Annotated in this window: 50 protein-coding genes and 2 pseudogenes; 23 read left to right on the forward strand and 29 right to left on the reverse strand. The window is 42.7% G+C overall.

The genetic code is table 11. The annotated features are described in order from the left end of the window. Positions 1 to 90: 90 nt before the first annotated feature. Positions 91 to 309, forward strand: a complete 219-nt coding sequence (locus P253_RS12635; RefSeq protein WP_005181560.1) for a hypothetical protein — start codon at positions 91 to 93, stop codon at positions 307 to 309. 82 nt (positions 310 to 391) lie between these two features. On the opposite strand, the gene P253_RS12640 is transcribed toward P253_RS12635, so the two are convergent. The 7 genes from P253_RS12640 to glnK all read right to left on the reverse strand — a co-directional run bounded on the left by P253_RS12640 (position 392) and on the right by glnK (position 6,537). After that, positions 392 to 937, reverse strand: a complete 546-nt coding sequence (locus P253_RS12640; RefSeq protein ID WP_005181559.1) for a VTT domain-containing protein — start codon at positions 935 to 937, stop codon at positions 392 to 394. A 112-nt stretch (positions 938 to 1,049) separates the two neighbouring features. After that, positions 1,050 to 1,709 carry a riboflavin synthase gene (locus P253_RS12645; protein ID WP_016659709.1) on the reverse strand — a complete coding sequence of 220 codons (660 nt, stop codon included), beginning with the start codon at positions 1,707 to 1,709 and terminating at the stop codon, positions 1,050 to 1,052. A 27-nt stretch (positions 1,710 to 1,736) separates the two neighbouring features. Then, positions 1,737 to 3,026 carry a DNA adenine methylase gene (locus tag P253_RS12650; RefSeq protein WP_005181555.1) on the reverse strand — a complete coding sequence of 430 codons (1,290 nt, stop codon included), beginning with the start codon at positions 3,024 to 3,026 and terminating at the stop codon, positions 1,737 to 1,739. Next, positions 3,023 to 4,111 (reverse strand): bifunctional diaminohydroxyphosphoribosylaminopyrimidine deaminase/5-amino-6-(5-phosphoribosylamino)uracil reductase RibD, encoded by a 1,089-nt coding sequence (ribD, locus tag P253_RS12655; RefSeq protein WP_016659710.1) that lies wholly within the window; start codon positions 4,109 to 4,111, stop codon positions 3,023 to 3,025. Before ribD ends, P253_RS12650 begins: the two co-directional genes overlap by 4 nt. Positions 4,112 to 4,134: 23 nt before the next feature. Then, positions 4,135 to 4,593, reverse strand: a complete 459-nt coding sequence (nrdR, locus tag P253_RS12660; RefSeq protein WP_005181550.1) for a transcriptional regulator NrdR — start codon at positions 4,591 to 4,593, stop codon at positions 4,135 to 4,137. Between the two features lie 139 nt (positions 4,594 to 4,732). Beyond that, complete coding sequence (locus P253_RS12665; protein ID WP_005181548.1) at positions 4,733 to 6,136, reverse strand: ammonium transporter; 1,404 nt, start codon at positions 6,134 to 6,136, stop codon at positions 4,733 to 4,735. Positions 6,137 to 6,198: 62 nt separating this feature from the next. Continuing rightward, positions 6,199 to 6,537: a P-II family nitrogen regulator gene (gene glnK, locus P253_RS12670; protein WP_004650081.1), complete on the reverse strand. Its 339-nt coding sequence runs from the start codon at positions 6,535 to 6,537 to the stop codon at positions 6,199 to 6,201. 276 nt (positions 6,538 to 6,813) lie between these two features. Between glnK and P253_RS12675 the strand changes: the two genes are divergently transcribed. From P253_RS12675 to P253_RS12720, 11 genes and pseudogenes are all read left to right on the forward strand, one after another. Continuing rightward, a complete protein-coding gene (locus P253_RS12675) occupies positions 6,814 to 7,041 on the forward strand; it encodes an accessory factor UbiK family protein (protein WP_016659711.1) in 228 nt (75 codons plus the stop codon). A gap of 69 nt (positions 7,042 to 7,110) precedes the next feature. Then, positions 7,111 to 7,956, forward strand: a pseudogene (locus tag P253_RS12680) (YifB family Mg chelatase-like AAA ATPase); the annotation flags it as partial. Positions 7,957 to 8,113: 157 nt separating this feature from the next. Next, complete coding sequence (locus P253_RS12685; RefSeq protein WP_000282330.1) at positions 8,114 to 10,528, forward strand: tetratricopeptide repeat protein; 2,415 nt, start codon at positions 8,114 to 8,116, stop codon at positions 10,526 to 10,528. A gap of 91 nt (positions 10,529 to 10,619) precedes the next feature. Next, on the forward strand, positions 10,620 to 11,621 hold the full coding sequence (locus P253_RS12690; RefSeq protein ID WP_000499370.1) for a PIN domain-containing protein: 1,002 nt from the start codon (positions 10,620 to 10,622) through the stop codon (positions 11,619 to 11,621). Positions 11,622 to 12,003: 382 nt separating this feature from the next. Continuing rightward, a complete protein-coding gene (locus tag P253_RS12695; protein ID WP_000148671.1) occupies positions 12,004 to 13,086 on the forward strand; it encodes a helix-turn-helix domain-containing protein in 1,083 nt (360 codons plus the stop codon). Between the two features lie 205 nt (positions 13,087 to 13,291). Then, positions 13,292 to 13,471, forward strand: a complete 180-nt coding sequence (locus P253_RS15965) for a hypothetical protein (protein ID WP_001141891.1) — start codon at positions 13,292 to 13,294, stop codon at positions 13,469 to 13,471. A 114-nt stretch (positions 13,472 to 13,585) separates the two neighbouring features. Continuing rightward, the gene (locus tag P253_RS12700) at positions 13,586 to 14,599 is read left to right on the forward strand and encodes an SMODS domain-containing nucleotidyltransferase (protein WP_000211630.1); all 1,014 of its coding nucleotides are present in this window, start codon (positions 13,586 to 13,588) and stop codon (positions 14,597 to 14,599) included. Then, complete coding sequence (locus tag P253_RS12705; protein ID WP_000421732.1) at positions 14,599 to 16,311, forward strand: ThiF family adenylyltransferase; 1,713 nt, start codon at positions 14,599 to 14,601, stop codon at positions 16,309 to 16,311. Before P253_RS12700 ends, P253_RS12705 begins: the two co-directional genes overlap by 1 nt. Positions 16,312 to 16,316: 5 nt before the next feature. After that, on the forward strand, positions 16,317 to 16,778 hold the full coding sequence (locus tag P253_RS12710; RefSeq protein WP_000913090.1) for a Mov34/MPN/PAD-1 family protein: 462 nt from the start codon (positions 16,317 to 16,319) through the stop codon (positions 16,776 to 16,778). 2 nt (positions 16,779 to 16,780) lie between these two features. Beyond that, positions 16,781 to 18,169 (forward strand): CD-NTase-associated endodeoxyribonuclease Cap4, encoded by a 1,389-nt coding sequence (gene cap4 / locus P253_RS12715; RefSeq protein WP_001276481.1) that lies wholly within the window; start codon positions 16,781 to 16,783, stop codon positions 18,167 to 18,169. Positions 18,170 to 18,213: 44 nt separating this feature from the next. After that, positions 18,214 to 20,094, forward strand: coding sequence for a hypothetical protein (locus P253_RS12720; RefSeq protein WP_016659713.1), 1,881 nt, complete (start codon positions 18,214 to 18,216; stop codon positions 20,092 to 20,094). 185 nt (positions 20,095 to 20,279) lie between these two features. Here P253_RS12720 and P253_RS12725 read toward each other — a convergent pair whose 3' ends face one another. Both P253_RS12725 and P253_RS12730 read right to left on the reverse strand, forming a co-directional pair. Next, positions 20,280 to 21,353, reverse strand: a complete 1,074-nt coding sequence (locus P253_RS12725; protein ID WP_000094607.1) for a cation diffusion facilitator family transporter — start codon at positions 21,351 to 21,353, stop codon at positions 20,280 to 20,282. A 246-nt stretch (positions 21,354 to 21,599) separates the two neighbouring features. Further along, complete coding sequence (locus P253_RS12730) at positions 21,600 to 21,908, reverse strand: ArsR/SmtB family transcription factor (protein WP_000008556.1); 309 nt, start codon at positions 21,906 to 21,908, stop codon at positions 21,600 to 21,602. Between the two features lie 121 nt (positions 21,909 to 22,029). On the opposite strand from P253_RS12730, the gene P253_RS12735 reads away from it, so the two are divergent. Both P253_RS12735 and cueR read left to right on the forward strand, forming a co-directional pair. Then, complete coding sequence (locus P253_RS12735) at positions 22,030 to 24,516, forward strand: heavy metal translocating P-type ATPase (protein ID WP_000536249.1); 2,487 nt, start codon at positions 22,030 to 22,032, stop codon at positions 24,514 to 24,516. 10 nt (positions 24,517 to 24,526) lie between these two features. Beyond that, complete coding sequence (gene cueR, locus P253_RS12740; RefSeq protein WP_001020605.1) at positions 24,527 to 24,985, forward strand: Cu(I)-responsive transcriptional regulator; 459 nt, start codon at positions 24,527 to 24,529, stop codon at positions 24,983 to 24,985. Between the two features lie 212 nt (positions 24,986 to 25,197). Here cueR and P253_RS12745 read toward each other — a convergent pair whose 3' ends face one another. From P253_RS12745 to copM, 3 genes are all read right to left on the reverse strand, one after another. After that, on the reverse strand, positions 25,198 to 25,386 hold the full coding sequence (locus P253_RS12745; protein WP_000394310.1) for a heavy-metal-associated domain-containing protein: 189 nt from the start codon (positions 25,384 to 25,386) through the stop codon (positions 25,198 to 25,200). Positions 25,387 to 25,466: 80 nt separating this feature from the next. Continuing rightward, the gene (gene fdx / locus P253_RS12750; protein ID WP_001124186.1) at positions 25,467 to 25,805 is read right to left on the reverse strand and encodes an ISC system 2Fe-2S type ferredoxin; all 339 of its coding nucleotides are present in this window, start codon (positions 25,803 to 25,805) and stop codon (positions 25,467 to 25,469) included. 90 nt (positions 25,806 to 25,895) lie between these two features. Further along, positions 25,896 to 26,576 (reverse strand): CopM family metallochaperone, encoded by a 681-nt coding sequence (copM, locus tag P253_RS12755; protein WP_000680279.1) that lies wholly within the window; start codon positions 26,574 to 26,576, stop codon positions 25,896 to 25,898. Positions 26,577 to 27,064: 488 nt separating this feature from the next. On the opposite strand from copM, the gene P253_RS12760 reads away from it, so the two are divergent. Next, the gene (locus P253_RS12760; protein ID WP_001289337.1) at positions 27,065 to 28,168 is read left to right on the forward strand and encodes a nucleotidyltransferase family protein; all 1,104 of its coding nucleotides are present in this window, start codon (positions 27,065 to 27,067) and stop codon (positions 28,166 to 28,168) included. On the opposite strand, the gene P253_RS12765 is transcribed toward P253_RS12760, so the two are convergent. From P253_RS12765 to P253_RS12790, 6 genes are all read right to left on the reverse strand, one after another. Continuing rightward, positions 28,157 to 28,795, reverse strand: a complete 639-nt coding sequence (locus P253_RS12765; RefSeq protein ID WP_000530048.1) for a Cap15 family cyclic dinucleotide receptor domain-containing protein — start codon at positions 28,793 to 28,795, stop codon at positions 28,157 to 28,159. The two genes, P253_RS12760 and P253_RS12765, sit on opposite strands and share 12 nt — an antisense overlap. A gap of 68 nt (positions 28,796 to 28,863) precedes the next feature. Beyond that, complete coding sequence (locus P253_RS12770) at positions 28,864 to 30,279, reverse strand: hypothetical protein (RefSeq protein WP_004777765.1); 1,416 nt, start codon at positions 30,277 to 30,279, stop codon at positions 28,864 to 28,866. 19 nt (positions 30,280 to 30,298) lie between these two features. Further along, positions 30,299 to 31,390 carry a TniQ family protein gene (locus P253_RS12775; RefSeq protein WP_016659714.1) on the reverse strand — a complete coding sequence of 364 codons (1,092 nt, stop codon included), beginning with the start codon at positions 31,388 to 31,390 and terminating at the stop codon, positions 30,299 to 30,301. Positions 31,391 to 31,409: 19 nt separating this feature from the next. After that, positions 31,410 to 32,261: a TniB family NTP-binding protein gene (locus tag P253_RS12780; protein WP_000073961.1), complete on the reverse strand. Its 852-nt coding sequence runs from the start codon at positions 32,259 to 32,261 to the stop codon at positions 31,410 to 31,412. Beyond that, entirely contained in the window at positions 32,258 to 34,147 is a 1,890-nt protein-coding gene (locus P253_RS12785; RefSeq protein WP_000999878.1) for a Mu transposase C-terminal domain-containing protein, read from the reverse strand. The genes P253_RS12780 and P253_RS12785 overlap by 4 nt, the downstream gene beginning before the upstream one ends. Beyond that, positions 34,140 to 34,838 carry a heteromeric transposase endonuclease subunit TnsA gene (locus P253_RS12790; RefSeq protein WP_001064759.1) on the reverse strand — a complete coding sequence of 233 codons (699 nt, stop codon included), beginning with the start codon at positions 34,836 to 34,838 and terminating at the stop codon, positions 34,140 to 34,142. Before P253_RS12790 ends, P253_RS12785 begins: the two co-directional genes overlap by 8 nt. A gap of 114 nt (positions 34,839 to 34,952) precedes the next feature. Between P253_RS12790 and P253_RS12795 the strand changes: the two are divergent. Beyond that, positions 34,953 to 35,606: pseudogene (locus P253_RS12795) on the forward strand (ATP-binding protein); the annotation flags it as partial. Positions 35,607 to 35,680: 74 nt separating this feature from the next. Here P253_RS12795 and P253_RS12800 read toward each other — a convergent pair. Next, positions 35,681 to 36,442 carry a TorF family putative porin gene (locus tag P253_RS12800; protein ID WP_016659716.1) on the reverse strand — a complete coding sequence of 254 codons (762 nt, stop codon included), beginning with the start codon at positions 36,440 to 36,442 and terminating at the stop codon, positions 35,681 to 35,683. Between the two features lie 758 nt (positions 36,443 to 37,200). Here P253_RS12800 and P253_RS12805 point away from each other — a divergent pair. After that, entirely contained in the window at positions 37,201 to 38,529 is a 1,329-nt protein-coding gene (locus P253_RS12805; protein ID WP_016659717.1) for an OprD family outer membrane porin, read from the forward strand. Positions 38,530 to 38,631: 102 nt separating this feature from the next. Here P253_RS12805 and ppa read toward each other — a convergent pair whose 3' ends face one another. Both ppa and P253_RS12815 read right to left on the reverse strand, forming a co-directional pair. Next, positions 38,632 to 39,156, reverse strand: coding sequence for an inorganic diphosphatase (ppa, locus tag P253_RS12810; protein WP_016659718.1), 525 nt, complete (start codon positions 39,154 to 39,156; stop codon positions 38,632 to 38,634). A 119-nt stretch (positions 39,157 to 39,275) separates the two neighbouring features. Next, positions 39,276 to 39,677 (reverse strand): MAPEG family protein, encoded by a 402-nt coding sequence (locus tag P253_RS12815; RefSeq protein WP_005181530.1) that lies wholly within the window; start codon positions 39,675 to 39,677, stop codon positions 39,276 to 39,278. 103 nt (positions 39,678 to 39,780) lie between these two features. On the opposite strand from P253_RS12815, the gene P253_RS12820 reads away from it, so the two are divergent. Beyond that, positions 39,781 to 40,167 (forward strand): hypothetical protein, encoded by a 387-nt coding sequence (locus P253_RS12820; protein WP_016659719.1) that lies wholly within the window; start codon positions 39,781 to 39,783, stop codon positions 40,165 to 40,167. A gap of 36 nt (positions 40,168 to 40,203) precedes the next feature. Here the strand turns inward: P253_RS12820 and P253_RS12825 are convergent, their stop codons facing one another. The 6 genes from P253_RS12825 to P253_RS12850 all read right to left on the reverse strand — a co-directional run bounded on the left by P253_RS12825 (position 40,204) and on the right by P253_RS12850 (position 48,803). Next, positions 40,204 to 41,880, reverse strand: a complete 1,677-nt coding sequence (locus tag P253_RS12825; protein WP_016659720.1) for a long-chain-fatty-acid--CoA ligase — start codon at positions 41,878 to 41,880, stop codon at positions 40,204 to 40,206. 149 nt (positions 41,881 to 42,029) lie between these two features. Continuing rightward, on the reverse strand, positions 42,030 to 44,249 hold the full coding sequence (parC, locus tag P253_RS12830; RefSeq protein WP_016659721.1) for a DNA topoisomerase IV subunit A: 2,220 nt from the start codon (positions 44,247 to 44,249) through the stop codon (positions 42,030 to 42,032). Positions 44,250 to 44,506: 257 nt separating this feature from the next. Further along, on the reverse strand, positions 44,507 to 45,826 hold the full coding sequence (gene niaP, locus P253_RS12835) for a niacin transporter NiaP (protein ID WP_005181520.1): 1,320 nt from the start codon (positions 45,824 to 45,826) through the stop codon (positions 44,507 to 44,509). Between the two features lie 144 nt (positions 45,827 to 45,970). Beyond that, positions 45,971 to 46,615 carry a trimeric intracellular cation channel family protein gene (locus P253_RS12840; protein WP_005181518.1) on the reverse strand — a complete coding sequence of 215 codons (645 nt, stop codon included), beginning with the start codon at positions 46,613 to 46,615 and terminating at the stop codon, positions 45,971 to 45,973. 63 nt (positions 46,616 to 46,678) lie between these two features. Continuing rightward, on the reverse strand, positions 46,679 to 47,146 hold the full coding sequence (locus P253_RS12845) for a YchJ family protein (RefSeq protein ID WP_005181516.1): 468 nt from the start codon (positions 47,144 to 47,146) through the stop codon (positions 46,679 to 46,681). Positions 47,147 to 47,225: 79 nt separating this feature from the next. Continuing rightward, positions 47,226 to 48,803 carry a TerC family protein gene (locus P253_RS12850; protein ID WP_005181513.1) on the reverse strand — a complete coding sequence of 526 codons (1,578 nt, stop codon included), beginning with the start codon at positions 48,801 to 48,803 and terminating at the stop codon, positions 47,226 to 47,228. Between the two features lie 337 nt (positions 48,804 to 49,140). Here P253_RS12850 and P253_RS12855 point away from each other — a divergent pair, with 337 nt between their 5' ends. Then, a complete protein-coding gene (locus P253_RS12855; RefSeq protein ID WP_016659722.1) occupies positions 49,141 to 49,761 on the forward strand; it encodes an LOG family protein in 621 nt (206 codons plus the stop codon). A 78-nt stretch (positions 49,762 to 49,839) separates the two neighbouring features. Here P253_RS12855 and P253_RS12860 read toward each other — a convergent pair whose 3' ends face one another. Beyond that, positions 49,840 to 50,805 (reverse strand): hypothetical protein, encoded by a 966-nt coding sequence (locus P253_RS12860; protein WP_016659723.1) that lies wholly within the window; start codon positions 50,803 to 50,805, stop codon positions 49,840 to 49,842. 160 nt (positions 50,806 to 50,965) lie between these two features. After that, complete coding sequence (locus tag P253_RS12865; protein ID WP_016659724.1) at positions 50,966 to 52,780, reverse strand: choice-of-anchor I family protein; 1,815 nt, start codon at positions 52,778 to 52,780, stop codon at positions 50,966 to 50,968. Positions 52,781 to 52,956: 176 nt separating this feature from the next. On the opposite strand from P253_RS12865, the gene mdtD reads away from it, so the two are divergent. From mdtD to dinB, 4 genes are all read left to right on the forward strand, one after another. Next, positions 52,957 to 54,348: a multidrug transporter subunit MdtD gene (gene mdtD, locus P253_RS12870; protein WP_005181486.1), complete on the forward strand. Its 1,392-nt coding sequence runs from the start codon at positions 52,957 to 52,959 to the stop codon at positions 54,346 to 54,348. A 75-nt stretch (positions 54,349 to 54,423) separates the two neighbouring features. Next, a complete protein-coding gene (locus P253_RS12875) occupies positions 54,424 to 55,209 on the forward strand; it encodes a glycoside hydrolase family 25 protein (RefSeq protein WP_016659725.1) in 786 nt (261 codons plus the stop codon). Positions 55,210 to 55,258: 49 nt separating this feature from the next. Further along, positions 55,259 to 56,272, forward strand: a complete 1,014-nt coding sequence (locus tag P253_RS12880) for an MBL fold metallo-hydrolase (protein ID WP_016659726.1) — start codon at positions 55,259 to 55,261, stop codon at positions 56,270 to 56,272. 9 nt (positions 56,273 to 56,281) lie between these two features. After that, positions 56,282 to 57,337, forward strand: a complete 1,056-nt coding sequence (gene dinB, locus P253_RS12885; RefSeq protein WP_016659727.1) for a DNA polymerase IV — start codon at positions 56,282 to 56,284, stop codon at positions 57,335 to 57,337. The last annotated feature ends 334 nt before the right edge of the window (positions 57,338 to 57,671 follow it).

Genomic DNA, 57,671 nt, shown 5'->3' on the forward strand with positions numbered 1-57,671 from the left:
TGAAATATTTTTGTCACAAGATAGTCATACTTTGAATAGCAGTACTGCTGCCTTTTAAAGTAAAAATTATTTTTATAATTAAGGTTTAAAATGGGTATCTTGACACAAATATCGAGCAAAATTGACCATCTGCATAGTGGTGAACAATGGCATATTACTGCTCAGGATTTATTAATCAGCCGTGCAGATTTCCAGTCGCTTTATATTTACCTGACCAAAGAAGCTGAAAAAGGTACATTTTCTTTGGCACCGGTTGCAGAAGCCAGTCCACGTTTAGGCGGTACCTCTGTCACAGTGATCAAGCACTAAGGTCAGCGAATTTCTCCCCGCAAGATAAAAGTCCACCCCGCGTGGGCTTTTTTGTACGTGCGGTTTTTCAGCACTGTTTATATTAAAAAATATGACCCAGCCACGACAGGATATTGCCCAGACCGTAACCGATGGCCAATAAAGACACAATCCAGATAATGCCACCGGCAATGTTATAGGCCGTAAAGCTGGCGATGGGCATATGTCCGGAACCGGCAGCAAACGGTGCAAAAGAACGGACAAAAGGAATAAACCGTGCAATGAGAATGGTTTTACCGCCATGCTTCATAAAATAGCGGTTGGTTTTGACGATATATTCCGGTTTGAAATAACGCGAATGGTCATTAAAAAACTTCAGCCCCAAGACCTTGCCGGTATAGTAATTCACGCTATAGCCAAGAATAGAGGCCAAGCACAGTAAAATCGCCATATAGTGTAAATGCACCACATCGGTGGTTGAACATAAGGCGCCAATGGCAATCAGCAGACTGTCTCCCGGCAGAAAAAACATAAATACCGAACCGGTTTCCGCAAAGATAATTAAAAATAAAATTGCATAAATCCAGACCCCATAGTTGTTGAGCAACACAGGCAGCCACTGTTCAAAATTTAGCAAAAAATCAATCATCTACACTTAACCAACGTAAGTTACTCTGTTTCGCGCAGCCTGAATTATCGCTAAAAATAAAAAAACAGTCTAATTTTTTCAATCAGACTGTTCTGTACAGCAGCGTCAGGACTTATTTTAAGAAGCCATTTTCGGCCAGAAAGTCCATGCTGATTTTTGACTGTGCCGTGGTTTCTGCGGCTTTTTCACCGAGCAGTAAACGCTCGATATAACGCGCCAAAACATCCACTTCCAGATTGACTTTAGTCCCAGTTTTCCAGGTACCAATATTGGTACGCTCTGCGGTATGCGGAATCAGGTTCAGGCTGATTACACTGCCACGTAAATGGTTAATGGTCAGGCTGATGCCATCTACAGTCACTGAACCTTTTTCGGCCAGATATTTGGCAATTTCAGCCGGTGCAGTCACTTCAAAATATAAAGAACGCGCATCTTCACGCACCAAGGTAATTTCACCCACGGCATCGACATGACCACTGACAATATGTCCGCCAAAACGGGTGGTCGGTAACATGGCTTTTTCCACATTCACCGGCTGGCCAACTTTCCAGTTACCTAAGGTAGTCCGGTTTAAACTTTCCCGTGACACATCGGCCGCGTACCAGTTATCGCCCCACTCAATCACGGTCAGGCAGATGCCGTTGGTGGCAATCGAATCCCCCAGATGCACATCGGACATATCCAGATCGGTTTGAATACGCAGGCGGACATCACCACCGACACTTTGCAGGCTGTCCACTTTGCCCACGCTTTCAATAATTCCTGTAAACATAGTCTTTTCTCTTATTGTCTCTAGTGCTTACCACAAGGCCAGTTGGGTGCTAACACCGCTGGTATCGACCCCGCCCAGCTCGGCAAAGTGATGCAACTGCCCCAGCAACTGCCGGATTGGCGGGCCAGACTTGGCATGGGTATCGGTAATCACAATAAATTCCAGTACTCGTGCACGTTCAGACTGACGCTGCTTGCTGACCCGGTAACGCGGTACATCCTGGGTTAACAGGCTGACCCGGCCACGTTTTAAATTGGCCTGCAACAAATCCACTGCACTGATATTGCCATCGGTGGAGTAACTGGTCAGGATATAGCGTGCATTAATGGTCTCTAACAGCTTCTCATACGCCTCTTTGGCGTGCTTGGACGAGTTATACGGACTCGGACGCTCTTTGCGCCAGGCACGGTCAATGCCGCTCTTAAAGCCTTTGGTATCCGGGGTTGGTAAATCGACCTGATCCCATAAGGTTAAGGCATTTAACACATGATAGTTACTGCTATAGGCATGCTGGTTATACGGCGGATCTAAATACGCCACATCCACTTCAAAGCCGCTCATCTGGTTGGCCAGATGCTGGGCATCAACACACCACATTTCGGCAGCCGGACGTTTCGGATCACCAATTTCACAGAAGCGGCTTGGGGTTAACCACAACAAAGATTCAATCCGTTCCAGTGCAGTCTGGGTTTTACCACCCCAGCCATGGTGGAAACTTTTAAAGACCCCGGAGGTGTTGCTGACAAAACTGGCCGAATACAACAAAGGCGCCAGCAGCGCGCTCATCTCGACATCATCAATCGCGCCTTGCGCCTGCCAGGTGGCAATCTGCTGGCGGATGGCATCAATACGCATCCCGTTACGGCGTTTAAAGAATAAACGGTCACGGGTCGGATCATAAATTTCATCATTGCGTGGGCACAGGTTATGTGTGACCCAGCCTTTGACTTCTGGCAAACGGTTTAAATAATCAATTGCTTTCTGATAACCGCCCAGCTCTTTAAACGCCGGCGCTTCCACACAAGCCAAAATCGCATGATTCAGCGCATGGCTATACGGTTCCCAGTCATTGGCAATTACCCGATAGCCATTTTGTCGGGCCAGACGTGAAACCACGCCTGAACCGGCAAAAAAGTCAGCGAAGATCGGGGCGCGGCCGCCTTTGTTCAGGGTGCCGGTCTGCTCCAGCGCTTCCAGAATCAGATGTAACAGACGACGTTTATTCCCCAGATAAGGAACCAGCTGATGGAAAAGATATTCATCTGTCGTACGTGCGGCGTGACGACGTTTGTGATAAACCGTAGACTCTGAATTCATAACGTCTCTTGAGAAGGGGTTAACCTTAAGCGCACATCATCACCGAATTGAGTGACGTCGCAAAGTTTAAATCGAAGTTGTTGTGCCATACGCTCAAATTCTGCCTGAAACATGGCACGTGCAGACCGGCCTAACAGGGTCGGAGCCACATAACTGATCACTTCGTCGACCAGTTGCTGCTGTAAAAAGGCGGTCGATAGTGTCGCACCGGCTTCAATCAGCACATCATACAGCTGATACTGCTGCACCAAAGTTCGAAGTAGTTGATCCAAAGGCTGAACCTCGAGCTGGATCACGCCCAGCGCTTCCAGCTCGGCCCGATACGGACCCATCACCATCACACTGTCCGGCTGCTCGAGCAGCTTGGCGGTTAAGGGCAAGCGTCCCTGACGGTCCAGTACCAGCCGTTTCGGCTGGACAATGCTGCTGATGTCCTGATGTATCGCCAGCTGGCGGACATTGAGCTGACAGTCATCGGCCAGCACGGTTTTAATCCCGGTAATCACCACTGCTGAAATCGCACGCCAGTGCTGCACATCCAGACGCGCCGAATTGCCGGTAATCCATTTCGATTCACCGGAGGCCATGGCAGTACGGCCATCCAGACTTGACGCCACTTTTAAGCGGACATAAGGCTGACCCGTGGCCATGGCTTTTAAAAAGCCCAGATTCAGCTGATGCGCCTGCTGTTCCAGCACGCCTACCTCCACCTGAATTCCGGCATCGCGCAGAATCTGCACGCCTTTACCAGCCACCAGCGGATTCGGATCAGGACAGGCCACTACCACTCTGGCCACACCGGCTTCGACCAGACCTTTGGCACAAGGCGGGGTACGTCCATAATGCGCACAAGGTTCCAGAGTCACGTAAGCGGTTGCACCACGGGCGGCATCGCCGGCATCACGTAAGGCAAATACTTCGGCATGTGGCTGTCCGGCACGCGGATGATAGCCCTCTCCCACCAGTTGTCCGTCTTTAACCAGCACACAGCCCACATTCGGATTCGGTTTGGTCGAGTACTGTCCGAGTCGTGCCAGTTCAATGGCACGCTGCATCCAGATTTGGTCTTGAGTTAACTCGGACATGTCACCACTCTTGCGCGTTGAGCTTAGTATTCACGTTGCTGCATTTGTTCAATTTGACGGCGGAAGGCTTCCACATCCTGAAAGTCCTGATACACCGAAGCAAAACGCACATAGGCCACATGATCCAGCGAGAATAAAGACTGCATGACAATTTCCCCGATGGTGCGTGATTTAACATCACGTTCGCCCAGACGGCGGATTTGCAGCTGGATATCACTGAGTACCGTTTCAATCTGTTCCTGAGTCACGGGACGTTTTTGCAAGGCATGCATCAATGAACGGCGCAGTTTGGCTTCATCAAAGGGCTCATTTTTACCATCCGATTTAATGACGCGTGGCATCACCACTTCATAACTTTCAAAGGTGGTAAAACGTTCACCACAGCTAATACATTCACGACGTCGGCGAATTTGACAGCCTTCAGCTGCCAGCCGTGAATCAATCACTTTACTGTCTGCGGCGTTGCAAAATGGACAATGCATAGTGGTTTAATTGAACAAATCCAGTTGATTTGAGAGTGTAGCAAAAAAACAGGATTTTGTAGAGTTTTACGCAATATATAGAAAAAAAACAGCCCTTTTGGGCTGTTTTACACAATATATTGATTATGCTGCTGAAAGATTATTCAACCCGTTCACCATGCTGGCTTAAATCCAGACCCATGCGTTCATCATCAGATTCAACACGGATACCAATTACCAGATCAATCACTTTCAGGATAATGAAGGTTAATACCGCAGAGTACACAATTGTGGCAATCACACCTTCCACTTGCACCCACAGCTGACCCATCAGGCTGGCAGGTGCCGCATCGCCCATAATGAATTCGCTGGCAAAGAAGGCGGTTAAAATTGCACCTACAATACCACCCACGCCGTGCAGGCCAAAGGCATCTAAAGAGTCATCGGCTTTCAGGGCACGTTTCAGTGCAGTAATCCCCCAGAAGCAGACCACGCCACCAATCAGACCCATGGCTAAGGCACCACCGACGGTGACAAAACCTGCTGCCGGGGTAATGACCACCAGACCAGCCACGGCACCTGAAGCACCGCCTAATACAGAGGCTTTACCACGGACCACTTTTTCCGTCACTAACCAGGCCAGTGCGGCTGCAGCTGCGGCAACTTGAGTCACCACCAGGGCATAACCTGCTGAACCATTGGCGCCCAACGCAGAACCACCGTTGAAACCAAACCAGCCCACCCACAGCAGGCTCGCACCCACCACAGTTAAGGTCAGATTGTGCGGTGCCATAGATTCACGGCCCAAGCCCATACGTTTGCCCAGCATATAGGCAGCCACCAGACCGGCTACACCAGAGTTAATGTGTACCACGGTACCACCAGCGAAATCCAGCGCGCCGTCGTTGCCTAACCAGCCGCCACCCCAGACCCAGTGGGTAATAGGTGCATAGACCACCACCACCCAGATGGCAATGAACGCAACAAAGGCCCCAAATTTCATCCGCTCTGCAATCGAACCGCTGATAATCGCCACGGTAATAATCGCAAAGGTCATCTGGAAGATCACGAACAGGATTTCAGGAATGGTGCCACTCAAGGCATCGGTGGTAATACCGGCCAGCATGAACTTGTCTAGGCTGCCAATAAAGGCATTGCCTTCGCCAAAGGCCAAGGTATAGCCAATAATTACCCAGACCAGACTGACCACTGCGGCCGCAACAAAACTGTGCGCCATGGTGCTGAGGACGTTTTTCTTGCGCACCATACCGCCATAGAACAGGGCCAAGCCCGGAATGGTCATAAGTAGGACAAGTGCTGTTGAGACCAGAATCCAGGCGGTATCACCAGTGTCTAACACAGCTTCTTCTTCAGCCGCTACCACTTCAGGCAAAGCAGTTTCTGTAGTGATGATATCGCTTGATTCAATAAGCGCAGGTTCCACAGTATCATTTACTGTGATTTGTTCTGAAGGAGTTGGCGCTGTTACGGCTTCTTCAGCCCAAGTAACAGAACCACCCAAAAGCGCGCCGGACAGGCCGAGCGCAAGTAGCATTTTTTTCATTCGTATCCCCCAACCTAGTTTTTGTGAGTTATTAGGTACTCAGCAAACTTCGTGCCAATTGCTTAAACAGCATCTGCACCTGTTTCACCTGTACGAATACGGATGACCTGTTCCAGATTCGTCACAAAAATTTTACCGTCACCGATTTTGCCGGTGCTTGCTACACGGGTGATTGATTCAATCACTGAATCCACCATCTCATCACTAATGGCGATTTCGATTTTCACTTTTGGTAGAAAATCAACAACATATTCTGCGCCACGATACAGTTCAGTGTGACCTTTCTGACGACCGAAGCCTTTGACTTCAGTGACAGTGATCCCTTGAACACCAATTTCTGACAGTGCTTCACGCACGTCATCTAATTTAAAGGGTTTTACAATTGCAGTTACGAGCTTCATGTGTGTTTTCCTTCGGCTTATTTCACCAGTAAGGTTTTATGTTCAAATTTCATGCCAAAACTCCTAAGGTCGGGGGAAATTAGAAGTTACGGCATGTGATTTATTTATATCTTATTTTATACCTTTCTCATGCACCAATCTTCAAAAAATAAACATTTTTCTGTAGAGATTTACGATCTCCGGCATCGAATAAAACCATATTTCATCTGAAACACTATAGTCTGGGCCAGAGCAATGCTACACTGCGCTTTTCAGTCCACTGGAATGGAATTTATTATGATAGAAACCTTATTACAGGCCATCTTAGAACAGGTCGATCAACCGAAAAAAGATTTAGAACATAACCTGCGTGCCCTGCTAAACGAAGCCGTCAGCAAAATGGATCTGGTGTCCAAAGAAGAGCTGGACCGTCAGCGCACTGCACTGAATAATGCCAATCTTCGTTTAAATGAACTGCTGCAGCAGGTAGAAGTACTCGAACAAAAGATTTTGAACAAAGAATAAGCACCTTCTTAGTGCAACAAAAGACGCATAACGACCAAAAATAACGCACCAAAACGGAACATAACAACAATGTCTTTTGCCAAAATTTATACGCGGGGTCTGCTTGGACTGAATGCCCCGTCCATTGAAGTTGAAGTCCATTTAAGTCAGGGTCTGCCCTCCTTAACCATTGTCGGTCTGGCCGAAGCCGCGGTCCGTGAAAGTAAAGACCGGGTTCGCTCGGCCATTATTAACAGTGGTTTTCAGTTTCCCACCAAACGTTTGACCATTAATCTGGCCCCGGCCGATTTACCCAAAGATGGCTCACGTCTGGATTTACCGATTGCCTTAGGCATTCTGATTGCTTCCGGACAATTGCCCGAACAGGCCGCAGAAAACCTGGAATTTATTGGTGAACTGGCGCTGGATGGCCAGTTACGCCCGGTCACCGGCACTTTAAGTATTGCCATTGCCTGTCAGGCGGCCGGCCATCAACTGGTATTACCGGAACCCAATGCACAGGAAGCCGCACAATTGCCCGACTTTCAGGTGTTTGCGGCCAGTCATCTGAAACAGGTCTGTGAGCATCTGGCGCAGGCTGCGCCCCTACAGCCTTTTGCAGCAAGCTCGGAAACCCGCTTGGAACGCTATGCTTTTGACCTGGCGGATGTCAAAGGACAGCTGCGACCTCGGCGTGCCCTGGAAATTGCCGCTGCCGGTGGCCATTCCTTGCTCTTTAAAGGTCCACCCGGTACAGGCAAGACTCTCTTGGCCTCACGTCTGGCCAGTATTTTGCCGCCCCTGAATATGCAGGAAAATCTTGAAGTTGCCAGTATTTATTCAATTGCCAATACCCCGCATCGCTTTGGACAGCGGCCATTTCGCGCCCCGCATCATACCGCTTCAGCGATTGCGCTGGTCGGTGGTGGCTGTCATTTACAAACAACTATGCGACATTCCAAACAACTATGCGATAAATTACAGCTTTTATCTTTACAGTAATCTTTATTTGAAATAAATCATTGAATATAAAAAATAATTTAATATAATTTAAAACAATATCAAAGTACTAACTATATATTTGGATCTTGCAATGTATAATATCTTTTTAAATAATATTAAAGCAGCACGTAAATTAAAAACACAAAAAAATATTGCTGAAGTAAGTCTGAGTATTTTTAGAATGCTTATTCAACATATTTGTATTTCAAATGCAGAATATATAAATATTTTAGCTAAAGAAAGTTCTGAAAACATGTCAAAAATTGATATTAGTTTTATTGAGCTATCTCAACCGGCCGATGGAACATGCGTTGATTTTATAAGTAACTCTCTAACACAGATAGCAAAATTGAAAAACAGCTCTTTAGCTAGATTCTACTTTGAAGATAAAGATATTTCAAACGAACCTGCATTAGTAGAATGGCTACAAATCAAAGAAATATCTTTAAGAAATATCTTACATACATATGTTGAAGATCGAAATGAAAGTATCTTTGGTCATGGTATTTCATCAACTAATTTATTTTTAGATATCGATATTATTGAATATATTTTAGAAAAATTAAAAGTTTATCTACCAGAAAGTAAAGGCGACGATTTTTTATTTTTTCCTAAAAATTTTAATATCTCTACTCCTATTCAAACATTAAGATTATTTGATGGAAATCCTACGTGTTACAGAAAAATCAAAAAAACTAATAATGGGATGATTCATGTTACTGCTAAAGTTCAAACATCCTTAACAAACGCTACCGATCAATCTTATGAAGTACCAAATAAAATTTTTAATATTTCTACAAAAAAAACTTATGAGGTATATGAATATAATGATTGGAATCCGCTAATTTTTTTACCAGAGAGAGCTATATCAGTAGCTGACTTTACAGGACGAAAAAAAGAAATCACTGAGCTTATTGACTGGTTTAATGATCCAGAAGACTCAAAACGATGTCTTGTATATGGTGATGGTGGCATTGGAAAGACAACTCTCATTTTAGAATTTATGCATCGTGTCCTTGAAGGTTCTATTGAGGTCGAATGGAAACCCAGTGTTATTACTTTTTACACAGCAAAAAAGACTCGTTGGGGAATACATGGTTTAGAATCACTCACGAACAACAATCTAGGCGTTGCAGATGTCGCTTTACATATAGCACAACTATTAGAAGTCAAACTTGACAATAGTTGGTATCAAAAAGATGCAGAAACTATTATTCAAAAATTAAAAGGCTTACTTGAAAAAGAGAAGATTAAAAAAAATGAGCATCTCATTATTTTAGATAATACAGAAACTATGGCTGAAAATGATGATGATATTATTAATCTAGGTAAACAAATACACTTACTTTCCCGTTATGCTGGAAGAGTAATTCTTACTTCTCGTCGTACAGAAAGACTTGAAGCAAGACCAATTGAAACAACTAAATGGTCCGATGAAGAAGGTGTAGAATATATTCAAAAAAGAGGAGATATATTAAATATTGATGCAATAAAAAAGGCTGGCATACCTACTTTAAAAAAAATCACTCGAGAACTCAATAATAAACCATTGATTTTGAATGTTTTCATTCAATTTGCAAATGAACTACAAAGCTCACTTAATAGCGCATTAGATAAAGTGAAAAGATTACAGGAAAAAGACTTAGGGATGTTCTTGTTTTCTGATGTTTGGGAAAGATTTAATGAAAAAGAAAAGCACTTTTTACTTCTCTTAACCTATTTTGGTCCTGATCATGATCAATATTTTATGCAATTAGCTTCTGATAAAGCTAATTTAACTTTTTCTTTAGCTCAGAGCACATTAGAAGGTAGTAAAGGGATTTGTCAACTTAGTAGTATTGATGGCCAACTTCAGATTACTTTCAACAATGATTTTATGAAATTTTGTAAAGATAGAACTGTAAATTTTAATGATCAAACACATCCTCTTCAAAAAGATCTAGAAACAATCCAAAAAAGATATATAGAGTTTTTAAAACATATTGAAGTAGAAATATCAGATAATGATCAAAAAGCTTATTTAAGTAGGTTTGCACGGGCAGCTAGAAAATTCTTTAATGAGGGTAATAAAGAACAAGCAATTTCATACTATGAATTAGCGATAGATGAGGATCCAACAAATATTTGGTTATTAGAGAAGTATTCAAACACTCTATTTATATATAAAGATTTTCTACCAGCATTAGAAAAAATCAATAAAGCTACTAACATTGATCCTAATCACTCAGAACTCCAATTTACTAAAGGTAAAATATTAGCCAGAATTAAAAATAAAACCAAAGAATCTATAACGTGCTTAGATTTAGCTCATAAACTCGGGAAATCTATGCACCTATGTGAGTTACAAAAAATATATGCTTATTTAGCAGATGGAGATATAGAGCACGCAACCATATCATTAAATATCGCTAAGAGTAATATCCCTAACGATTCTTATTACCAAAAGTGCAAGATAGAAATTGAACGCTTAGAACGCAAAATAAATCAATATATATTGCCTCTATAGAAAATGTTACTTTAGATGTATTTATAGAATTACCTATAAGCACATTAATGAGGGTCAATAAATTTAACTTTTTAATAATCAATGAGGCAGTATGTTTTATATATTTCTTGATACGTGTGTTTTTTTAGATATTTCTACTAAGAAACAAGAATTACCACTAGTTTCTGCATTGGAAGAACTTGTTCGTACTAAAGTAGCAAAGTTAGTCGTAATTGACTTAGTAGCTCAAGAATATGAAAGAAACAAAGAAGAGGTCGCAAACAAAACAGCAAAACGATTATCTCAAGAATTTAAACAAGTCAAAGCAGTTGTAAGTGAGTTTGCAAAAAAAAATAAAGCTCAAACCATTGAAGTACTAAACGATATAAATGCAAGACTTCCTCTTTTGACTGATGCTAACTATGCAACCATTAACAGAGTTGAGAGACTAATTGAATCAGCGGAAAAAATAAGTATTAGCGAGCGCTCAAAGATTGCAGCCATTCAACGAGGCTTAGATAAAAAAGCTCCATTCCATATCAGTAAAAACTCAGTAGCTGATGCTGTAATTATTGAGCAATTTTATGAATTTTCATTAGGTGTCAATACGGCAGATAGTTGTTTTTTCATAACACATAATCATAACGACTTTTCTGCCAAAGACCATCGAAAGCCTCATACTGATTTTGAAAATATTTTCAATGGTAATACTTGTTATTTTAACAACTTAGCATCCGCAATCAACCAGATTGATAATAATTACTTAGCTGAAATAGAGTTTGAATATGACTTTACAGAAGAAACTCGGGGTTTAAGAGAAATTCTCGATGTATTAGACGAGCTAGTGGATAAAATTTGGTATAACCGTCATCAAAATCTAATCTGGAAAATAAATGAAGGTGAGATAGAAATTGTTCCTAAAGGTACGAAACACTATGGTAATCATTTTATTCACGAAGATATTCTTGAAGGTGCAATCAAATCTGCCAAACAAGTTAAAGAGACATATGAAGATGTTGGCCCTTGGAATGACTTTGAATGGGGTATGATTAACGGTAAATTGTCAGCTCTACGTTGGGTATTAGGTGACGAATGGGATATGTTAGATACCTAAGATAACAATCGATATCGTTTTCAACTGAATATTATATTTTTCAATCTCTTAAGTATGATACTTTACTAAGAAATATGAATAAAGATAGTTAGAACAGGATATTCCCCTTTCTCAAACCAACCGTACTACAAATTTAATTGTCTAATCGTATAACTCTCAAAACCACTAAATCAAGTAGAGCCATTTCAATTTATCTTCTTAAGATTGCAAAACAATAAAATACAATATATGGTATCAAAATTCAAAGAACTACCACTATATATAGTGGTTATTAAAAATAGAAACATTTTAGGAATAATTTGTAGAAAAATTTGCATACTCTTTACTGTTCAGTTATTATTCATTTAACTTGATCTGTAAGTCAATGATCTTGGAGGTGAATATGACTCATTTCAATCCTGATATGCTTAGTATTGCACGAAACTTTCGTGGCCTTAGTCAAACTGAACTAATTGCTGGAATGGGACAGTCTATTACTCAGGCTTCATTATCTAAAATTGAAAGTGGGGACTTAAAACCTTCCGATGAAGTTATCCAAAATCTATCTAATGCCCTACATTTCCCTATACGATTTTTTGAACATATTGAAAAGCTAAATGCACTGCCGATTAGTTTGCATGCATACAGAAAAAAAAGCTCTACCACAGCTAAAGCATTGAGCCGTATGAATGCTGAAATGATGTTAAAAATGGGCCATGTACAAACATTAGAATTGCTCACAAATGTACCAAAAAGAAAAAACTCCTTACCAACTTTTAAAATTGGCATAGATGTAAACACCCCTCAAGAAGCGGCTAAAAAGCTTAGATCATTGTGGGTGCTAGGAAATGAACCTCTTGAAAACCTAACTGCCACTGTGGAAGATGCAGGGGTTTTAGTCTTTTTATGCGACTTTAAAGATAACAATGTTGATGGCGTATCCTTAAAAATGCATGGCGTGTCTCCATGCGTATTTCTAAATGCAAACCAGCCAAATGACAGAATACGCTTCACATTAGCACATGAACTTGGGCATTTGGTCCTCCATGAAGAGCCATCTGAATTCATGGAAAAAGAAGCAAATGACTTTGCTGCCGAATTCTTAATGCCAGAAGAAAAAATTATTGATCAATTAGGTTCAACCAATTTAGCTCATTATCTAAGACTTAAAAAGGAATGGAAAACCTCAATGGCGGCCTTAATCTATAGGGCGTCAGAGTTAGGAACTATAACTTCAAGTCAAAGTGCCAATTTATGGCGGCAGATGGCTATGCGTGGTTATCGTAAAGTTGAACCAAATGAATTGGATCGAGAACCGACATATAGAGTAGCTTCCATGCTCTTTGACTACGCAATAGATGCAAAAAAAACATCAACATCTGTCATTAGTGAGTTATCTCAATTATTTGACTTATATGAAGATGACTTTAAAAAACTATATTATTTTGACCTAGATTCAATGGAGACTATTGAGATGGTTTCATAAATTAAAAAGCCGACTCTATTGGGTAGAGTCGGCTTGATAGATTTTCACACAGGAAAGGCATATGGCTCTAAGCCCTACGCATACCTCATGTTAGATCTGGCTGTCAGAACCCCATTCTAACATTTAGGCCCGTAAATCTCAAGATTTACCCGCTTATTTTGGTATGCGCCCTGAAAAACGAGCCGCCAAAATAGGAGGGCTAACAATGCCTACCGAAAATCAAGACTTCGTGTTTTGTAAATCTTATCGCCATAAATCTGGAAAAATTATTGTCCATCCAACTGGATATTTTAAATTTCCCAGAACTCGGCCATTGAAAGAAGAAAAGGATACTATCCGTAATAAAAAATCGGATGATCCTGATAACTCAAACTCAATATCGTAAACAAGGTTAAATAACCTACTGCTATGCAACAAAGTTCACAGTAGTAGGTTACTTAATTTTTCTGATCGCACTTAATTTTATGCCCCATTTTAGTACATGGGCTCAGAGAGAATTATGACAACTCAACAGCAGTTTCTTGACCTACTTTCCGATATTGAACCCTCTACAACAACGGTTAATGATTGTTCAAGCGCACATAATACGCTTCGTGATGCTTTAAAAGTGCATAATGAATTCAGCAAAGTACATGTGCATACATTCTTATCAGGTTCTTATAAAAGAAATACGGCAGTACGTCCGACTACCATAGGCGGAATCACACAAAGGCCAGATGTAGATATTATTGCCCTTACAAATCACACAATTAATGATGACCCTCAAATTGTCCTTGATGCAGTACATACGGCATTAAAGGATATTGGATATACCGATCTTACCGTTAACCGTCGTTCAGTAAATGTTAAGTTGAAAAAAGTTGATATGGATGTTGTCCCTATCATTTCAGATGGATATGGCGGCTATCTGATTCCAGACATTCATCTTGAAGAATGGCTAGTTACCAACCCTCCAGCTCATACCGAGTGGACTGTTGAGGTGAATAAAAATGCAAATGGTCGATTTAAGCCTCTTGTGAAGCTATTTAAATGGTGGCGTCGTGAGAACTTGTCTGATTTAAAAAGACCAAAAGGATTCATTTTAGAATGCCTGGTTGCCAAGCATATGAATTACTACGAATCCAACTATGAAAAGTTGTTTGTTTATCTTTTAGAAACGATCAGGGATTCTTATGGGATTTATGCGTCACTAGGCATAATTCCACATTTAGAAGATCCTGGTGTTGCAGGCAATAATGTTTTTTCTGCGGTTACAGCAGATGAGTTCAAAACTTTTTTTGAAAAGGTAGAAGAACAAGCTGCTATTGCACGAAACGCCTTAAATGAAACAGATGATGATAAAGCATTAGCCCTATGGCGGCAGGTTCTGGGTAATCGTTTTCCACGTTCGGCTTCACACAAAAGTGCAAACTCTGCTGATATGGCCAGCTCTTTAATCCGTTCTGCTCTAGGTGCGGGATTAACATTTCCATCAACCCCTGTTTATCCAAATAAACCAGGAGGCTTTGCGTAATGGAACTGCTAAAAACACCATTAGAACGCCTAGCTCAAGAACGGCAGTTATTGACTGATCTTGAGAAAGAGAAAAATAGTTTTAAGATTCAGGAATGGAACTCAACAGACACAAATGAACTGCATTTGAACTTCTCTCTAAAGATAGGAACTATAGATTTTAATGGTGTTTTAGTATATCCAGAGCTTTTCCCAGAGCTACCAGCATATATACGCCCACAAAAATCTGGTGAAAGATGGAGTATCTTGCACCAGTATGGTGGTTCAGGAGTGCTGTGTCTAGAATATGGCCCAGATAATTGGAATACCAATATCAGTGGAGTGGATCTAGTTAGAAGTGCCCAGCTTCTTTTATTAACAGATGCAATGACTGTATTGGAGATGAATGTAGAACCTGTACCATCTAGGCATTCTGAAACAATAGGTCAAAAATTAAGAAGTGTTTCAGAAAGGTTCATTGAAACACCTATGTTACGTCACATACTCTTGGGTAGTGATTCCGAGAAAATGGACTTTAAGATTGCCATCTCAAGCTTTCGAGACAAAACCGTTATTGTTCCAACAAATATTCAGAACAAACCTCTACCTGACATCGTACCATCATTTTCTAATGAAAGATTTGAATTGTCTGGATGGGCAATACGAATTGATTCTGTTCCTCAATTAAAGGAATCCGTAAATGACCGAGTTTCATTAGAATCCTTTTTAGGCAATTTATGGCCTGCTCAGGAGGAATTCACAAGTTCCATACAGCCTATATTGTTATATGACATAAAGGGTAACTTGGAACTATTCTTGGTTAATAATACAGCACCACTTTTCGTAAGTTATCCTGCTATTAATCTACATGATGATCAGAGCCAAAGATTGCCAGCACAATTTAGCCATCTCAATGATATAAGGGTAGCAATAGTAGGTCTTGGATCGTTAGGAAGTAAAATTGCAATTTCACTGGCACGGTCGGGTTGTAAAAACTTTCTACTTATTGATGATGATATTCTGCTCCCCCACAATCTTGTCCGTAATGAACTCAACTGGTTAGATGTTGGCTTTGCTAAAACCTATGCTGTTGAAAGAGCATTAAAACGAACAGCATTAGACATACAAGTTGAAACGTATGAAATGCAAATTGGTGGACAGGAAAATCCTCATTTAAATTCCAATATCGCTAATGCCATTGCCACATGTAATCTGATTGTTGATGCGACAGCAAATACCCATACGTTCTTAACATTAGCTGCAATTGCTAAAAGAAAACACATTCCCATGGTATGGGGTGAAATTTTTGGTGGCGGTGGTGGAGCAATGATGGCCCGTAGTCGTCCAACGTTAGATGCCTCCCCCTTAGAACTTCGCAATCATATTTATGGTGTCTTACAAACGTTGGAACCAATTCCAGAGGGCAAAGTTAATAATTACGGCTTTCAAACACAAAACCAAACATATATAGCATCAGATGCAGATGTAACAGCTCTTGCAGCATCTATGACGCAGTTCACATTAGATACTTTATGTACAATTGATGAGCAATCCTCTTATCCATATTCAGCATATTTAATAGGGTTCCGTAGATATTGGATGTTTCAATGTCCTTTTGATACTCGTCCTATCGACTGTTCGGGTGCTTTAGTAGCAGAATCTCCTACGGATAAAGAAATATTTGAAAGGGAAAATGGCAATTCTATTGAAGAGCCTGAACCGATGAAAGGTTAATACTGATGCTGAAAATATCCATTCCTACTGACATACAAGTTTTACTGGTAAAAGCCCTATTGAAGTCTGGAACCCACGAATGTGGCGGTGTTTTAATGGGTGAGCATATTGGTACAAACCATTTTAGAGTTAACTCATTAACTATTCAAAAGAGTGGAACGATAGCATCCTTTGTACGTGGAATTACGGATGCTATTAAAGCAATCCGTCTTTTTCATAAATCAACAAACAATAATTATCAAAAATTTAACTATTTAGGTGAATGGCATAGCCATCCTCTCTTCAGTGTACAACCCAGCAGTAAAGACCATCACACCATGAGGGAATTGGTGTCCGATCCAAAAGTGGGTGCAAATTTTGTAGTCTTACTGATTTTTCATTTAAAAAACAATCATCTTGATGGCAGTGCTCACACCTACCTACCAGATGGTTCCTGTTACCGATCCACCCTAGATTTAGAGAGATAATAATGAGTGCGAGTCTGTTAGAAAAACAATCAACTGGTGGTGCGATTGCACGAGTAGGATTTGAATATCAGGATGCATTTGTATTAAGGAGCTTACCGCTATGGCTTTCACAAAGTGCATTTAGCCATATAGTGAGTGAAGCATTAAGTGATATAGAAGTTTGTTATTTTTCTTCGGAAAAGTCATTACATGTAATGTATGAAGCAAAAAATCACTCCTTAACGGCTACGGAATTTTGGGATGAAATAAGGCGTTTTAAAAGTCTTTTTGATACCCACCCAAAAAACTTTATTTGGTTTAATTTAGTATGCCCAAGTTATAACACCGCTATCTCACCATTAATTTCAAAAATAGACCGATTAAGAGGGGTTGGATCTTCTTATGATGACGACTCTTCAGTTTCAGTGAATGGGCGCTCGGAATACCTTGATTGGTGTGTTGGTAAAAAAATTGATTTCTCTTTAGCTGAATTTGCTCTTGATTATGTTGGTTTCATAACTTTTAATTCTGAGAATAGTGAGTCTATATTTCTAAGTGAAATTCAAGACACAATAAATATTGAACTGCTCAGGAGTCAGGTCAAACAACTAAAAGATCAGTTTAAAAACCTGATTTCTCGTTCTTCTTTTGGTCCAATATATCGCAAAGACTTTGAAAATTTTATTTGCCATGCTCTTGAAGAAGATAGAAGCCAGTGGCTATTAGATCCTATTAAAATTAATCTTTCAGCATCATCCAGTCAGTATCAAGACTTAAACTTAGATATTAGTGATTTCAATGGTCCTGATCGTGCTCAAAAAACCTCCAGCGACTGGAACAGCCTAATCAAAAAAGCAGTATCGATTGGGGATTTCATTCATAACAGTGGTGACCGTAGAACCCTCCTTATAGATGGCAAACAAAGAATGTCCACTGCATGTATGCTTGGCTATGTTTTTAGTGCCACACGTAATTTCCTACTCGAAATAGAACATAATGGCCTCATTTATCGCACTGATGACCATAAACAGAAAGAGGGACAATTTTTTACTAAAATCGAAGCTGTTGAACCACAGGGTGAAACTGAAGCCATAGTCGCTATCGGATTTCCTACAGCTATAGGTAAAGACATTGACTCTACGATTAATGAAGTAAAGAGCTTGCCTAGATTGAATTTAGAAAGCTCTCATGCCATTGATAATATGGAGACTCTAAATCTTGCTGTGAGAGAGGCAAAATCTGCTTTAGTTTCATTTAAATCCGAAAATAAGTTATCTAAATTACACCTCTTTATTAAAGCACCCTCAGTTTTTGCAATGGTCTTGGGACATCGCTTGAATGGTATTTGCGATATCCAGCTTTACGATTGGGTAGATGGGCAATATATCCCTACAGCCGAACTGAACTTATAAGAAGAATTGATTATTCGATAATATTACCAATAGAGAGGTTGATCATGAACAATCATTCTAATGAAGAAAATACTGATAACTCTTCAGATAAAAAATCACCCGCATTCAAAGTCCTTGAATCCAATGCTGAAAAGTTCTTAATGGTTTGGTGGTATGGGGCGTTAGCAAAAGCTGATCGTAGAAATGCTCAACCTAAAGTTCATGTGGCTTTTAGGGAACTTCTGGAAGATTACACACCCACAGATAATTTTATTTTTATTGATGCAAATATAACAGATTTGATGTCTTGGCCTATTGGAACAGTTTGGCACCATGAACGATTAGTTGACTATCTTCCTTTGGAAATACGGGAATTTGATATTGATCATACAAATTTTAAACATACCTTTGTTCAAGCATATAAGCGAGATGAAAAGACAGGAAAAATAGATCATTTCTTCTCAGACAGGAATAAGTTTTATATTAACCCAAGCCAACGTGAAAATTGTATTTCTTTCTCTTTAAAGGATCAGGAATATAAGGAGCTTCTCGTACCTTGTTTTGAGTTTCTGGTGAGAGGATATGGCCTCTCTACAGAACTTCCTAGAATTCTAACAACATATGATGAGGTCGAAAGACATGAAAGGCTCTACACCCCTCATCCAGAAGAAGAAAATACATGGACTATCCTTATAGGTGATAGTCTCACATCAGATGATCATGTATTTATTGCCTACTATAAATATAGCGAATATACCCAAGATGCCGTAAGAATCTTATTTAGCAGTATTGCAAAACATGATGATTTTATCCAAAGAAACCATATATACCCTAAAGTAATGCCGTGGCATAAGGAAACGAGAAAAATTAGGGTTTCAGGTTTTTGTATTCCTGACACCAATGCTTTTTTAGCCTTGACAATTCTTGGAATAGAACTACCTGATCAAACACTTATCAGACGTGTTCCAAAGGTAATTCACCGCATTAAGAAACCTGTAGATGTCAACTCACCTAATCCTCCTCAGTTGCAACTAGGTCCTGGTCAGATTAACGTATCTGAAGATCAAGGAGGGCGCAAACCATTATTACAATCGGTTATTTTAGGTCATGAATTTACATGGTTAGGTTCAGGCCCTATCGGGGAAAAAAGTAAAACAAAGTATGAAAGAACCATCACCCAACCACAGAGAAAGAAAAATACTAAAGAAACCAATACAGTTGGTACAGGAGAACCTGATAGCTCTAAGGAAGTTCTAAATGTCCAAATTAACCCGACCACTAATGGAGATACAGAGTTTGAAGCTCCATATCATGGAAGAATCATGGGCCTATGGAATGCATGTTTAAAGGCACGCTCGTTAAATCCCAGTATTGTCAATGCAGTCCACTATTATACTTTTGAGGAAGAGTTTGATTACAGCGATAAACCCACTCTCATGGCTTTTTTCGTTAATTCAGAAACATTAAATAATAAAGATATTACAGATGGAGAAAAACAAACTTATAAAAATTGGTGTTATGCAAACTCAAATAAAACAGCACTTCGTGGAGCATTGGTCATCCGATTATCTCTTGTAAATTGCCCTCCAGTTTATCTTTTCGATATACAACCAGCGACTTACGTTTCAACTGTAGATGGGGAAAGTGTTCTCAAGGAGCGTGGGCATGCTGGTCTAATATTTAGGTCAAGAACCGTAGAACAATTTGAGCAGTATATTTCTGGGCTCATGGAGAGCCTGCCTTTGTCAGAGGGCTCTTATACGACAACTCTCCTAGGCTCCAATTTGGTTACTCAATTATTTGTTTTTAGACATTCAAAATCTGCTGGCTTGTCAGAGGGTGAATCAACGTTATTGAATGCTCTAAGAAAAATTGGAATTACGAATATCAAGTTAAAGGAGGAAAAGGAGGAAAAGGAGGAAAAGGAGGAAAAGGAGGAAAAATAATTTTCGAATCTTACAATTGTGACCATCTTCTTTTAGCCTATTCCATAATTCTTTCCTATGGGTAATTTTATTACATATCAAATTGAATTATATATAGTTTAATGGCACTTTTAAGTGCCATTAAACTTGGGTACCACTTGTGACTAGATAAGCACCTATATTAGGAATATTTAACCTTTTTAAACTCAGTGTTCTGAATCCTTTGGTATATTTTCAATAATGCAATGATGAATATCATCGTGATTGTTGAGTGATGTTTCAGCCTGAATAGTGACATGCTCAATACCTAGATTTTGTATGACATTCTCCAGATCATGTAAGAGTATCTGCACTTCCTGCATACTCATTTCTTCACTTACAACAATATGGCAGGATAAAATATAACGTTTACTTGTCAGACTCCATATATGTAAATCATGTACACCTTGAATTCGCTGGTCTTGAAGAATGGTTTCTTTGATTTCTGCCAAGTCAAATTTTTCTGGTGTACCCTGCATTAAAACATGCGAAGCCTTTACTACAACTGAATATCCACTGCGAAGAACAAGTATTGCAACTAGAACACTGGCTAAAGTATCTGCCCAGGCCCATCCAAAGAAGTAGATACATAGCGCAGCAGCAATTGCGCCAATAGAACCTAACAAATCACTGAGTACATGCAGGTAAGCACCTCGCATATTCAAGTCGTGTTCGGTATCACTACCTTTAAAAATCATTACTGCAACAATGATATTAATCAGCAATCCAATACTGGCAACGATCAACATCCCTTGTACTTCAATATGTTGTGGCTGCTGGAACCGTAGAATTGCCTCAATAAAGATGTACAGTGCGATACCAACCAGTGTAATACCATTCAATGCAGCAGCCAGTATTTCAAAGCGTTGATAGCCGTATGTTTTATTTTTGGTAATCTGTTTTTGACCGATAAAGACTGCTGCAAGTGCAATACCAAGTGCAACAGAGTCACTCAGCATGTGGCCAGCATCCGAAATCAAGGCCAAACTATTGGTAATAAAACCACCTATAAATTCCACTGCCATAAAAATGGTAATCAGTAAAAAACTTATGGTCAGAATTTTTTTATTACTCGGGATATGGCTGTGGTCGTGATCATGATGATGACCACCATGACCGTGATGGTGTCCTGAGTGATCATGGTTGTGTTTATGGCCGTTACCATGACTATGCTTATGCCCAGAATGATCATGTTCAGAGTGTTTATGCTTGTGATCTTGTGTATGGTTGTGCGAAGACATTTTATAGCATTCCTGATTATGGCTCTAACTGACTACGCAATGGATGATTGTTGTAGTAATCACCGATGTGGAAGGTCAATAGATCAGCCTTAAAAATACATAACAAATTAACATATGTTTAATCATTCATATGTTTAGTGCTAAAATAACTTAAATATTGCTACTTGAATAGCAAATATGAATAAATGATCATATGTATATATTTTTAAGAAGAAAAAGGAGTGAAGAAAATGAGTGTTTGCTACATTACTCTGAAATATGCTTAGCCATATCCGATAGAACCTGACTTACATGAATATCATCTATTTCATAAAAGACTTGTTTAGCTTGACGTTCACCTTTGACTAAACGGGCTGAACGCAATAAACGTAGATTGTGACTGACCAAGGACTGGGATAAATCAAGGGCATCACTGATTTCACCTACTGAACTAGGTCCACGCATACAAAAAAGTAGAATTTTAAGTCGTGAAGCATCACCCAATAGCCGAAATGTTTCAGCTAAAGACATAATCTCCTCTTGAGATAATTCTGTAGGGTGATCTTTAAAACTCATATTTATACTTAAATTCCAGTCATTAGCGAAAATATAGATGTTTACATATTCTACCCTTGACCTTTCCATAATGGCAAGGTTTATGCTCTTAGCAACTGGATAAGCTCTATAGGTATATCTTATGGGAACAGCAACAAATAAGCTTTCTAATAATATGAAAGTTACATTAAAAATTGAAGGTATGACATGTGCCAGTTGTGTTGGACGTGTTGAAAAAGCCCTCAAAAAAGTTGATGGTGTACAGTCAGCCTCGGTCAATCTGGCGACAGAACGTGCAGATATTGTACTTGATCAGCCTGTGGATCGTCAGGTACTGGTTCATGCCATTGAACAGTCAGGCTATGACGTGCCTGCAAATAATATTGAATTATCAATTAAAGGCATGACCTGTGCCAGTTGTGTAGGTCGTGTCGAAAAAGCCCTTAAAGCCGTTGCAGGTGTAAAAGAAGCCAATGTCAATCTTGCAACTGAGCGTGCAACGGTCAGTGGTACAGCAAATGTCGATGCCTTGATTGCCGCAATTGATAAAGCTGGTTACGATGCCACAGAAATTCAGGCTTCTATTCCTGACCAGACAGAGCAGCTTGAGAAAAAAGATCAGGAACGTGCTGAACTTAAACGTGATTTGATTCTCGCCTCCCTGTTGGCTTTACCTGTATTTATTCTGGAAATGGGATCTCACCTTATCCCTGGTGTACATCAACTGATTGATCAAACTATTGGGATGCAGAATAGCTGGTATTTACAATTCATACTGACCACACTGGTTTTGGTTATTCCAGGACGAAGATTCTATCAGAAAGGTTTTCCTGCATTATTCCGTCTAGCTCCTGATATGAATTCTTTGGTCGCTGTGGGAACATCAGCAGCATATTTGTTTTCTATTGTTGCCACATTCATACCAAACATCCTCCCATCAGGAACGGTGAATGTGTATTACGAAGCGGCTGCGGTGATTGTCGCATTAATCTTACTGGGTCGTTTCCTTGAAGCAAAAGCCAAAGGGCGAACCTCTGAAGCAATCCAGCGTTTAGTCAGCTTACAAGCCAAAACTGCCCATGTTTTACGCAATGGTCAAATGGTGGATATTGCAATAGACCAAGTGGTTGCAGGTGACATTATCATTGTAAAACCAGGGGAAAGAATCCCTGTTGATGGTCAAGTCACGGATGGAAAAAGCTTTGTCGATGAATCCATGATTACAGGTGAACCAATCCCTGTGGAAAAAGGCATCGGCAGTGATGTAGTGGGCGGTACCATTAACCAGAATGGCACGTTGACTTTTACCGCTGTGGCGGTGGGTGGCGAAACTATGCTGGCTCAAATCATTCGTTTGGTTGAGCAGGCACAGGGTTCTAAAATGCCGATTCAGGCTGTGGTGGATAAAGTGACCTTATGGTTTGTACCTGCGGTGATGATTGCCGCAGTGCTTACATTCCTGGTCTGGCTGATTTTTGGTCCATCACCAGCCTTAACTTTTGCATTGGTTAATGCGGTGGCAGTGTTGATCATTGCCTGTCCTTGTGCAATGGGATTGGCGACACCAACCTCAATTATGGTCGGTACAGGTCGTGGTGCAGAGTTGGGAGTACTGTTCCGCAAAGGCGAAGCCTTACAACTGTTAAAGGATGCCAAAGTTGTTGCAGTCGATAAAACAGGGACATTAACAGAGGGTCATCCCGTACTGACTGACTTTGAAGTGACTCAATTCTTTGAGCGTGATTATGTCCTAGGCATGGTTGCGGCTGTTGAATCCCGTTCTGAACATCCGATTGCTAAAGCAATTGTTGATGCGGCAAAAAGTGAAAACCTGACTTTACCTAAAGTTGATACGTTTGATTCAGTCACAGGCATGGGTGTCTGTGCAACCATCAATGGTAATGAAGAAATCAATATTGGTGCAGACCGTTATATGGTTCAACTTGGTATTGATGTTGCTCCATTTGTTGCCACAGCTCAGCGTCTGGGTGATGAGGGTAAATCACCACTTTATGTTGCTGTCGATGGTGAACTGGCAGGAATTATTGCAGTTGCTGACCCAATCAAAACCACAACGCCAGCAGCGATTAAGGCTCTACACCAATTAGGTCTCAAGGTAGCAATGGTGACGGGTGACAATGCTCGTACTGCTCGGGCAATTGCCAAACAATTGGGTATTGATGAAGTGATTGCTGAAGTTCTACCAGAGGGTAAAGTCAGTGCGGTTAAAGAGCTGAAAGCAAAATACGGCAATATCGCTTTTGTGGGTGATGGGATTAACGATGCACCCGCTTTGGCTGAAGCTGATGTCGGACTTGCGATTGGTACAGGTACAGATGTTGCAATTGAATCTGCCGATGTCGTGTTAATGTCAGGAAACTTACAAGGTGTTGCCAATGCGATTGCCTTGTCCAAAGCAACGATTGGTAATATTCACCAGAACTTATTCTGGGCATTTGCCTATAACACCATGTTGATTCCTGTTGCTGCTGGTATATTGTACCCAGCCTATGGAATACTGATGTCCCCAATCTTTGCAGCAGGAGCAATGGCTTTGTCCAGTGTATTTGTACTTGGCAATGCATTACGTTTACGTCGATTCCAGCCACCATCCGTCAGTCAAGGCTAAGGAGGATATGATGAACATTGGTAAAGTCTCTAAAGCTTCGGGAGTTACCGCCAAGATGATTCGTTATTATGAGCAGATTGGCCTAATTCCTGCTGCGGGACGTAATAATGCAGGTTATCGCTCTTACTCAGCAAATGATGTTGAACGTTTAAAGTTTATCAAGCGAAGTCGTGAACTCGGTTTTTCAGTAGCAGAAATATCAGACTTACTTGATTTATGGAATAACCGCGGTAGACAGAGTGCTGATGTCAAACGCCTTGCTCAGGGTCATAGTGAAAAGCTGGAAGAACGTATCAATGACCTACAGCAAATGGCGAATACCCTCAAGGACTTAATCGACTGTTGTGCTGGTGATAATAGACCCGACTGTCCGATTCTTGAAGGCTTGCAAGAACCTCACAATGAAATAAAGGACGTTCACCATCATAACGACCTGCTTTCCGTTTCACCTTTAACCCGAAAGAAATAGCAATAGGATATAGGGAGAAGTAAAATTAATTTTACTTCTCCCTATTTTTTATATTTATAACTATGAACTAAAATATGTCATTTCTTTTAGATACTTACATTGTCAAATAACTGCTAATTTAACATCACAAACATTCCTAAATATTGAGCTTATAATTCATTGCCCACAAAAAAGCGACTCAATAGAGAGTCGCTTTATCATTTCGTCCGTTTTTAACGAGGAGGAAAACCAGCCTCGGTTAAAGCCTCAACGATTTGCTGCTGTGTTGCAGTTGTTTCAACTTTTACACTACGATTGGGTGGTTCGGTGATGACCTTTGCATTGGCATCTATTGCTTGAATTGCTCTGGTTACACCACGGGCACAGCCACCACAAGTCATATCTTCAACATGAAATTCCATATTTAACTCCACTATTACTATTCAGGATGTGTTTAATATAAACCTTGCCATAATTGTAAGGTCAAGCATTAAAAGTAAAATTAATGTCCCTCAGATATATAATTGACTGTGTACTTAGGTATTTCTACCTCCAAGTTTTCATCTTGGACCTTAACCTGGCAAGATAGTCTTGATTGGGCCGTAAGCCCCCAGGCACGATCCAGTAAGTCCGCCTCTACATCATCCATTTCTTCTAAACTGTCGAACCCTTTTTTCAGAACAACATGGCATGTTGTACATGCACCTGATAAATCGCAGGCATGTTCTATGGGAATGCCATGATCCAATAAACTTCGACATAAATTACTTCCGCTTTCAATTTCAAGTTCCGCACCCTCTGGACAAATCTTTTCATGCGGAATAACTATAATTTTTGGCATATAACATAATCCTCAATTCATCAAATTTATAGATAAAACAAGGGGCTTTAAAAAGCCCCTCATTTAAAAGAATATCGAATAGAGAAGTATCTACTTATGTTTACTTAACCATTCATTCATCATCTTGATTTCTGATTCCTGGGCAGAGATAACATCTTCAGCAAGCTGGCGTACTTCTGGATCAGAACCATATTGAAGAACTACTTTTGCCATATCAATTGCACCTTGATGATGGGGGATCATGCCTCTCATGAAATCAACATCAGCATTTCCTGTAAATGGAACCATCATATCTGCGTGCATTTCATCATTGATCTTAATATATGCTTGAGTTGATGGGCTATCTTCATTTTTGCTGCCAGAATGATTTTTGTTTTTTGCCAACCATTCATTCATCATCTTGATTTCTGACTCTTGGGCAGAGATAACGTTCTCGGCAAGCTGACGCACTTCTGGATCAGAACCGTATTGAAGAACTACTTTTGCCATATCAACCGCACCCTGATGGTGAGGAATCATACCCAACATAAAGTCAGTATCTGCATTTCCCGTGAAATCAATACCCATTCCGCTGTGCATACGAGTATTTACTTCCATATAGGCATTTGTAGATGGATTATCTGTTTTAGCTGAACCATTCATATCATGGTGCATTGAATGGCTTTCATGTTTATTCTCACTCATTGAATTTTCCTTTGGAGCGTCAGAAGAGGAACACCCCGCACTAAATACAATCGCACCGATCATTAACATTGGAACAAAGTGTTTCATGGAGTTATCCTCTTACTACAATTATGAAAAAATAATGGGTAATAAGCTCGGAAGTTATTCTTTCATATCAGGTACATCATTACCCTTGATGTAGCAACTCTATTCTTTCCAATTATGGTAAGGTCAACACCTAATCAAATAAAAATAATTAAAAGAATAAAACAATTAAAAACAAATACTTAAAGACAATTAACTCCGTAGTGAGTCACAATAATCAATAGAATTAAAAAAATCACCTCCAATCACAAATAATATTTTTATATAAATATCAATGTGATATGTGTCTTCATGGTTTCACAATTATTTATTTGACTATTGGATGCACTACAAAAGACTACAAACATTCTCAAACTTTATACTTAAAAATTATCTTACTTCCCATCTTAAATTTGAGCATTTATGACAATAAAACCTTATTTATTAAAACCTTAAAATAATTATTAAGGTATAATTATTTTAACCATAACTACTATTTTTTGAGTTTCACAATGTCTGAAATTGATTTTTATAAAAGATTGAACAGATTAGAGAAAAGACGAAAAGGTACTGACCTTACATACAATGCTTTTGATAGTGTAACAGCAGGCGTAACTTCATTTAATGAGTTTGATGAATTAAAACGTACAATAGAAAAATGGCAGATTGTATCAGACAAACCATCTATCCGTTATGCAGTAGGAGCAATGCAAGAAGTTAGTAAACGTTACACAGAAATCAGTATTGAAACTGCTAAAAGAATTGAAAAACAATTAGAGCCTAGGCTACTAAATAATCATAACATTGTCACAGAATACAGATTACAAGGGTCAGTTCCCCTAAATATTCATATCAAAGGTGTAAGTGATGTTGATTTACTTGTACTTAACAAATCACATTATCGTACAGAGGGTTATTTAGGTACTTTACGTCATGATGATATAAAAATATTAAGAGAACTCAGGAACGCGTGCACTTATGAATTAAGACAAGCATATCCTGCCGTAACAATTGATACTACTGGTGCTAAATCTATAACTTTAACAGGTGGATCACTTCCTCGGGATGTAGATGTTGTACCCTCTCATTGGGTAGAAACATATGAGTACCAACAACAAAAGCACCTTTATTTAAGAGGAGTCAATATTCTAGATAATAAAACTCCTACTACATTGATGAACTTACCTTTCAAGCATATTTTTTATATAGATTACAAATGTAAATACTATGCTGATGGAGGATTGAAAAAATCTATCCGCCTTTGTAAAACAATAAAAGCCGATTTAGTTGAAGAGGGCAAAGTAATTTACTTAAGTAGTTTTGATCTAGCCTCTATTATGTATCATTCCAATCTAGAAAATTTAAAGAAAGGTAGAACAAATGCTTTAGCAATAGTTCTTGAAACAAAAAGATTTTTTGATTATCTGTATCATAACCCAAACTATAGAAATAGCTTATATACACCTGATATGACCAGAAAAATATTTGATAGTTATCAGAAAGAAACCTCTCTCACAACAATGAGCATTGCCTTAGATAAACTCGTTACGGAAATACGTAAAGATTTGGGTTACCTATATGACGAAACCATTGGCTCTTATCCATTAGTTATCTAATTTTTCCCATAACATTGTTCCCATGGTTCTTCGACCAGTAACATTATAATATTTAGCACTGGCACTTTTATTGTCTTTATGAAGTGTCAGCTCTACAAATCCTCGATGGATACGTAACTCTTCATGATCTAAATCTTTTGGTTTGTTTTCATAACTATAAAGAACTTTGTATTCTTCAATTTCGTCATAAATAATTGCAGCAGAAATACTGTCAGATGTGGAAAATTCTGTTTCTAATCTGATTCTTACTTTATCCCAACTTTGTAAAATTGTTACTTTTCCAATCCACTCTCTATTGTGCTTAATCATTTCAGAATTTTCTTCTTGGTAATCAGAGATACCTTTACATGACCATTCTCCCGAAATATCAGGATATTTCAGAATCTTGAAAAATAAACCTGTTTTCCATATCCATTTATCAAATAGAAAATAAAAAGTAAGAAATAATAAAGCAGTGATAGCACTAGAAATGATGACATTCCAATAAGGAGACAATCCACCCAAGAACTTCAGTAAAAAGTAAATCAATATCCAAGATATAAACGTAGCAAGTGAATAAACATATTTCCCTGCATGAGACCTATTGAATCCATTATGAACACAATATTCATGACCTAATTGCCCCATACATACCCTCTGGAAGCCCAAAATTCAGTTTTAACTTTATGTAGCTACATTAGCGTTATATGGTCCAGTTATACAAGCAATTTAGGTATCCAATATTGCTGATCACCAAACCTCACTTCAAAGCCATCATTCAGCCCCCTATAATTAATACTATCCATTTGATTAAAAAAGGATTTATCCAAATTATGAAAATACATCAATCCTAACTTTATCCACTCTAGTTCATTAAAATTTTCCTCTGGGGCTTTCATGATGGCCAACAATTGTTTTTCCAGTTTCTTCATATTACTTTTTTCTGTTATTTTTTCATCTAGTACCCATGACGTATCAAGGTTCGTATCATAATTCTTGTTTAAAAAATTAAGAAAGCCAACAATAGCGCAAGCTTGTCCAGGGGACTTAAATAAGTAATATTTTACATGCCACATTGTTGGTAAATCTAATCGTGATTGACTTACCAACAGCATTAAAGCAGATGCTGGTTTCATGGCTAAACGGGCAGAACGTATACTCGTTTTCCCTAAATCCATTTTATTTATTAAAACCTGATAATAGTTCTGAAGAATTTGGGCTGAAAGCGATGAACCAGGACATGAGTTCGCCAGTTTTCTCAGTTGGTCAAATTCAGAACAGTGGCCTTTAGATTGGGTATCTATATGCAGGTGATGTACTGCAACCAACCACCGGATGGGCAGCTCATATTTGCGTAAACCACTTGTTCTTAGTCTATGTAATAAAGAGTCATTGTCTGGGATCTGATCTCCCCAAAGATCACTGGTCTTTTCAAAAAAATGAATATGTTTACGAATTAGTAATGCAGCCTTATGCGGTCCAACCTCATGATCAAGCCAATTCATATAATCTTTAAAGTAACCTTTGAGGCTTGGATTTACTAATGTATTAACCAGTTCCTTAATCCTATTCCCCAATATTCTTCGCCATGTACATAATTCACAGTATTTCCCATATCCAGCAGGAATCTGTTGCTGGCAAGTTAGACATTGAAGTGGTGGACAGGTCAAACATTTCTTACAAAGCATTTTGCCTGACACAACATCCTGTTCAATCAACCTATATCTTCTACAACTTTGGCATGTCTGGTAATCACGGGTTGCACACTTTGGGCAAACTCTTAAATTATCTCCAAAACGGCTGATACGAGATAAGCGTTGTGATGTCACACCACACCGTTCACAAGCTTGAAACTCTCTAAAATAAACTGAACAACTATTACAAACAGGGCCTTGCTCCGTTATTTTTCCTATAGGGTAATCAATACGCTGACATCTAATGCAAGGTCTATTGGTTTCACATTGTTGGCAAACGGCCAAGTTATCAGCTTTATATAATCTGGAACTTTTACCACACGACGGACAATCCTGTTTTTTAAAAACTCGTACATAGCACTTATGGCAATAGTTACGCTGTTTATAAAGTCGGTGTATCTTTTCAACCGCATCACCACATTCATCACACTGAGGCATGGTGTTGTCCCCCCAAAAGTTACCCTAGTTTTCTTTTTAATCTTAAAAACTTGCGTATTACAGTCTCCTTACTTTTAGGTTTAAAGGTAGCTACCAATGCTCTCTTTGGAGGGTAGTTCCGATAAATCGAGCCTAATTGTTCTTCAACAGGCCTTAATATGTCTGGCAACTGGTTTCTCTTATCCCAAAATGAAGACCTGTTCATATTTAAAGATTTTGCTGTTTCAATAAACTTTTCCTGGGGAATAATGAGTAATTGATAAATACAGGAAAATAGCCGTTCTCTCTCGGTAACTGGAAGTTGGTTAACAGCCAATCCATTCGATATAAGCTCAGGATGGGGCACCTGAATTCTGAGTTGTTCAAGAAAAGCCCATCCTTTTCCATTTACTGAGCCAGCTAAAGCTTTTCTAATAAATTGTGAAAATAACTTAATCACCGTTAACCAATCAGTTACTGAAATCAACTTGTCTTGATAGGTTGCACAGCCTTGTTCCAGGAATTGATCAAAGATTTTTTGGAATGCCAAGGCATGACAATCCACAAGGCTTTTATTAACCTCCAATAGACTTTTTTTACATATTGAACAGCAAGTCATAACCTGATCAGGGGCTTCAAGACGTCTAGGTTGAATAGCATTATGGCAATGAGGACATTGATCATGTAAATGCTGATTATGTTTTATACAACCTGTATGCCAGGCAAAACGCCAAGGCAGACGGAAATAGGCAACATTATCCTCAGATAGACACTCAGGACAATATTGCCAGCCACCTCGATGCTTACGGTTTCTTGTACCTAATACCAAGTACCATGCATCAAGAGTTTGATTATCCAGATTATATTTAATTAAAAAATTGCGAAGCGTAGCAGAATTAAATTGGCTTTCATCAATTTTTGTCGTATTGATCAATACCTGTACTTGCTCTGCACTTAAACCACGATCTACATCTACAGACCAGATTCGCCATTTGGGCCAAAGTACTCCAGTTAAACTTAATGGGTCACAACCACTGTCAAGTGCGGCACGTATCAACCAAGAAGATAATGCCTCATCTTGCTTTAAGTCCGTGGGAATAAACCATGAATGGATTTCTGTTGCACTTATCATACCTAGTCCTCCACATTGCTTATTTCACACTTTCTAGCAAGCTACGGTCGATAAACTCCTGACCAGAAACAACAGCTTTCTTTGCGGCGTCCCGTAAAATCGTTCGCAGATTACCTAAGTTTCCATCTGTAATATCATGCAGATATTTTACTGTTGCTGGTTCAGCCAGTTTTGAAGCCTGTTTGAGGGGAAGAACTTTCTCAAATTTATTTACCATAGCTTGAAAGTCTTTATCTAGTTTCCATAAGGGCAAATTAACCACACGAAAACGGCTGACATGCTGTGGATCAGTACGCAGAACACTAATTGCTTCTTCTGTACCAAACCCAACAATGGGTATCTGTGTTTCATTACACAAATACTTAATCGCATTCATTACTGTTCTTTGCTTAATCGGACTGCCACATAATAGAGAATTCATTTCGTCGATAATGAGGAGCTTTACCTCATAAAGTTTAAGGCAATGGACCACTTGGTAACGTAGCTTCGCAACGGGATCTCTTTCTCGAAAAGGAACCCAGAACTTATCAAGAATAGCCATATACAGAGCTTTTTCATCAGGGGAAACAGGTGCCTGTACAATGATTACAGGTTTTACTGCATTATTTTCTGCATTGACATAACCCTCCCCATACAGCTTAAAGAACTGGTTAATAATTGAGGTTTTACCATTATTTGGCTTACTCAATACCAGTAAGTTGGGCATACGGCTCCGCTTAGGAAGTGTCAGGAATCCTTTCAATTGGTCTAACAAGTCATTGGCTGCTGGATACCCAATCCATCGGTCCTCTTCCAGGAAGTAGAGTCTGTCCTCATTAGACTGTTCCACAATAGGGCGAAACTCTTGAAAAACATGTGAATAGTTACTCATGAAATATCCTCATCATTTTCCAGCTCATCGAGAGGCAATAAACCATATACGTTTTCAAGCTGTTGCTCCAAAATCGTACTCTCTTGTTGAGGTTTTTTGCCCTGAATTGAAGCAGGGTTAACACTCTGTTGATGTTGGGTACTGCGCTGATGTGATCTGCGAGCCCGTCGAGTTTTAGTACTTGCCTCCTGAACACGCTCCCGAAGTTTAGCTAGAGCCTGTCCAAGTTCATGATCTTTTAGATATTCGCCAGTTTCCTTTTTCAGTTCCTGAATCTTTTTGTGTTCCCAAATACTAAATGGTGGAATACTTTGATCCGCTAAAGGAACCTTAAAATAATTTTTGATTTCGGGATCAAAGAACCATATCTCACTAATATTTCTTGGATCACGCCTAAAGATAAATTTACGTTTTTCCTTTTGATTATCAGGGTCTACAGCATTAATCCAACCTCTTAGTACATCAGCATAATAAGCAAGACCATCAATTGTTACACCTGTTGTTTGAATCGTCCTTTCAAAACTTGGTAGAAAATCAAGAAAGAAATTATGATCATTTGCAGGCAATCTAGCAGCCCCAGAACCTAACGTGTTTTTATCACCAAAGATACCTAACTCAAAAGCATGTAGTGGAGAAGTACCTAAAGCAGAGTGTTTCCTTTTGTGGTAAACATTACAGATAAAATCAATCAGCCAGTCCTCAAATTCGGAGAATGTGAAAACTGCTTCCGCATCTGAGTTATAGCCTTTTCTTTCAAAAATATTTGAAAAAGTTGTTCCTGGAACTGCGTGAATATCGGTTGCAAATGTTCCCATCAAACGTTCAATGTGCCCGCCAAAACGTGGTTTTTTAACTGGTCGGTATTCCAGACGAATATCATGTGCCATACAAGCATTTCTGAAAGTTTCTGAGTGAAACTCAGGTCCATTATCGACATGAATGGTGTTCATAATTCCCCAGACAGGCCATTCAGCTTGAATCTTGCGCGAAGCTAGCCATTTCTCTTTGGGCAGTACAGCTTGAGAAACGCTCATTGCAATAGACATAACAGAGGGGGCATCTAATGATAAGTAATATCCCACAACTACCCTTGAACGCACATCAATTGCCAACGTAAGAAAAGGTCGTCCTATAGGACACCTGCTAAAATCATCAACCAGAATAAGATCAACAGGCGTATGGTCAATCTGTACGACGGCAAGTGGATAATCAGCATGAGGGAATTTCCCTGCGGCAGGTGTAAATTTGTTATCGGCCTTTTCCTTATGTCCCCTCTTACGAAGAGAGTCTCTCTGGCTAATCGCTGCAATACGATTTCTTACTGTATTGGCATGAGGCACCTCTAGGATATGGTATTCATGACATAAGCGTTTCACTTCAAGTACAACTTTTTGAACACTTATTCTTTGATTAGTTAGGTATAAATCCTTGATGGCTTTTTCAATGATTGCTTCAGCATGTTTATTAATTATCTTCTTGCCTTGTGGCAATCCCTCTTTTCTGGGCCGCAATCCATCAATAGTTCCATATGCCTTATAGATTTTTAACCATCTATAGATAGTGGCTGGATTAATATCATGTTCTTGGGCTCGTAACTCTACTTCCTTACGACCACTCACGCCTCCCTCAATGAAAGGTCGGATGATGTTGAAACGTCTTTCAGCCTCAATCCAGTCTTTATCAGCGATGAGCTCTAGATCTTCATACTGTTCCACAGCTATTGATGGCCTTAATTCACTGATAGCCGCGATACTTTTCCTGCCAGTATTATTGTTTTCAACAAAAACCGATTTTAGGTCAATGACTTCAATAATCGTATGGGGAATCCCTTTTATCTGAACCGGCTCCCCAGCAGCTATTTTGATATTCACACGTCTATCATTCATGACAACTCCCATTTACCCAAAGTTCAGTAGATGGCTGTAAAGGCATACTTAAATCGCAAACCAGATAACCATGAGCAACTAAATACCAGATTTGACTAATTCCATTGGCTCTGTCCCATTTTCCAAGAAAATGTCTGGCTAATAGAGTCTCAAAAGTTACTGCTCCTCGATCTCTCACATAATCCAATAAGTGCTTTGAATCAGCAGGGGGAAATTCCATCTTTCGGTACTTTTGTAAAAACATGGCATTCGACCATAACTGGTCCCGAATACGCCCCTCATGTGCAATATGAAATTTCCAACCCTCTTCTTTGCATACCCTCATGGCAGCACGATATCTAGCTTTCCATAGATGCAAATTAAGTTGCAATTCATCTGTAGGTTTTACTTCAACCAGTTTAGGTGCAATAAATGGAATAAAATCATTATGCTTATAAGTTACTAGGTAGTCAGGGGTGTAAACTCGTTTCTGTCCATTATCAAAATACTCAATGGTAAATGGTTGAGACTCAACAGCAAGAACATTGGGATCAACCTCTAATCGAATAAGGAAATCCCGTTCAAGAGTTGATTCAAAGGCAACTGCGGAATCTTTTTTAAAAGGATATAAACCAGATACACTGATACGTGTATTACCAATTTTTCTTCGAGCTGGTACGATGTTAACGGTGTCGCATGATTGATTGTTCATTCTAGGTTCCGTTGCATAGTTCTTTATAAAATTTGTCGCATAGTTCTTTATAAAAGGTGGTCTAAGTCTTTGACCCTAGCTTATATTGTCGCATAGTTCTTTGTAAATAACAGTGGCTCACATCCAAAACCGGGCGAAATTACCCTGGCCCATTTAGGTGTGCTGTTTTTAGATGAACTGCCGGAGTTTGACCGTAAAGTGCTGGAAGTATTGCGGCAGCCCTTGGAATCCAAGGAAATTGTAATTTCCCGGGCATCGCGGCAGATTACCTTTCCGGCCAGTTTCCAGCTGATTGCCGCGATGAACCCCTGCCCGTGTGGCTATGCGTTTAATCAGGATATTCGCTGCCAATGTTCCGCAGAAAGTATTAAACGCTACCAGAACCGGATTTCTGGCCCACTCCTGGACCGGATTGATTTGCATATTGATGTACCACCATTACAGGCCCATGAGTTACATGATAAAACTGCGGTGGAAAACTCAGATACGGTTCGCCAGCGGGTGATTCAGGCCTATGAACGGCAAATGCAACGCCAAGGTATGCTGAATATGAACTTAAGTCCAAAACAGCTGGAACAGTTTGCTGCCTTAGCCACACCAGCACAGAACATGATGGATCTGGCCCAGCAGCGCTTAAACCTGTCGGCTCGCGCCTATCATCGGATCTTAAGAGTGGCGCGCAGTATTGCCGATTTGGCCGAAAGTAGCGAGATTCAAACTGCTCATTTATCGGAAGCGCTGTCTTATCGGGCGCAGTCCAGCCCATAAAACGCATCATTAAAAACAAGCATAAAAAAATAGCCCATTTCAAATGGGCTATTTTTTCAATGTGAAGCCTTAAATTAGAATGCCTTGGTCAATGTCACGACTGCGCCTGTTTCTACGCCACGTTCAACCGCATCGGGTGTGCCTGGACCATAGTCAATATCTGAACCCACCGCAGCCAGTTCTGCAGTTAAGCCTTCAACACCGGCAAAGGCATAAGTTACGCCCAATTTCCAGTCCACATAACTGTCATCATCACCAAAAATCTCTTCATCTGCCACGGTATAGCCTAAAGCCGCCACTCCACCAAAACCGGTCGCACCAAAAGGCACGCTATAGGTAGCATTGAAATACCAGGCATCTAAATCTGCGCCTAAAAAGTCATTGCTGTAGTTCACTGCGGTGAGCAAGCTGGCATCTTTGACCAGCACATCATTAAAGCCAAGTTTTGCATAGGCTTCTAACCAGTTTAAATCACTTTCACTTGGATAAGCGTAGTACCATAAGCCCACATCCAGTAATGGCTTGCTCGCAAATCCATCTAAGGTTGTGGCATAGCCGATATACGGGTCCAGCTCTAAATGGGCCGTACCGCCGAAATCGACATTCGAGCCCCACACCCCGGCATATACACCAGATGCATGTGACAGCACGAAACCGGCCTGTACTGCAGGATCATTAAAGGTTTGGGTCAGACCACGATAACGGTAATCTGAAGTCAGCGCTGCAGTACCGCTAAACGATAAAGCAGATGCCGAAATGTCTTCTGCTGCAGCCACGCTGAAGCTGGCAGTTACGGCAACAAGCGCCAGTGAAAGTGTTTTGATAGAAAATTTCATTGTTTGATCCCCTGCTGCATATTTCAATGCTTTTGTGTATTTGTTTCACTCACACAGGAGATAGCAATCCCTATGCCAACACTGGCATCTGTTCAAAAAGAATAATTTCAATTTTCTTTTAACTAGTTTCAACCTATTATTTTATATAAACTTTTAATATCAGATAAAAACTTAAGAACAGCATGATACTTTTTCAATCCCACTGATGTGCTGATCCTTTCGCTGCGTTGGGAGATAAACCAGATCATTTATATTTGCTTACATCATGCGCTATTTTGAGTCGCTTAATCATTCAAAAGCTTTTTGCTGCTTAAAAAAAGTGCAATCTTGCATTCCACTAGAATGCACTGATGCATGAGATAGTCCTAATCATAGCTTCAACGAAATGCATAAAAAATTCAGCGAGATAAATCTTTTATGTACGTTCTACTCCCAGCAAAGTGCCAAATTTCCCACATCTTCACACTGTCTAAAACCGTAAAATCACAAATTATTTTTTGAATAAAAAGTATAAACACAGTACATTAAAGCGCGAAAATTGCCTTCCTGTTTTGAGAAGCAAATTTTCTGCAATATGACCCAGGAAGGGTGTTTTACAAGAGCAAGGATTGAAACTGTATACGCTAGCGTTTGCATTTTTCTCAAAGAAAAATGGATAAAACGGTATCTTTTTTACAAATTCCCTATAAAATTCTTCCGGTTTCTGGGTTCTTTTTAAACAAATTGAAACATAACATTCTGGATGAGGCTCTCTCCCAATGCTAAACGCGAAAAAATTAACATTAGCAGTCCTGGTACAAGCTGCTTTAATTTCTACAGCTGTTGCTAGCGAACAAAGTGAATCTAAAGGCTTTGTTGAAGATGCAGAAGGTTCAGTTTTATTCCGTACAGGTTATTTGAATCGTGATAAAAAAGATGGACTAACAAACGATACAAGCTCTGCAGCCCAAACTGCAATCGTAAAATTAGATTCTGGCTTTACCAAAGGTATTGTTGGTTTTGGTGCAGGTATCATTGGTGACGCTTCATTTAAACTCGGTAAAAATGGGCATACTGGCAACCAAATGATCCCAACGCATAGTCAAGATAATGCCGATGGAACTAAAGATGCCTATGATCATTGGGCACGTGGTGGTGCTTATGTCAAAGCACGCGTATCAAACACAACGGCTAAATATGGTACGCAAGTATCTGAAATTCCAGTAATTGCAAGTAATACTGCTCGTTTAACCCCTGAGTACTACACTGGTCTTTATATTGAAAGTAACGAAATTAAAGACTTGACGTTAATCGGTGGTAAATTCACTAAAAACCAATGGTCAAATGACATCAGCTCAGACCAACAAAATTTGGACAGTGCTATTTTCTGGGGCGCGAAATACAAGTTTAACGACCAAGTTAATGCCTCTTATTATGGGGTAGACGTTAAAGATAAATTAGATCGTCACTATGGGAATGTGAATTATAGCTTCCATACAGCAAGTGGTGCGAGCGTAACTTTAGATGCAATGGGTTACAATACCAAATGGAAAGTTGGAGCAGAAACAACTGATCCACGCAGTGAAACTGAAGAATTGACTAACTCGATTTGGGGTGTATCTGCAAGCTATAACAGGGACGCACACAATTTGATGCTTGCGTACCAAGATAATGCGGGCAACATAGGTTACGACTATGCTTACAACGCAGATGGTCTACAAAGCATTTATGTACCAAACTCATACTTATCCGACTTTAAGGGTAACGATGAAAAATCTGTTGGCTTACAGTACAACTATAATTTTAAAAACCATGGTCTTCCAGGTCTAAACTGGACAACAGCATTCGTTTATGGTTGGGATATTGATGTAGCCGAAATAAATAATCCAGCACAAATTATCGACCAAGCTGAAGAACATGAATTCTTTAACCAAGTGAAATATACGGTTCAATCTGGTGCATTCAAAGATGCAAACTTACGCTTACGTCACTCATACTTGCGCGCAAGTGATACTTACAATAATGCTTCTGACAACTATGTAAGTAATGCTATCAGCTCAACAAATGAATGGCGTATCTGGTTAGACATCCCGGTGAAATTATTCTAATGTCCTGACGATGGTTTAAATCAAAAAAACCTGCACACTGTGCAGGTTTTTTTATGGCGTCCTCACTAAACAAAACAGATCAGTGAGGGGGGAAAAGCCGTATTATTTTGCAGCTTCAATCGCTTTTAATACTTCAGCTTTGGCAACCTCTGCGCCTTCCCAACCGGTCAATTTCACCCATTTGCCTGGCTCTAAATCTTTATAGTGGGCAAAGAAGTGTTCAACCTGTTGAATCAATAATGGTGGAAGGTCGGTATATTCTTTCACATCTTTGTAAATTGGGGTCAATTTGTCGTGCGGTACCGCGATCAGTTTCGCATCAATACCACCATCATCTTCCATGTTCAATTTACCGACCGGGCGGCAACGAATTACTGAACCTGGTTCAACCGGATGTGGTGTTACCACCAATACGTCTAATGGGTCACCATCTTCAGATAAGGTATTTGGCACATAACCGTAGTTTGCTGGGTAGAACATTGCTGTACCCATAAAACGGTCTACAAATAATGCATCAGAATCTTTGTCAATTTCGTATTTGATTGGCGCTGCATTAGCAGGAATTTCAATGATTACATAGATATCATTTGGTGCATCTTTACCCGCAGGGATATTGCTGTAGCTCATAGCATCACTCTTAAACAAGTTAAATCTTTTTAAAACCGCGTCAATTATAACGGTTTTCGGCTATTAATGACTTCGCGATTATACATTCATGACATAAAAATAGATATTTTGCTGTGCAATCACGCGGTCAGTTTAATCACCAGCAGCAATAAACAGATCGGGCACAGTAACGATAATAGCCAGATAATCGAGCGCAATGTCGCCCAGTTGGCCAGATAACACAGGCCGTACAGCAGACGAAACACCAGATAGGCAATGCCGAAAGTCATAATGATAAACTGCGGAATCACCATATATTCGGCCAGTAAAATGGCGGCAATAAACAGCGGCAGACTTTCAAAGCTGTTTTGCTGTGCAGCATTGGCACGTGCCGCCAGACCGGTGGTATTGGCTAAAAAAGAACGTGGATTTTGATTATCTTCAGATTTAAAGCCGCCAGCCATTTTTGCAATCACCGCAAATAAATAAGGCAACAGGCAGGCGATCAGAATCAGATAGACGATTCCACTAATACTTTGCATCTATTTTTTCTCATCGGAATTCTTCAAAACTTTATCATAGCATGGTGTTTTAAGCATAAATTTTGTTAAATAGGGTGTTTTTATTCATTGTGTAGGATTCATGATGGTCAATCCTGATCAAAAAGAAATGTTCGATGTACTTGAAAAACAGCGCCAGCATCAGCTGCAAGTCGATCGGGCCTTAAAAATTGTGATTCCCATTGTGGCCTTTTTATTAACGGTCATCTGTTCCAACCTGAATATCTGGTCGACCCTGTTTACCTTTGTGGTGCTGTGGGTGGCCCTGTATGCGGTGGGAATTAAACGTCTGCCTTTATGGCACTGGGTGACCGTAATTCTGGTGTATTGCCTGATTGATAATATTTTAAGTTATGGCAGCTTCCATTCCTCCGGTTTTAGCCGTCAGTTTGGTTCGATGTTTATTTTCCTCGGGGTGATGGGAGTCGGACGTCCTTACTTCGACCGCTGGCTAATGAAAAAAGAGAATTAAAAAAAGCGCCCTTAGGCGCTTTTCTTATTGCAGAATTTATGCAGTCTTACGTAGGTCTTTACGCAGGATTTTGCCTACGTTAGATTTTGGTAATTCATCCATAAATTCAACATAACGTGGGCGTTTATAACCGGTCAGGTTTTCTTTCGCAAATGCCAGAACTTCTTCAGTCGTCAATGAAGGGTCTTTCTTCACCACAAACAGTTTTGGCACTTCACCTGATTTTTCATCTGGTACACCAATTGCAGCCACTTCCAGTACTTTTGGATGTTTCGCCACGACTTCTTCAATTTCAGAAGGATAAACGTTAAAGCCAGATACCAAAATCATGTCTTTTTTACGGTCTACAATTTTCACATAGCCTCGTGAATCCATAACACCAATGTCACCTGTACGGAAGAAACCATTAATCATCACTTTGTCGGTTTCATCTGGACGGTTCCAATAGCCTTTCATGACTTGTGGACCACGGATTGAAATTTCACCCTGCTCGCCCAATGCTACTTCATTGCCGGCATCATCCAGAATTGCCACTTCAGTTAATGGCAATGGAATACCAATGGTGCCACTGAAGGCTTCAGACGCTGGCGGGTTCGCGGTAGCCACCGGTGAAGTTTCAGATAAACCGTAACCCTCAATGATGTTGGTGCCAGTCACTTTTTTCCAGGCTTCCGCTGTAGATGGTAATACAGCCATACCGCCGCCCATCGCCATTTTCAATCGGCTGTGATCAAGCTGTTTAAACTCTTCATTGTTCACAAGTGCATTGAATAAGGTGTTCACCGCAGGGAAGAAAGTTGGTTGATATTTGCGTAATTCTTTCATTACCGCAGGTAAGTCACGCGGGTTTGGAATCAATACGTTTGCCTGACCTTTATACATCCCGTAAAGCGCGCACACCATAAATGCAAAAATGTGATACAGCGGCAATGCACAGAAAATACGGTCATCTGGCTGACCATCTTGCGCACCAAATTTACTTTGGAAAATACCATCGCATTGCAGCATGTTTGCCACAAGGTTGCGATGCGTTAATTCTGCACCTTTAGATACCCCTGTCGTACCACCAGTATATTGCAGTACTGCCGTATCGCTTAGGGTCAGGTTTGGACGCTTGTAGTTGCTGACATTGGCTTTCGACATGGCCGCATTGAACTTGACATGGCCCGGAAGATCCCACGCCGGAATCTGTTTACGCACTGAGCGTAAGACAAAGTTCACCAACGTACCTTTTAGGGTGCCCAGCATGTCACCTACAGAGGCAACCACGACGTGCTTGACTGGGGTTTTACCCAGAATCGCCTGATATACAGAAGCGAAGTTTTCAATAATCACCAGCACTTCTGCGCCAGAGTCATTTAACTGATGCTCAAGTTCACGTGAGGTATACAGCGGGTTTACATTCACCAGCACCAGACCGGCACGGAATACACCCAACGCCACCACTGGATATTGAAGAACGTTTGGCATCATCACTGCAACACGTGTGCCTTTGGCCAAGCCCAGACCTTGCAAATAGCTTGCAAATTTGCGGCTTGCTTCTTCCAGTTCAGCAAAGGTCAGCACTTTATCCATAAAGATAAAGGCATCACGTGAACCAAACTTCTGGAAATTACGTTCAAAGATATCAACCAGTGACGTATTCTCCGGTGGCAACTCTACAGTTTCTGGAATCCCTGTCTTTCGGTATTCTTCAAACCAAATTTTTTCCATAATGCCAATCTCTCCAATCAGTAATCCTTAGTATTCAACTGTTTTATACACTGCCGCACTTCATTTTTTGGCTTGTTTATGTACAGCAGTGGATCCATTTTCACGAATTCGATTCATATATAACGTATTTTATGTAAACAACGCTAGTCTTATCTCTGAATCAACAGTTTATTTGCTTTTTGATATCCCCGTGGTAAAAGCTGTCCCTTAGTTCCTCTCTTACCGATATACTTCTGCAAGTCATCACCTTTTAATTTTAACTGCTGTTGTCCTGCAAACACTTGAATTATTTCATCTAAATTTAGCATTGTCATGGATACAATCTGATCTTTCGGTTCAAGTTGTATCAATTTATTACCTTTACCTTTATTCAGCACCGGTAATTCTGCCAGATCAACAATCAGTAAACGGCCGGCAGAACTGAGTAGCGCAACATGACTGAACTGCTCAATAGTTTGCAGATTCATCACGCTGGCGCCTTCAGACAGGCTCAGGAAAGCCTTACCGGCTTTGGCATTGGTATCCAGCTGTTTGGCTTGGGTTTTAAAGCCATAACCTTTGCTGCTCATGACCAGAATTTCAGCCTGATCTTCTGCCACAAACACCTGTTTAAAGCCGACCCCGCTGGCCGGTGATAAACGTGAACTGAGCGGTTCACCCAAACCACGCGCCGATGGCAGGCTGTTAATGGCCACACCATAACTGCGTCCAGTGTCATCCAGCACATAGGCACGCTGGTTGGATTTGCCTTGGGCGTGACTTAAATACTGGTCACCAGCGCGGAAATTCAGGTTTTCGGCATCGACATCATGGCCTTTGGCACAGCGAATCCAGCCAGCTTCAGACAGCACCACGGTTACCGGATCAGCCGGCAGCATGTCCTGTTCATTAATGGCAGTGGCTTCAGCGCGCTGCACGATTGGTGAACGGCGGTCATCACCAAACTTTTTGGCGTCGTCTTTTAACTCCGTAATAATCAGGTTTTTTAATGATTCCGGATTGGCCAACTGTTCACGAATTGTGGCAGCTTTGGCCTCGAGTTCTTCCTGTTCGCGACGGATTTCCATTTCTTCCAGTCGGGCCAGATGGCGCAACTTGAGTTCCAAAATGGCTTCAGCCTGAATCTCATCAATACCAAAGTGCGCCATCAGCTCTGCTTTGGGATGATCTTCTTCGCGGATAATCCGGATCACGGTATCAATGTCTAAATAGGCAATCAGCAAGCCGGCCAGAATATGCAGGCGTTTTTCAATCTTGTTCAGATGATATTGCAGGCGGCGTGTGACGGTATGTTTACGAATCTCGATCCATTCCAATAAAATCTGGCGAATCGACTTCACCTGTGGACGACCATCGGCACCAATCATGTTCATGTTGACCCGATAGCTCGATTCCAGATCGGTGGTCGCGAACAGATGGCTCATCACCGCATCGGCATCAATCCGGTTGGAACGCAGCACAATCACCAGTCGGGTCGGATTTTTATGGTCCGATTCATCCCGTACATCGGTCACCAGCGGCAGTTTTTTGGCCTGCATCTGGTCGGCAATCTGGGTAATGACTTTTGAGCCAGACACCTGATACGGCAAATCACTGATAACAATTTCATTTTTTTCAATGGTATACACCGCGCGCATACGATAGCTGCCGCGTCCGGTGGTCTGAATCTTTAACAGTTCATCTGGCGGGGTAATCACTTCAGCCCGGGTCGGTAAATCCGGACCAGGAATATATTCTGCAACCTTGCTATCGCTTAAATTCGGATTACGGATCAGGGCGATGGTGCCTTTAATGATTTCACGCAAGTTGTGTGGCGGAATATCGGTGGCCATGCCCACGGCAATGCCGGTGGTGCCATTGAGCAGGATATTTGGAACCCGCGCCGGCAAGGTCACTGGCTCTTTTAGGGAACCATCAAAGTTATCCTGCCAGTCACAGGTGCCTTGCCCCAGTTCAGACAGTAACAGGTCACTATATGCGGATAATTTGGCTTCGGTATAACGCATTGCAGCAAAGGATTTTGGATCATCCGGTGAGCCCCAGTTGCCCTGCCCTTCAATAAATGGATAACGATAGCTAAACGGCTGCGCCATTAGCACCATCGCTTCATAACAGGCCGAGTCACCATGCGGATGGTACTTACCCAGCACATCACCGACCGTACGCGCAGATTTCTTTGGTTTACTGCTTGGCTTGAGACCCAGCTCGCTCATGGCATAGACGATACGGCGCTGTACCGGTTTCAGGCCATCGCTGATATGAGGCAATGCACGGTCCATAATCACGTACATGGCATAGCTGAGATATGCTTGTTCAGTAAATTCTGCTACGGAACGGTTTTCTGTCGCATGATGCGCGAGGCTTGTCATAACAACCTGTAATCCTAAATTAATGCGTTATAGTTTTGACGTTCTTATGCTATGCCGCAGCCGCGGCCAGCACAAGGGTAGCCGATCACACTCTGCGACAATTTATGTCTTATGGCGTAAAAATATCCATTTTAGGCGCGTCAATCAACTGAAAAATGCACAAGCCTGACTGCACGTTGAAAAACATATTCCAGAAATAAAAAAGATGCGCCGGCACAATAGCCAGCGCATCTTGAATTATCTGTATAAGCGGCTGCTTATAAACCAATCGACTCCAGGGTCTTGCCGCGAGTTTCTTCACCCAGCAACACAATCACCAGTGCCACGGCCAGCAGCACCGCGGTAAACATCATAAATACATAGCTAAAGCCGTTGTGCATCACCATCATCTGGGTCACCACCAAAGGCGCAACAATGCCGCCCATACGGCCCACCGCCGAAGCCCAGCCGGAACCAAAGGCACGGATATTGGTTGGATACTGTTCCGGTGTATAGGTATACAGCACACCCCAGGCGCCTAAATTAAAGAACGACATCAGACACCCCCAGAACACAATCATGCCGACGCTGCTGGCCTGTCCAAAGAAGTAGGCCGATACCGCACACAGCCCAATAAAGCCGGCCAGTGTGGCTTTACGGCCAAGTTTTTCCACCAGCCAGGCCGCCGCAATATAGCCCGGCAACTGCGCCAGAATCATGATCAGCACATATTCAAAGGACTGCACAATGGTATAGCCTTCCTTGACCAGCAGACTTGGCAGCCAGGTAAAAATGCCATAATAGGAATAGACAATGCCGAACCAGATCAGCCACAGCATGAGGGTACGACGCGCAAATGGCCCCGACCACAGCTGGGCAAAAGAAATATTCTGTTTGGCGGCCACCGGTTTTACTTCCAGCTGTTCAATCACCTCGACCCCGCAGCGGCGTTCCAGACTTTGTACTAGTTTGTGCGCTTCTTCGACCCGGCCGCGGTTAATCAAATACGGCACCGATTCCGGTACTTTTTTCCAGATGACCCAGGCATAGAGCGCCGGCAAACCACCAATTAAAAAGGCCATATGCCAGTCAAAGGTCGGAATCACAAAATAAGACACCAGCGCCGCACAGAGCCAGCCCAGCCCCCAGAAGCTTTCCAGCAGCACAATAAAACGGCCCCGCACATGCGCCGGAATATATTCACTGACCAAAGTCACCGCAACCGGCAACTGCCCGCCCAGCCCTAAACCGACAATAAAGCGGAAAAACAGTAACCAGCTTAAATTTGGGGCAAAGGCACAGGCCGCTGTGGCCAGGCTATAAATCACCAGGGTCGTGGCAAATACGGTTTTACGCCCAATCCGGTCGGCCAACCCGCCGGAGAACACCGCACCAATGGCCATGCCAACAAAACCAATTGACACCACCCAGCCTTTTTCTGCCGGGCTCATTTGCCAGTCTTCCGCCATTTTGGCCAGAATAAAGGAGATTAAACCGGTATCCATGGCATCAAACATCCAGCCCAGTCCGATGACCCATAGCAAGGTATAGTGGAACTTACCAATCGGTAAGCGTTGTACACGAGAAACTAGATCCATAATAAACGCTCTGACAGGGTGGAGAGGAAAACGCGGATGGCGCGCCTGGTTATTGTTATGACAACAGCAATCAGCTTTGATTTTAAAGACAATGACCGCTATCTAGATAGCGGTCATGCCGTTTAATTTATAGGAGATTTGTGGCTAGGAGGCATCTTTGGATGAGGCCGACTGCTCATCATCATCCTTATAAATGAATTTTGGCATTTCCAGACCAAAATAGATCGCAATTAAACGTAAGGTAAAACCAAAAATCAGCGTGGCGATAACAGTTAGTTCTAGCGACAGGCCAATTTCAATACAGACCCAATAGCAGATCACCGACACAAAAGAGATACTGGCATACAGCTCACGGCGGAACACCAGCGGCACATCATTACACAGAATATCACGCAGAATCCCGCCCGAGACGCCGGTCAGCACACCGGCCACCGCCGACACCACAAAACCGTGGCCCATTTCCAGCGCAATCTGGCAGCCAATAATGGTAAAGCCAATCAGGCCCAAGGCATCCAGCACCAGGAAGATGGAACGCAGATGGCGCATCCATTTGGCAATTAAAATGGTGACAAAGGCTGCCGCGCAGGTCAGGACCAGATATTCCGGATGCTTGACCCAGGTTAAAGGATAATGGCCCAGCAATACATCACGTACCGAGCCGCCGCCCAGTGCGGTGACACAGGCAATCAGGGTCACCCCGAACCAGTCCATGCTTCGCCGTCCTGCCGACAATGCACCTGTCATTGCTTCTGCAGTAATGGCAATAATATAAATGACCAACAGCAACATGAACTGCCCTTCTTTCACTAGGGGAATTGATGCGCGTTATCATAAGCGAAAATACGGCAAATGTTATAAAAATTGCGCACAACATTGCTTAAATTTCTTGCCCGAACCGCAGATACAGGGCTGTTTCATGGTGATCTGCTGATCGGTGGTCGGATCAAGAAAATACCACACACCCTGATGTTTGACGAAATGCGACACTTCATGATGTATCTGCGGCTGGTTGCCATCCTGATAATAGGCCTTGAATTCGACCTGGGCATGGCTTTTGTCCAGCTTTTCCTGAGCACTTACGATTTCCAGTTTTAACCACTGGTTGGCGCTGCTCCAGTCCCGAATAGCGGCCACATCCAGAGCCTGCTGCTGACCAAGTGCGGTGGTTTTGACAATATAATCAATCTGCTGCAAGGCAAAGGCACTATAGCGTGAACGCATTAGCTGAGCGGCAGTTTGGGCCTGCTGCTGACCTAAATGCAAAGGCTGGCAACAACTGTGATAAAACCCAGCGCCACAAGGACAAGGCTGTTCTGACATAAATATTTTCCAAAAAAATAGCCTGACAATGCAGGCTATTTTAACGGAACTGAATCGGAAAACAGGAATATTCTGAGTGCTACTCGGCTGGCGGCTGTGGCAGCACATGCACCTTCTCGATTTTATGCCCGTCCATGGTGACCACTTCAAAAATATGATCATCAGCCAGCAGACGTTGGCCATTTTCCGGCAAACGGCCGAGATGGAACAGGATATAACCCGACAGGGTCGAATATTCTTCCAGCTCATTGACCAGATCACGACCGAGCAATAACGAGACATGGCGGATATCGGTCGAGCCATCCAGCATCAGGCTGCCATCTTCCAGGGTTTCTGCAACCGCGTCGAGGGTATCTTCATCCGGAAATTCACCGGCAATGGCTTCCAGCACATCAATGGGCGTGACCACACCTTCAATCGAGCCATATTCGTTCAGCACAATTGCCATTTGCAGCGGCGCCTGACGTAGCTGTTCCATCACCATCAATACCTGCGCATTTTCATGCACAATCACCGGTTCGCGTAGATGTTTTTCAAAATCCAGCACACCGGTTTCAATAAATTCATTCATGACCTTATGGGTCAGCACCACCCCGGCAATATTGTCCAGCTCGCCATGTACCACAATTAAACGTGAATGCGAGGTATTCATCAGCTGGGCCTGAATGCTGTCCTGGTCTTCATCTAAATCCAGCCATTCCAGTTCCGGTCGCGGAGTCATCACCGATTTTACCGGACGCTCGGCCAGACTGAGTACGCCCTGCACCATCACGGTATGGTAGACGCTGTTCTCTTCGGCAAAGACTTCATCGGCAAAAGCACGTGTGGCCAACACTTCTTCCGGACTTGGATGCTCTGGTTCCGGCCCGTTCGGTTTGCCGCCGAGCATCCGCATCACCGCGGAAGCAGTGCGATAACGCAGGTCAGTGGTGGTGACCATTTTTTCCTGATTTTTTCGCATGGCCTGGTTCAGGAACTCGATCATCACCGAGAAACCAATCGCGGCATATAAATAGCCTTTTGGAATGTGATAACCGAAACCTTCCACCACCAGCGAGAAACCGATCATCATCAGGAAGCACAGGCACAGAATCACCACAGTTGGATGTTTGTTAACAAAGTCCATCAGCGGTTTAGAGGCCCAGAGCATAATACCAATGGCAATGATCACTGCGATCATCATCACCGACAGCTCTTTGACCATACCCACCGCGGTAATCACACTGTCGAGCGAGAACACCGCATCCAGTACCACAATCTGCACAATCACCATCCAGAAAGTGGCGTGTACCGGATTTTCTTCTTTCAGCTGCGGCTTGCCTTCAATACGCTCACGCAGCTCCATGGTGCCTTTAAACAGCAGGAACACTCCACCAAACAGCAAGATCAGATCACGACCGGAGAAGGGATGATCAAAAATATGGAACAGCGGATTGGTCAGGGTCACCACCCAGGCAATTGACGCCAGCAGAATCAGGCGCATGCCCAAAGCCAGAATCAGCCCGACCACCCGTGCGGCGTTACGCTGTTCCGGTGGTAATTTTTCAGCCAGAATGGCAATAAACACCAGGTTATCAATACCTAGCACAATTTCCAGAATAATCAGGGTCAGCAAACCCACCCATGCGGCTGGATCAGACATCCATTCAAAAATCATGGGCGATGCTCCACGAGTATCGTTTTGGCTGTGCGACAGCCAAGACCGGCTGTTTCAAAACCTGGGGAATGAAAGGGAAAAAGAAAAGAGATTAAAAGCGGCTGTTGTTGTATGGTGCGATAGTGTCCACTACCCATGACGGTTCTATTGTTGTCAAACACAATTTCAGTATAGAAAAGATTGGCGCCAGAATCACTCTTTTTTTAGCCTGGTCACGGTTGTGCTGCATGCTTTAACAATTCTTTGCAATCACACTGCACGGCGCTGGCATTGTTTGTCATATTTTTTGCATAAGCTAGAGCAGACAAAAAGAACATGTTAAGGTGAAACAAGAATCATGAATAGCGTAGTAAAAATGACTGATAATTTAAAACATCCCTCTCCTAAAACAACACAACCTTTAATTGCTTTATATTGCGGCTCACGTTCTGGAAATAAACCGGTGTATCAGGAAAAGGCCGTGGCACTGGCACGCCGTCTGGCGGAAAATGGCTTTGGTCTGGTCTATGGCGGCGCCAGTATCGGTTTAATGGGTCAGGTCGCCGATGCCGTGGTTGATCACGGTGGTGAAACTGTAGGTGTGATTCCGGAATTTATGCTGGATTATGAAATTGCCCATCATCGTCTGACCGAATTGCATATTGTACACAGCATGCATGAACGTAAAGCCCTCATGGCCGAACGTGCCAGCGCCTTTGTGGCCTTGCCGGGTGGACTGGGCACCTTTGAGGAAATTCTGGAAATTGCCACCTGGGGCCAGTTGAACCAGCATCAAAAACCGATGATGCTGTATAACGTCAATGGGTTCTATGATGCCCTGATTGCCCAACTTGACCATGCCGTGACTGAAGGCTTCCTGCCGCCGCAGCACCGCGCCAAGCTGATTATCTGCAATCATGCCGATGAAATCCTGACTGCATTACATAATCTGGATGCCCCACAGCACGTTGCCATTTAAAGCGCTTGAACCCAAAAGTCCAGAAAGAAAAAAGCGAGCCGAAGCTCGCTTTTTTTGTACTTGATGTTCAGTCCATGCTTAGCCTGAAATCAGGTTATAGAACCATGGCAAAGTAGTCGCCAGGAATACCGACATGGCCAGACCAAACATCAGTTTCATCGCATCTTTGCTGACATTGCGTGAGGTACGGTATTTGCTGACCCCGTTCACAATCATTGAGATGGCAAATTCACGACCGGCCAACAGACCCAGGAATACCCAGGTGGTACTCATCGGGATATTGCTCCACTCTTTGAAAATCAGCAGGATCATTGCATAGATAAAGTCCACGATGGTCGCAGCACGTACATCGGTAACATCGGTTTTGGTATCGACAATCTTCTGGATGGCACCACCACGCTGGTACAGAATAACCCCCAGCAAGATCACAAAGACCGTAATGGCAAACATCAGGAATTCAAACGGTACCTGACGCGGCACATACACGAAGATGTTGGCCAGATCCTGAATCAGCCACTGGCTCCACAGGAAACCGGTAGATAACCATTGTAGAATCACCCATTTGGTCGAATGTTCCTGATCTTTGGTCTGGTTAAAGTACACCGTCATTTTGTTGGCCACAAAACGATAGATGATCAGCGCCGCCAAGAAGGCCACGGCATAGCCCATCATGGATTTGACCATCATCGAGCCCAAGCTCGCAGGAGAGAAGATGGTCAACACCAGGAAGGTGGTACTGACCGGAATACCATATTTGGTCAGTAGCAACAGTAAAACCGGCGGCACAATATACAGCCAGGTAATTCCGCCTTCAGGGAACGGAATGGTTTCCAGTCGCCCATAAGAGGCATCACCGACGCCCGATGCATACCAGCCATAGACCAAGACCACAACCAGGATACTGCTGATATACACCCACAGTACCCACCAAGGACGATGGGAGTTAGAAGAAATAAAAGTCCCTAAGGTTTGAGGTACATCATTTCCGACAATAGAATAGGCCGCCAAACAGAAGCCGATTACCATTAAAAGTTCAATTGTCATAAGAACAAAGCCTATGTTCAAAAAGGGAACACCACCCCCAATTGGGCTGGCATTAGCTTAAAATGATGACAATACTATTTCAGTTCTATGACATTTTAGTGACAATGAAAATTTAAAATAAAAAAAGAGCACCGTAGTGCCCTTTCTCTTTTTGGCTCACTTATTTCAGATTCAGGTGATATACTGCGGTGCTGCCACTGACTTCATTACCCACCACCAGTAATGGCTGGCCATTTGGTGAGTCCTTTGCCGCAATAAAGACCAGACCTTCCGGGCCTAAATCGCCAGCCTGACCCAGCTCGATCTGCTCGGTAGTCGCTTGCATATCGCGGCTATTCAGATACTGCACAAAACTTGGTGCTGCCGGAGTCGACACATCATAGACCATCACCCCGCCAGCACGTTCCAGACCAATAAAGGCAAAGGTTTTGCTGCCAATCTGGCCGAGCGTCACGCCTTCAGGTTCAGGGCCTTTGTTGTCACTGCGGTTATCCATGCCTGCTTCTTCATGGTTGGCATTGAAAATTTCCGGATGATGCTCGGCAATGTACTGCTCAAAATCATCCCCTGAATCCCAGACCCGTTCCAGACCGTTTTGCGCGCTATTTTCTGTCCAGATACTGACCGAGCGTGCACCAAAACTATAAAGATGGTCATATACCAGATTGCCGCGTTCATTCAGCTTTGGCGTACCATCGGCATTTTTCTGGTAGCCTTCAGTCCAGGTAATATTCAGACGACCCAGCAGATGATCTTTACGGCAGTCACCGGCATTGCCTGCCGTGGCACCGCAGTAACCAAAATTATCCGGATTCAGCTCGGCACCTTTGGCCAGCTGGCTTAAGTGCGCCGGTAAATCATCGCCTAAACGGCGGGAAAAGCCATCGGCATGTACCAGATGTTTCACTCGCCATTCTTCAACAAAACCTTTGCTGGTGTCGTTATTAAAATATTCTGGTGTGTCTTCGCCCCAGGCGCGCGCATCGCCTTCATTGGCGGTCACGATATAGGTTTTGCCGGCCACATCAAAGCTGGCAATTGCATCTGGCATATACAGACCGCGCACATTGGCCCAGGTCTGGATCTTAATACTGCCCGTTCCATCGACACCATCGGCATCGCTGACATCCATGCCATTGCCGTCCAGACCATGGTCTTTAAAGCCCAATGGATACACCGCCAGTACTTTGGCATTGACCACATCAATTTTGGCCAGCGCATTGTTTTCCTGCAATGCAGCCCAAGCCGTTTTGCCATCTTGCGATACCGTAATATATTCCGGTTCAAAATCCTGCGCCGCGGTCGCATTTGGCCCGAAAATACGCACGCCCTGGGCACGCAGCGCCGCTTCCTGTCCATTAAAGGCTTTAAAGTCTGCAGTGCGGACCACAGGCGCTGTTAAATTACTCAGCTGAATCACGGAAATTGAACCTTCCGGATCAACCTGATAATCATCAGATGGCTCACCTTCATTGGCCACCAGCAGGGTTTGACCATCCGGGCTAAAAGTCAGCATATCCGGTAAGGCACCGACCTGCACATGCGCCAGTTTGCTCAGATCTTTGGCCTGATACAGCGCCACATAACCCGGATCGGTTTTGACGGCAGCCTGAATCGCAATTGCCACAATACCGTTATGCACCGCGACACTGTTTACTTCTGCGCCTTCGGCCATATCATGGACCTGAATCTCGGCAATTTTAACCGGCTGATTTGGCTGGCTTAAATCGAGTACATCCAGCACCCCGGCCTGCGCATTGACCACAAACAGGCGTTTGCTGGCGGCATCATAGGCCGGAATTTCTGCGGCACTTTCTGCAAAAATGCCCGACTGATAGGCCCCAATTTTGCTCAGTTCAATGGTATTGGGGGTTGGATCGACCGGTGCAGGACTGACCTGATCATCATCACTGTTACACGCTGCCATCCCCACGGCCAACATGGCCACCCAAAGTGATTTCAATTTTAATTTCATAGGTTTAATTTGATAGTGTTTAGAATATGAACAATTTATAAACATCTGGTTGCAGTGCCATGACGTTTTGATTGCAGTTTTCTGACAGGGTCAGGCCGTCACGCGGCAACGCTTTAGATACGACATCCGCGCCAGATTGTTTTACACTAGGCAAAATTCCACCATGCCCGCTAATTATGACTGCCACGCCAACCCATCAAGCCCTGCAACCCGAATTCAGATTGTTAGTGCTCTTGGTGTCGATTGGCTTTTTTATGCAGGGCCTGGATACCACCATCATCAACACCGCGTTGCCGGCCATTGCCGAGAATTTGCAGGAAGATCCGCTGCGAATGCACAGCGTGGTGGTGGCCTATGTATTGTCAGTGGCGGCCTGTATTCCCTTGAGTGGCTGGCTGGCCGACCGTTTTGGCGTGCGCAACACCTATTTTTCCGCCATTGTGATTTTCACCCTGGCCTCCATTGGCTGTGCCTATGCCAGCAGCCTGAATGAACTGCTGTTTTACCGGGTACTGCAAGGCATTGGCGGCGCGTTCTTATTGCCAGTTGGTCGTCTGGCGATGCTAAAAATCATTCCCCGCACCCAGTTTTTATCGGCCATGAGCCTGATGAGTCTGGCCGGTCTGATCGGCCCCTTAATTGGACCTACTTTGGGCGGCTGGCTGGTCGAAGTGGCCTCATGGCACTGGATTTTTCTAATCAATCTGCCGATTGGCATTTTAGGCGTCTTGATTACCTTTAAAGCCATGCCAAACATCACCGAGCCGAGCGTGCCGCAATTTGATTTCTGGGGATTTATCCTGTTATTGATTGCCATGGTCGGGCTGTCACTGGGCATTGAAAACGTGGCCAGTCCGCTGTACTCGCTGTGGTGGAGCATTGCGCTGGTCCTGCTCGGTCTGCTGAGTGCCGGCCTGTATGCCTATCATGCGCATACCCATCAGAATGCCCTGTTTCGCAGCAAGCTGTTCCGGCACCGGATTTATGCAATCGGGATTCTTGGGAACTCGATTGCCCGGCTGGCCGGCAATTCAATTCCCTTTTTACTGCCGCTGATGCTGCAACTAGCCTTTGGCTTTGAGCCCTTTGTGACCGGCCTGATGATGATTCCGACCGTACTCGGTTCGCTGGCCTCAAAACCGATTATCCGCCAGCTGATTCAGCGCTTTGGTTATCGTCAGGTGCTCATCACCAATACCTTGCTGGTCGGGGCCTGTATCGCCAGTTTTGCCCTGACCACGGCCGATACACCCATCTGGTTACGCGCGCTGCATTTCTTTATTTTCGGTCTGCTCAATTCACTGCAGTTTGTATCCATGAACACCCTGACCTTAAAAGATTTACCGCAGCAAGATGCCAGCAGCGGCAACAGCTTCCTGTCGATGATCATGATGCTGTCCATGAGTATTGGCGTGGCCTTGGCCGGAACGCTGGTCAACCTGTTTAGTGCCTATTGGGGACCGGAGCAGGTGGTCGCAGCCTTTCATGCCAGCCTGATCTGTCTGGGCAGTATCAACCTGCTGGCTGCAATGATTTTCTGGAAAATTCCGAAAAACACCCCGGTCTAAAGCCGCGTGGAATGCTAGCCGCCGTGCAGGCTTCGCGTTATGATCAAAATTGAATCCTGAAGATCTACCTTGCCTATGTCTGCACACCCTGCCCGCCGTTCTGTCCAGCCCCTGACCTATGCTGCGGTTGCCATCTGCGGCGTGGTGCTGATGGCGGCCTTGCTGTATTGGGGCGTGCTGCATACCCGGCCAGCCACCGCACAGGACTATCCGATTCAGGGCTTTGATGTTTCGCATCATCAGCAGCAGATTGACTGGCACAGGATTTCGCCGGAAAAATACCGTTTCGTCTATTTAAAAGCCACTGAAGGCGGCGATTTTAAAGACCGTAAATTTCAGGACAACTGGCTGGCCGCGCATGAACAGGGCTTTCTGGTCGGCGCCTATCATTTTTATCGGCTGTGTCGTGATGGTCAGGTGCAGGCACAGAATTTTATCGACAGCGTTCCGAAACAGGCCAACAGCTTGCCACCAGTGATTGATCTGGAATACGACAGCAACTGCATCAACACCTATACTCGGGAACAGTTGCTGCATGAAATTGGGGTGATGCATGACGCGCTGCAACAGCACTATGGCAAACAGCCGATTTTTTACATTTCCAGGAATTTTTATAATATTGTACTGGTCAATCAGTTCCCGCAGGTGCCGCTGTGGGTACGCGAATATCAAGGCAAACCGGCCTTAAGTGGCAATCCCGACTGGCTGTTCTGGCAATATAGCAATCGTGGCCAGATTACCGGCATTGCCACTCCGGTCGATCTGAATGCCTTTTATGGCGATGAACAGGACTGGCAACAGTTTCTGAAGGCCAACCAGATTGTGGAACCATCTAAAAATAGCGTGGATACAACCCCTTAATACTCATACCAACAAGATAAAAATAAAAGCTGACAGGAATATTGTGCGAATGACACTGAAATACAAGATTTTGTCAGGTCTGCTTGGCCTGATGTTACTGCTGATTGCACTCATCATCTATATACTGCAGCCCTCCGGAAAAGTGCAGGATTTCCAGCCGTGGCTGTATCAGCCGGCAGCAACCGCACCAGCGGGCTACACGGTCAAATTCTTTGGCGTATCGACCTTACTGTTTGATGATGGCCAGCAACAGCTGTTGATTGATGGCTTCTTTAGCCGGCCCAGTCTGAGTCAGCTGATGTTTGGTCAAATTAACAGCCAGCCTATCGTGATTGAACATGCGATTGAGCTCCATCAATTGCAACGAACGCAAGCCATTCTGGTAACACACTCGCATTATGACCATGCGCTGGATGTCCCTCTACTTGGCCAATTGCTGCCGCAGGCTAAAATTATTGGTTCCCGAAGCACGCTGAATATTGCCCGTGGTGCTCACTTGCCCGAAAGCCAGTTACAGCAGCTGGTACCTTTACAACCGATGCAGATAGGCAACTTTACTGTCACCGCTTTCCCGTCCCAGCATACTCCGCCAACTGCAGTGAATAATGATCTGGGTGAGGAAATCCAGCAGCCACTGAGCCTGCCGGCACGGTTTTCGGAGTTTAAAGAAGGCCATAGCTTTGACTATCTGATTGAATATGAAGGTCATAAAAGTCTGGTCAAGGCCAGCACCGGTTTTATTCCCGAACAGCTCAAACAGCTACAGGTCGATCATCTGTTTCTGGGCATTGCCCAGCTGTCCAGGCAACCGGAACAGTATCAGCAGCAGTATCTGGCAGAAACCTTGCAGCACCTAAAACCCAAGGTGCTGATTCCCATCCATTGGGATGATTTTTTCCAGCCGCCAGAACAGCCGCTACAGTTTTTACCACATCTGGCCGATAATACCCCGAAGAGTCTGAATACCGTGATCAAGGCCGCAGCACAACAACAGACCCAAGTGCTGCTGCTCGATCAACCGTATGCTTATCCGCTAATGACAGCCACGGATGTCGCGCGTTAAGATGGTGCCATGAGAAAAATCATTCATATTGATATGGATGCGTTCTATGCCTCGGTCGAGCTAAAAGAGCGTCCAGAGTTACAACATCTGCCGGTGGTGGTGGCATCACATCATCCGCGTGCAGTGATTGTGGCCGCGTCCTACCCGGCGCGGGTGTTTGGGCTGCGCTCGGCCATGTCAATGAGTCAGGGCCGGAAACTGTGCCCGCAGGTGATTGTACTGGAACCGAATTTCCAGAAGTACCGGGAAGTGTCGGCACAAATCCATCAAATTTTTCAAAAATATACTGCAATCATTGAACCGCTGTCGCTCGATGAAGCCTATCTGGATGTTAGCGAAAACCTGCAGCAACTCCCCAGCGCCACAGAAGTGGCAATGCGCATCCGCGAAGATATTTTTCAGACCACCGGCCTGACTGCATCTGCCGGCGTGGCACCCAATAAATTTCTGGCCAAAATTGCCTCGGACTGGCATAAACCGAATGGCCTCTGCGTGATCAAGCCTTCGCAGGTGCAGACCTTTATTCAGGATTTACCCTTAAAGAAAATTCCGGGCGTGGGCAAGGTCATGCAGGAAAAGCTGAAGGCCTTGGGTCTGGAAACCTTGGGCGATCTGCAACAGGTCGAAGAAGGCCTGCTGATTCAACGTTTTGGCAAATATGGCAAACGCCTGTTTTTATATGCACAAGGCATTGATGAGCGCCCCGTTCAGGCCGAACGCAAACGCCAGCAGATTTCCAAAGAAATCACCTTTGATGATGATTATGTCCTCAGCCAATGCACGCCCTACTGGCCACAGCTGCTGCAACAGGTCTGGGCCAGTCTGGAAAAAAAGCAGCTCTGTGCCCGCGGCGTGTCAGTCAAACTGAAACTGAAAAACTTTCAGGTGTTACAGCACAGCAAAAGCTTTCAGCATATTTTTACTCATCCGCAGCAGCTGGCACAGGCGTTACAGCTATTAATTGAGGAAATGCATATTTCGCCCCAAGAAAAGTTCCGGTTAATTGGCGTGGGAGTTTATCAACTGTCCTCACCAGCCCAGCAGCCACAGCTCAGCCTACTTTAGGCTTAAAATTGTGCAGGAATTGATCAAAAGAATAAAAATGATACAAAATGCGCTTCACAATGGGCAAAATTAGAGTAATCTATCTGCGCAATACATTTATCCATGTATGTGCTGAGATGCTGAAAATCACCTTTACTTTCAGCATGCTGTCCTGTGATTGGCGTGATGATCTATCCGAATATTACAGGACAACTCTGACGTTCCCATGGATGGCTGTATCGTCTCCCGCCTTGCTGTAACCTGCTTCTTTTTATCTGATTTTCTATCGCATTATCCCGATCTATTCCCTTCAGATCACCGGCTTTTTGCGTCCTAAAATTCCCATTTTTCAAAT

The organism is Acinetobacter indicus CIP 110367 (assembly GCF_000488255.1).
In the GTDB taxonomy this organism is placed as follows: domain Bacteria; phylum Pseudomonadota; class Gammaproteobacteria; order Pseudomonadales; family Moraxellaceae; genus Acinetobacter; species Acinetobacter indicus.

Coding starts and splice junctions, on each gene's coding strand:
- P253_RS12635 (WP_005181560.1), top strand. CDS start 91: ATGGGTATCTTGACACAAATATCGAGCAAAATTGACCATCTGCATAGT.
- P253_RS12640 (WP_005181559.1), bottom strand. CDS start 937: ATGATTGATTTTTTGCTAAATTTTGAACAGTGGCTGCCTGTGTTGCTC.
- P253_RS12645 (WP_016659709.1), bottom strand. CDS start 1,709: ATGTTTACAGGAATTATTGAAAGCGTGGGCAAAGTGGACAGCCTGCAA.
- P253_RS12650 (WP_005181555.1), bottom strand. CDS start 3,026: ATGAATTCAGAGTCTACGGTTTATCACAAACGTCGTCACGCCGCACGT.
- ribD (WP_016659710.1), bottom strand. CDS start 4,111: ATGTCCGAGTTAACTCAAGACCAAATCTGGATGCAGCGTGCCATTGAA.
- nrdR (WP_005181550.1), bottom strand. CDS start 4,593: ATGCATTGTCCATTTTGCAACGCCGCAGACAGTAAAGTGATTGATTCA.
- P253_RS12665 (WP_005181548.1), bottom strand. CDS start 6,136: ATGAAAAAAATGCTACTTGCGCTCGGCCTGTCCGGCGCGCTTTTGGGT.
- glnK (WP_004650081.1), bottom strand. CDS start 6,537: ATGAAGCTCGTAACTGCAATTGTAAAACCCTTTAAATTAGATGACGTG.
- P253_RS12675 (WP_016659711.1), top strand. CDS start 6,814: ATGATAGAAACCTTATTACAGGCCATCTTAGAACAGGTCGATCAACCG.
- P253_RS12685 (WP_000282330.1), top strand. CDS start 8,114: ATGTATAATATCTTTTTAAATAATATTAAAGCAGCACGTAAATTAAAA.
- P253_RS12690 (WP_000499370.1), top strand. CDS start 10,620: ATGTTTTATATATTTCTTGATACGTGTGTTTTTTTAGATATTTCTACT.
- P253_RS12695 (WP_000148671.1), top strand. CDS start 12,004: ATGACTCATTTCAATCCTGATATGCTTAGTATTGCACGAAACTTTCGT.
- P253_RS15965 (WP_001141891.1), top strand. CDS start 13,292: ATGCCTACCGAAAATCAAGACTTCGTGTTTTGTAAATCTTATCGCCAT.
- P253_RS12700 (WP_000211630.1), top strand. CDS start 13,586: ATGACAACTCAACAGCAGTTTCTTGACCTACTTTCCGATATTGAACCC.
- P253_RS12705 (WP_000421732.1), top strand. CDS start 14,599: ATGGAACTGCTAAAAACACCATTAGAACGCCTAGCTCAAGAACGGCAG.
- P253_RS12710 (WP_000913090.1), top strand. CDS start 16,317: ATGCTGAAAATATCCATTCCTACTGACATACAAGTTTTACTGGTAAAA.
- cap4 (WP_001276481.1), top strand. CDS start 16,781: ATGAGTGCGAGTCTGTTAGAAAAACAATCAACTGGTGGTGCGATTGCA.
- P253_RS12720 (WP_016659713.1), top strand. CDS start 18,214: ATGAACAATCATTCTAATGAAGAAAATACTGATAACTCTTCAGATAAA.
- P253_RS12725 (WP_000094607.1), bottom strand. CDS start 21,353: ATGTCTTCGCACAACCATACACAAGATCACAAGCATAAACACTCTGAA.
- P253_RS12730 (WP_000008556.1), bottom strand. CDS start 21,908: ATGAGTTTTAAAGATCACCCTACAGAATTATCTCAAGAGGAGATTATG.
- P253_RS12735 (WP_000536249.1), top strand. CDS start 22,030: ATGGGAACAGCAACAAATAAGCTTTCTAATAATATGAAAGTTACATTA.
- cueR (WP_001020605.1), top strand. CDS start 24,527: ATGAACATTGGTAAAGTCTCTAAAGCTTCGGGAGTTACCGCCAAGATG.
- P253_RS12745 (WP_000394310.1), bottom strand. CDS start 25,386: ATGGAATTTCATGTTGAAGATATGACTTGTGGTGGCTGTGCCCGTGGT.
- fdx (WP_001124186.1), bottom strand. CDS start 25,805: ATGCCAAAAATTATAGTTATTCCGCATGAAAAGATTTGTCCAGAGGGT.
- copM (WP_000680279.1), bottom strand. CDS start 26,576: ATGAAACACTTTGTTCCAATGTTAATGATCGGTGCGATTGTATTTAGT.
- P253_RS12760 (WP_001289337.1), top strand. CDS start 27,065: ATGTCTGAAATTGATTTTTATAAAAGATTGAACAGATTAGAGAAAAGA.
- P253_RS12765 (WP_000530048.1), bottom strand. CDS start 28,795: ATGGGGCAATTAGGTCATGAATATTGTGTTCATAATGGATTCAATAGG.
- P253_RS12770 (WP_004777765.1), bottom strand. CDS start 30,279: ATGCCTCAGTGTGATGAATGTGGTGATGCGGTTGAAAAGATACACCGA.
- P253_RS12775 (WP_016659714.1), bottom strand. CDS start 31,390: ATGATAAGTGCAACAGAAATCCATTCATGGTTTATTCCCACGGACTTA.
- P253_RS12780 (WP_000073961.1), bottom strand. CDS start 32,261: ATGAGTAACTATTCACATGTTTTTCAAGAGTTTCGCCCTATTGTGGAA.
- P253_RS12785 (WP_000999878.1), bottom strand. CDS start 34,147: ATGAATGATAGACGTGTGAATATCAAAATAGCTGCTGGGGAGCCGGTT.
- P253_RS12790 (WP_001064759.1), bottom strand. CDS start 34,838: ATGAACAATCAATCATGCGACACCGTTAACATCGTACCAGCTCGAAGA.
- P253_RS12800 (WP_016659716.1), bottom strand. CDS start 36,442: ATGAAATTTTCTATCAAAACACTTTCACTGGCGCTTGTTGCCGTAACT.
- P253_RS12805 (WP_016659717.1), top strand. CDS start 37,201: ATGCTAAACGCGAAAAAATTAACATTAGCAGTCCTGGTACAAGCTGCT.
- ppa (WP_016659718.1), bottom strand. CDS start 39,156: ATGAGCTACAGCAATATCCCTGCGGGTAAAGATGCACCAAATGATATC.
- P253_RS12815 (WP_005181530.1), bottom strand. CDS start 39,677: ATGCAAAGTATTAGTGGAATCGTCTATCTGATTCTGATCGCCTGCCTG.
- P253_RS12820 (WP_016659719.1), top strand. CDS start 39,781: ATGGTCAATCCTGATCAAAAAGAAATGTTCGATGTACTTGAAAAACAG.
- P253_RS12825 (WP_016659720.1), bottom strand. CDS start 41,880: ATGGAAAAAATTTGGTTTGAAGAATACCGAAAGACAGGGATTCCAGAA.
- parC (WP_016659721.1), bottom strand. CDS start 44,249: ATGACAAGCCTCGCGCATCATGCGACAGAAAACCGTTCCGTAGCAGAA.
- niaP (WP_005181520.1), bottom strand. CDS start 45,826: ATGGATCTAGTTTCTCGTGTACAACGCTTACCGATTGGTAAGTTCCAC.
- P253_RS12840 (WP_005181518.1), bottom strand. CDS start 46,615: ATGTTGCTGTTGGTCATTTATATTATTGCCATTACTGCAGAAGCAATG.
- P253_RS12845 (WP_005181516.1), bottom strand. CDS start 47,146: ATGTCAGAACAGCCTTGTCCTTGTGGCGCTGGGTTTTATCACAGTTGT.
- P253_RS12850 (WP_005181513.1), bottom strand. CDS start 48,803: ATGATTTTTGAATGGATGTCTGATCCAGCCGCATGGGTGGGTTTGCTG.
- P253_RS12855 (WP_016659722.1), top strand. CDS start 49,141: ATGAATAGCGTAGTAAAAATGACTGATAATTTAAAACATCCCTCTCCT.
- P253_RS12860 (WP_016659723.1), bottom strand. CDS start 50,805: ATGACAATTGAACTTTTAATGGTAATCGGCTTCTGTTTGGCGGCCTAT.
- P253_RS12865 (WP_016659724.1), bottom strand. CDS start 52,780: ATGAAATTAAAATTGAAATCACTTTGGGTGGCCATGTTGGCCGTGGGG.
- mdtD (WP_005181486.1), top strand. CDS start 52,957: ATGACTGCCACGCCAACCCATCAAGCCCTGCAACCCGAATTCAGATTG.
- P253_RS12875 (WP_016659725.1), top strand. CDS start 54,424: ATGTCTGCACACCCTGCCCGCCGTTCTGTCCAGCCCCTGACCTATGCT.
- P253_RS12880 (WP_016659726.1), top strand. CDS start 55,259: ATGACACTGAAATACAAGATTTTGTCAGGTCTGCTTGGCCTGATGTTA.
- dinB (WP_016659727.1), top strand. CDS start 56,282: ATGAGAAAAATCATTCATATTGATATGGATGCGTTCTATGCCTCGGTC.